Below are 57,671 nucleotides of genomic sequence, written 5' to 3' on the forward strand. Positions count from 1 at the left end.
CAAATAGCATATTGGAAAGTCATTCCAAAGGTTTCAGTATTTATTAAGTTTTTTTTCAAGGCATAAGTTTTTTAGAATATAATTTTAGTTGATCACAAATTTTTAAAAAATTATTTAATATGCAATATAATTATATTTAGGCATATCCTCTTCTTTCAGTTCAGCTATTTCTAATCCTCTTAAGTAGGTTAGGGATACATTAATAGAAGAATGCCCCATAGCTTTCTGTAGCTTGGTTATTGATCCAGTTCTTTTAAAGATTTCTATAGCCCCAGAGTGTCTAAAAGAGTAGAGTGTTTGTCCTTGTTTAAGAACCTTAGTTTGTTTCTTGTATCTGCTCCATAGCGTTTTAAAATAATCTGGGTTCCTACTATTCTGCTCCCCAGTAAAGATATTATCATCTAAACCTTTTGGATGTAAGTAGGGTTTAATAAAACTTGGCACTGGTACAATCCTGTTTCTACCTGACTTATTTCTAAACCCAGAAAGTGTAATATAACTTAAGTCACTAGAGAAATCTCCCCAAGTCAATTCCCTTATTTCCCTATGAGGTCTTAGTAAACAACCATAGGTCAATAAACAACACAAATGAAGGTGTTTATTAAAAGCTTTTATATCCTCTAATACAGTAGCAATATCATCAAAGGGTTTGTGCAAAACAGCCTTGGATTTCTTACTTTTTATCCCAGTCATTGGATTGCCCTCCATTCCTAAGGATACAGCCTCATTTAGAAGCACGTTTAGATGTCTTTTAAGGGTGTTGTGAGAAACTCCAGAGCAATACCTTGAAAGAATATTTTTAAGCCCTATAACAGAGAGTTTTGAAGAGTCTATTTCTTGCTTTAAACAGTCAAAACTAAACTGTAACATAGCCTTGTATTTCTTGGAGTAATCACCAGCTAGTTTTGAATCCAATGCTTGTTTGATATAATCAATGTCTGAGAGTTTACCAATCACAACATTTGTGGATCTGTAGGATAGTAAAACACCACCGTTTAAAAGATAGCTGTATATCTCAGCAGCTAGAACTTTAGCAATAGATAATCTTTGGTCAAGGGGATAGGAATTAGGATCTGTGCTTGAGTTGATTCTCTTGCCATTATAAAGTCTGTATCTCTTACCATTGATGTAAAAGGATACAAATACTTTGTTTAAAGAATCAGTGTGAACTTTAGGAAATTGTAGTGTCATTTGACAGTGCTTAGACAGTTAAACTTAATTTTCTGTATAAGGCACTGGTAATCAATAGCTCAGTTGGTTAGAGCATCTGACTGTTAATCAGAGGGTCCTTGGTTCGAGCCCAAGAGGAGGAGCAACACAACCCACTAAGTACTTGGTATTCAGTGGGTTACTTATTTTTAGGACATTTCTTATCCCATATTTTATCCCAAAAATTTCAGCTAAGGGCCAAAAAAATACACCCCCCTATTGATTTAAAGATCGTTTTCTGTTTTGAGGGTTGGCTGTGGAATGGATATGTTATCAAATTATTACAGCCATTTATTTAGAAAAATAGTTTCTACAATAGGCTTCATCAAAAATGGGGTAATTTAAGCGCCTTGCCTTGGCTAAGTAAATATCCAGTATAGCTCTCTTTTTGCCAGAATTATGATAATCTAAAATACTAATGAATAGCTCAATGAAATCTCTACAGCTATTTCTAAACAGCGCTTCATTTTTAAGTTTAATTAGTTTCTTACTGATATTTGCACCAGATTTTAATTTTACAATAGCATCTCGTAATTCAAACAAACTGTAGTGGTACTCTTGATAGTAGGGTTTTGAAATTTTATAGTGTGCCGTGGATTCTTGAACAAATTTTAATAATTGTACCTCACCAGCTAGAATGCAAGCAAATAGAAATTCATATAGATAATCAATTTTATTTTTCTTTTTCGCAATTTTTTTTATGAACTTTTGTGTGTAGATTTCTTTATGTTTAAGGTTCTTTTTCAAAATTTCAACTCCCTTATATCGGCCATATAAAATTGGATGAATCTGTTTTATGTTTAGAGCTGATGTAACGAGTCTTACGGGTTGATTATTTAAAAATTTACGAAGCTCCATAATACAAGCTGTAAAAAGTGTTTGCTCTTTGTTAGTTGTTTTATTAGCTAAATTTTTACAATAAGTGCCATAATTACCATTCAAGCTTGAAATATCTACAAAGGAATTAAAAATAGTTGGCGTAAAATATTTTGTCGATATGAACTCTTGAATTGGTGTTTCCATCTGCTTAAATACAGGGCCCACACAATTTCCTAAATATAGTATTTCTGAATAATTATAACGCTTTGGATCTAGTAAAGGAGAATTAAAAACTAATTTTAAAATTTCAACATTTTTTGCCACAGTCAGGCCACCAATAAGTGTGATTAACAATTCCAAACAACTTTCAGGACTTATAAACTCATCATTCATTAATTCCAATGCATATTTAGGATCAATCACTATACTATTGTAAATCTTTTGATGAATGTCCCAGTTTTTCTTTTGAGGATAGGCCGCACAAAAATCTACATAAGAGCTATAACCAACATATATGGAAAGGGTGTTCAACGTACGACTGTTTGGCTTTGTACCCTTTACAACTCCATAAAATCTCCTTAGTGTATTATAACTTAGGTCAATTCCTGAGTCTATTAATATCATATTGGATAACCGCACACAATCTCCACGGTTTTTAATTTTAAAACCACATTTTTGAGAGACATTATTTTTAAGCTGGTAAAGCATAAACTTTTATTAAATGTACTAAATTTGTACTAAATTAGTAGATTATTTTATTTAAGTTTGATATTCTACCAATTTATACCTAGATGAGAACATTACTAGCACTCTCTGTTATATTAATCTTCGCTTGTAGTAATCATGATGACAGCAAATCACCAGCTCAATCATTTTTAGAGATACATTTCATATATTTGAAGTATAAGCCAATTTAATTATGAAAAATATTTTCATTTTATTTTTTTCAATTGCACACTTTTTCTTGTTAAGTCAAGAAAAAGAAAAAAGACTTGCATTGGTCATGGGGAATGCCAATTATGAAAAAGGGGAGTTAAACAATCCTGTAAACGATGCAAGACTCATAGCCTCTACATTAGACTCTCTTGAATTTGATGTCATATTAAAAGAAAATTTGGCAACACGAAGAGATATGACAAATGCAATAAGAGAATTTGGAGCAAAAAGAGAAAATTATGATGTGGCTTTTGTTTATTACGCTGGGCATGGAATTCAAATTGACGACGAAAACTTTCTACTTCCAACAAAAGAAAATTTTTTTTCTGAAGAAGATGTTCTTGATTATGCAGTTAGTGTAGAAAAAATTATGAGAATTCTAAAATCTAAGGATAATCAGGTTAACATCCTTATTCTAGATGCATGTAGAGACAATCCTTTTGAATCCAGCTGGAATAATACACGCTCATTGAACGGCAGAGGACTTGCTAAAATACAGCCCCCAACAGGTTCTCTTATAGCATTTTCAACAGACTCTGGACAAACTGCTCCCGACGGGAACGGGGATAACAGTATTTATACTTCAAGTTTATCTAGAAATATGAAAATCGATGACATTTCTATTGACCAAGTTTTCAGGAATGTTAGAGCTGAGGTTTTAGATCAAACAAATGGACAACAAAGACCTTTAGAATCAACTCAACTCGTTGGAAAATCTTTTATTCTAAAAAAAACGTTCTCATTGTATGATTCAACAATTGAAGAAATAATTAATTTTTGTAACACTAAAAAACAAAGTGGAGGACTAGAAGAAGTCATCGAGATTCTTAACACATCTGCAAATTTTTATAGATTACAAAAAAAATATAAGGAAGAAATTTATTTAAGAGAAAAACTAATTAATGATTATGTCTTTAGTCCTCTCTCAGCTGAGGCTCCTAAATATTTCTCCCTTGAAATTAGGAACTTGAGTAGTACGGATATAACCTACGAAAAGTTTAAAGAATCGTTCCAAATTGAGGAATATAATTTATTTATCAATAATCTAAAACTGCTGTTGAGTAATGACAAAATAGAATATGAACCTTACATTGACAAATCCTATTACATTTCACTTTACAATGCTTTTTTGACATCTTTTAATATTGTTGATAACAACCTTTTTTCATTAGAAGAATTGTTAACTTTTCCAAAAATTGATTTTGATATGAAATTCTTGGACAGTGGATTATCAAATTTTTGGTTTTTAAAAAAAGAACATTTTGATTGGAGAACTAATCCTTGCTCTGAAAATTTTTTTTTAGTTGATGATTTCGATGATTTAAACAGCATACTTGTGGAAGAATCGAGATCTTTAATTTCAAAATTTGACAGCAATTTTTATATAGATATCAATGAAAAAAATAAAGAATTAGTAAACTTTACTAAAAAACAATATCCCGATATCAAAGTTGAAGTTGATCGAATGAAAGCTGACCATATTGTGTATGTAAATACTAAAAACTCTAAGGAGTTACTAGAAGAGCTTAATGAAACATTTAGGGACTATAATGATTTTTTTAAAGAGCCTAGTTTTGATTATAATCGATATATTGATTTAACTTCATTTGGATATTTCATTTTAGCCTTAGAAACTCAAATTTCAAGAGGAGTATTCTACTCTACGCTTAACGAAGATGATTTATCTCATTACATTTCGTTGTATATAAATTCAAGAAAATATGTTGAATTATTGCTGGATAAGTTTAGTGAAATTTCATTTGAACAAAAAACAAAAATTGAGAACTATAATAACTTTGTTGTTAAATCGAAGTTCAGGCCTAATTTTTTCGTTCAAGAGACGAATTATTTGTTACCAACTGATGATTTTGAAAAATTTCAAAAAAGGAAAGAGACTATTTCTGAGGCATATAGATGGAGAATTTCATCATGTGACAATTTTCTTTATTTAAAAAGTGAAATAAAGAAAAAAAATTATACAATTCTGGAAGACAAAGAATTGTTTAGCAATTGGAGTTTATTTGGTCATGAGTTATTGTACAAACTTTACAATGGCTATCTTAAAAACAGCGATTTTTTTAGCACATCTGACAGTGCGTTTAAACAAAAGTTACTTGACTACGAGAGAGAATATAAACTGAATTACATAAATAGAGTTTGGGTTATAAATTACCTCAAACTTATTAGAGGGGCTTCATTAAAGAACAATGGTGAAATCTTTTGGAGTTATGAGCTGTTGACTTCTTTGAAACTAATGGAGAATTTAATAACAACAAAATTTGGTGCCAAAGATGATATTTTGTTTTTAAGATATGTTAATTTACACATAAAATTAATCATTTCTTCCGCATCAAACTTTTGCTACAATCCCTTTGAGTTGAGTGAAGACTTAAAGTCTATTGAAGAAGAGAACAGAAACAGTCAAAACTTTTTATTAAATGCTTATTTAGACGATCTTTACAAGTATTTTTATCAAGATTCGCCGTACCATAAAAATCTTTTAAACCATTTTCAAGAAAAAGAAATATCAGATTTGTTCAAATAATAATTTATAAAGTTAATCAAAATATGATTGCTATTAATACAATAAAAAAGAATCTATTTGTGCTTCTATTTGTATCAACACAAGCCTTTAGTCAAGGTTTGATACTATGCAATACAGAAAAAAAAGCTATGTATCCAAAGGTACCTGCTGGATGGTTAGTAGTTTGCGACACTCTACCCTCATCTCATAGCCTTGAAAAATTTGTTCCCCCAGTAATAGAACAAAATGGTGATACGTCTGTAGGTTTTGCTTCTTTATATTATGCTTTATCCACAATGTATAATATAAAGTTTGGAATTACGGATTATAATGAGAAATATGCGCACTCTTTTGACCCTTATTTTATTTATTTATTTCAAAATAATGTTAAAGAAAACGGATACAATGGATTGTTTATGTCTTCAGTTCTCGACAATTTATCTGAGGTCGGAGCTAAGAAGCTATTCTACCCACCATATACAGATAGCAGCGCTAAAATCGATCCAATTCAAATTAAAAATGCTTTAAGTTACACTACGCCTTATAGTATAAACAAATGGTATTATTATGAAACAAAAAACACGCCCAGAAACAGTTTAATAAACATTATCAAAAAAAACTTATGCAATAACACTCCAATAATAACGGGTTTTGAATTTGTTAATTCAATGATTTCGTATTCCTCAGGGAATTTATCCGGAGTAAAAAGTGATGGGTTATGGAGTCCTGATCATTACACTAATGGGGTTGAAGGACATGCTCTTTGCGTGGTTGGTTACAACGACAACAAATTTGGTGGTGCATTTCGAATTGTCAATAGTTGGGGAAAAAATTATGGTGATAATGGATATATGTGGCTAAAATATGATGACTTTGCAATGTCTATTAAAGAAGTTTTTTTTCTTGAGTTAAATCAAAATATTAAGGATTTGACCCCAGCAGTTATAGAAACAAAAAGCTACAAAAGATTCAGCTTTAAAAACGATGTAAACGACTACAACACTTACGAAGGTCAATACCTTTTGAACGGAGTTAATGGTTACGGTATTTTGAGTAATAATGAAGAAAATAGTTATTATATTGGCAAATTTGATAATGCTAAAATGACTGGCTTTTTTCTTATCTTAGATAATGATGGTATTTCTTCAGCCAATGCTGTAGATGGTAATCTTCAAAGTTTAGATAAACTTGGTTTTGCAAGTGATGAAAGTATAACTGAAACACAATTTGAAGCCAAAAAATATTTTAAGAAACTTGGAGATAGATTATCAATTAGAAAAGCTAATTCAAGTAGAAATTCATCAAAATCAAAAAAATGATTAGAGTATTATTTTTTCTTTTGGCTTCATCGTTTATCTACGCACAGGATATTGATTATAAGTATTTCGGTAAGCCATATTACCCAGAAGAGTATTTAGGCAAGGGCGATAGTCTAAAATGGCCAATTATTTTTGATATTTCAATTGATATTAAAGATATAAAAGGGCTAGATGAAAAGAAAGATTATTTTTTTAGCAAATTGGTTGTAAGCTCCTTTTCAGAGTACAACGCACAATACACAACCAAAGCAGGAGTTACCATTGATCTTTTGCCTGAGGAGTTTTTTGGATTACATACAAAAGAAAACAGTTTTACAACCAATATAGAGTCACAACCAAATTACTACCAAAAAGAAAATTACGACTATTTATTTTACGATAACTTTATTTTAAAAAGTGTTTCTCTTGTAGAAGCACCATTTGATCACAATTGGAATTTGACTAATTTTCCATTTGACACTCAAAAACTAAGGTTAAAATTTATAACCAAAGTTGACACTTCAATAATTAGGCTTAGACCCAGTCACGTTTTCAAAAGTACATTCAACAAGTCTATGGAGAACTTAAAGGAAGGTTTTAATGTTGAATCTATTGAATACAACTACTCCTATAACGTTGATGAGAGTGATCTCATAAAAATATCACCTAAAGTTACAAGAGGACTAGTAACAGAAACTTTTGAAGTCATTTTAAATTTAGACCGACAAGGCTCTTGGATTTTTTTAAAGCTTTTCATGGGTGGAATTTTATCATTTTTTATATCATGTATGATATTTCTAATTCCAAAATATAAGGAATTAGAATCTAAAGTCTCACTTGGAGTTGGTGCAATTTTTGGCGCAATAGGTAACCGTTACTTTGTTGATTCGAGTCTGGAAAATGTGCAAATATTTACAAAAGCAGATGCGGTAAGCAACCTCATTATTTTTATGGTTATTTTTAATATTTTAGTCATGATATTACAAAATAGCAAATATGAATTTTTGTCATTTTTTCAATCCACATGGAATAGTCTAGTGTATTCTGTTTATGCGTTTACAATTTTACTATTTACAATTCTTTTGTGGTAATTAATCAGCATTAAATAAAAAGTATTTACCTCTGTCGGTAATAATAAATTTATTTTTTTCCTGTGTGGTTAAGCTTTGTTTTTTTATTAAGTCATCTGGAATTTTTATAATATAAAGATCCTTGTTTTGAAATACTTTTATTTGATTAATAGATGAAGATTTCAATTTTGAATCAGCAATTTTCTTAAAATTATTAAAAACTAAATCATCATACGACAAGCCAAGTTTCTCGAGTGTATTATTATAATCTGATATGTTCTTTTTTGAAGTTTTTGATATGTTCAACTTGCTTATTATACTTCCTTTTTTTGCTATTTTATTGATTTTTTTTGATGATTTTTCATCAATAATCATATTTATGACGTCCATGTCAACCAATATTTCTGGTTCCAGTTTCCAATCATATTTTTTTAGATTTTCAAGAAATTCATTTCTAGATTTAAAATCAGGCAATAGTAAAAACTCAGCAACCATGGCGTTCTGTGTTGCCAGTTGGTATTTTGAGTCTAAAAGTTGAGCATTTTTAAACTGTTTCAAAGAATAGCTAAACATATCCTTTGGGTCTTCGTTAAACTTGCTAGATCTAGTTTTGTTGACCTCCAACCTTGTTGTTTGATCTAAGCTTACAGGAAACAAAAGGCTATTTATAGGAGAATTAGAAATCGAAACTCCATATTGTAAGTAGGTCAAACCTAAGTTGTTATATATTTCTCTTGAATTGAAATTATTTCTTAAAATAAACTCATAACAGTATTTCGCAAGCTCATAATTTTTGCCAATCAATAAAATGTTTCCAATTTCAAATATTGAAGCGAGATCATTTGCAATATCAATTTTAGAATCAATTATCTCAAGCCTTTCATTGAAAGTTGGATAGCCTGGAATTTCTTTTCTAATATTATAGGCCTCATACACAGCTTCTATTGTTTGTTTTGCATATTCCAAAGTATTATATCCAGAAATCATCCCATAAAACCCCGCAAAAAGATCTGCCTGACTCTCTGATAACTTTCTTTGGTTTTTTGAATAAATTGGACTGTTATCATCAATGAATTCTCCAATAGAACTTGAATATCCAAGACTTGTGTTGGTCATCCATGAATGATTTAAATAGTGATGTGCCAATTCATGAGCCAATATGTAAGCAATTTTATCATCAAAATTTTTATCATAACAAAATAGCTCTATTAATTCTATTTCAATTGTAACAGTGCTATCGCTAAGATAAACGCCATTATTTTTTTCAAGTGAAAACTCAAGAGAAGGGGGGTAGATGCTTTTATTTCCAATTCCCTCAATTAAATTATCAAATATTTTTTCGACTCTAGTTTCACAGTTTTGCCCATAGGCAAGAACAGAAAATAAAGTTAAGGCTAGTTTTAACAATCTCTTTTTGATAAAATCAAAAGGATTTTTTCTTTCCATAACAATTTAATTTCTGTAAATATACAAATAAGCAAAATAAGGCAAATTTCAATAATTTACCATGAGCTTAAATAACATTCTAAAAAGCTTCAACTTAATATTTTTTCAAGGAATTTAACCCCTTTATTAGTGTTTTAAATATTCCTTATTTTGAATATATTACAATGACTATGTGTTTTGCAAATATGTACCATAAATGTACCGATTTAATTTTTTTTTGTTTTATATTGCATAAAAATTAATCCAATGAAAAACTTCTTTTCCTTTACGCTTTTGTTCTTGATGTCTTCGAACATCTTTTTTTCACAAAATATATCAATTGCAGCAGACAATACTATATTAAACGAAGGTTCTACATTAACATTGACTGCGTCTCTTGATGCTGTGTCAACAGAAAAAATTTTCTTACCAATTTCTACTTCTGGATCAGCTACAGTGGACATTGATTATGCCATAGACTTCCCTGCGCTGGGAGATGAAACGCTAATTGCCAATTTTATTAACAGCTATGAATATTTTGACATATTACAAGACGGGCGTTATGTGCTTTTGAACAATAATGATTTGTTAGTTTATGATTCTTCAACTGGCTCATCTGAAAATATAGTATTATCTAGGAATTATGAAAATATTCAACTTAAAGGTAATACAATTTACACAAGGTATAATCAAAACTCTATCTATGAAATTGATATTACAGACTTATCTTCTGTAATAGAAACAGAAATAGCAACTCTCCCCGCCAACAATTTCATGGATAAAGAGTTTAGTATTGAAGGAGATAATATACTGTACAATACTTTTGACAGCGAAAATAGTATTTATAAATTATATAAAAAGTCAGGGAATGATGAACCTGAACTAATTCACACTTTTTCAGATACTGGCTACATGTGGGGTTTACAGCCAATACTTTTAAATGATAGAGTTTTCATGATTCAGACTTACAACAATGTTTATGAACTTGTTGATGATAATTTTGTTTTGCAGCCTCAAATGGTTAATCAAAATGGTGAAGGATTAGACCTTGAACAAGGTAAGTATAACACCCATAACGGCAGGTTTTATGCTAAGGCAATTGTCAACGGCACAGGCGGCTATCATGTTCATGAAATTGATTTGGAAACCGGTATTGGATCTAAGTTAGATTATGAGCTGTCTTCAGAAATTGTTGCAATTAAAGATTTTTCCTTCTTATCAAATGGCAACTTAGTTTTGTCAAATTATATAAATGCAAATCCGGAATATGGAATATATTCATATCAACTTAATCTGGCAATAAAAATTGCAGCAGGAGACACCACAGGTACGATTACTTTTACAGCCACTGATGATGAAAGTGATGAAGATGATGAGACGATAATTATAACACCAGGGACTCCAACAAACGGTACATTAAGTGATAGTTCAGATATTGTAGCCACTATAGTAGACAACGACGATGCTGCTGTAGTGACATTTGTATTGTCCTCAGAAACTCTTGCTGAAGATGCAACATCATCAATTACTTTAACAGCAACGGCTACACCAGTATCAGGTGTTGATGTTACGATTCCGTACACCCTTTCTGGGACAGCAACAAATGATGAGGACTACAGCGTTAGTGACCCAGAGATTGTTATCCCTGCAGGTTCAGAGTCTGCCAGTATTACAATAAGTGCAATAAATGATACTGATGTTGAGGTTATTGAGACGATAGTTTTTGAGCTAGGAGCTCTTACCAATGGGACTACAGATACAACAGACATTACACTAAACTTAGAAAGTGAAGACGACCCAGAGGTATCTTCAATAGTAGCTGCTCCAACATCATTTGTAGAGGGGACTTCAACTACAGTGACAGCAACAATTAGTACTGCAGCGTCAAGGGATCTTGATATTCCACTAACGCTAAGCGGTACAGCCGTAAGTGAGCTAGACTACACAACAACCTTTGCCTCCCAAGGCCAAGAAACTAAAGTTTATGACTCAGGCGGTGAGAATTCTAATGATAATTTTGGAGATTTCAGAGTACTTTCCGATGGTAGATATGGGTTTGTAAACGGGAACAATCTTAGGATATACGATCCAGAGACTGAAGATTTGGAATACATAAATTTAGACAGAGGTTATAATGAAACACAATTTTCAGAGACAGAGAATACTTTTTACGGAACAAACAATCAACAAATTTGGAAAATAAACATACTAGAAGACAACTCTACTGTAGAGACATCGCACTTAGATTATACTGGCTATAATCTTGAGGGTGGATTTTCTTTACACGGGGACAAGCTTTATTATATTTTAGAGTCGAGCGGACTTCGTTCTGGTTATATAAAAGACGGAGCTAACGACCCGGTTTTAATGTTTGAGTCCAATGAGTGTTGTTATTCACCAATCTTAGTAGGAGACAGATTGATTAATTTCCGCTGGGAAAGATGGAGTGAAGTTGTTAATGGAAATTACCAAGGAGAAAATTATTTGAGCACCGTTGATGGTGAAGCAGTAAGTATAAACTCAATTTCTGTATATCCCTCTACATCAGTAGTTTATAATGACGATTTGTATATAAGTTTAGCTTTGACAGGCCAAGGTCAACGAATTTATAAACTAGATATTGATAACAATGATTTAATTACCGTGGCTTACACCCCAGGGGATGACATTGTCTCAGGCAACAACTTCTCTCATTTTGATTTTGATTCAATGGGTAATTTGTTGGTTTATTCTCAAGATAATTCAAATGGCAATAGGTCAGTTTATTCGTATCAATTTGCGCCTTCAATAAAAATTGCAGCAGGAGACACCACAGGTACGATTACTTTTACAGCCACTGATGATGAAAGTGATGAAGATGATGAGACGATAATTATAACACCAGGGACTCCAACAAACGGTACATTAAGTGATAGTTCAGATATTGTAGCCACTATAGAAGACAACGACGATGCTGCTGTAGTGACATTTGCATTATCTTCAGAAACTCTTGCTGAAGATGCAACATCATCAATTACTTTAACAGCAACGGCTACACCAGTATCAGGGGTTGATGTTACGATTCCGTACACCCTTTCTGGGACAGCAACAAATGATGAGGACTACAGCGTTAGTGACCCAGAGATTGTTATCCCTGCAGGTTCAGAGTCTGCCAGTATTACAATAAGTGCAATAAATGATACTGATGTTGAGGTTATTGAGACGATAGTTTTTGAGCTAGGAGCTCTTACCAATGGGACTACAGATACAACAGACATTACACTAAACTTAGAAAGTGAAGATGAGCCAATCTCATCACTAACTGCTACTAACCCTGACATGAACGAAGGCGAATCAACTTCTATTACTCTAGAAATTGACGAACCTACTTCAAGGGATGTAATTGTTCCTCTTCAATTATCAGGTTCTGCAACATTTAATATTGATTACACCACAGCATTTGAAACCCAAGGTGAAGAGACATTCCTAATGAATGTAAATAATAATTACAATAATATGGTAGTTTTAAGCGATGGGAGAGTAGTCTTTTTAGATTCTTCGCAAGTTTATGTATACGATATAGCAACACAAACTCAACAGCAATATCAATTAGATAATTATGCGAATTATATCAATATTTCAGGGGACACAATATATTTGAAAAGAAACGACAGAATTTCCAAATTCAATATTGATCAGTTTAATTTTTCAGACGACGGAACCAATCAAATAGAAACAATACTAATCGCTGGATCTGATTTATTAGGATCAAATGATTCTTTTCAGGGTAATAATATTGTTGCTGAGGGAGACACTGTGCTTTATCAAATTTATGATTGGCCTAATGGGTATAAAATTTATAAAAAACAATCTGATAATGATGCTGAACTAATATATGAAGGGGATCAATATGCTCAAAATTTACTTTTGTTTAATGGAAGAACATATAGTTTTAATAATTCTGGGGTAAGAGAAATTTATAACAATAGTTATACAAATTATATTAATTATGAAGACATTAATTTTTACCAAATTATTCCTTACAACAACCAGGTTTATGCTTTAGTTGAAGATAATTCTGAAAACGAAAGACAAGTTGTAAAACTTGATATTGAAAATGACATTGTAAATTCAATTGGCAGCCAAGGCAGCGTAGAATTAATGCCGTACGTCCTAGGTGAAAACCATGATTTTATCTACAGATTTGGATTTGACAATTTCGACAACTTAATATTGCTTAACAGAACATTTGAAAATGACAATTATACTTATGGCTTATTTTCATATCAATTATTTCCAGAGATTTTAATTAGCGCTGGACAAACATCAGGAACATTTACTTTTGAGTCCATTGATGACAATTCGTTTGAGGATGATGAGACAATTATTGTCACACCAGGTGAAATACAGAATGCTTCATTTACAAATCAAGACCCCTTGACCCTAAGTATTATTGACGACGATAACCCCCCATTAATTACTTTTGAGTTATCGTCAGACTCTATAGTTGAAAATTCTGAATTTAGTGTAAATTTAACAGCTACCGCAGACGTTCAATCAGGAGTAGAAATTACTATTCCATTAATAATGTCAGGAACTGCAGATTTAGATGAATATGAGCTAAGTTCGGAGTCAATAGTAATACCACCAAATGCAACTTCTGCTAACATTACCATAAGTACCTTTGGTTTTGATGACGATGAAGTTGAAATTGCAGAGTCTATAATTTTTACTTTCGGGGAAATTTCAAATGCTGTAACAGAAACACCATCAATATCTTTATCATTATTAAGTGAAGATGATCCAACTATTAATGATGTACAAGTTTTACAGACCGAACTAATTGAAGGGGAGTCTACAGAGGTCACAGTTACTTTGAGTGCCCCGTCATCAAATGATGTTTATCTTCCACTAGTATTAGGCGGTAGTGCAACAAATGAGATTGATTATACTACTGGATTTGAAGCTGAAGGGGAAGAAACTTTAATAGGCCAACTAACCAACAACGATTTTAATACTTATGGAATTTTAGAAGACGGAAGGCATGTCTTTTTGAACGGCAATCAAATAAGAGTTATGTCTGCCGATGCAACCACAGAAAGCCAAGCGAATTTAGACTCTTATTATTCATATATGGTTATTGAGGGAAATACAATATACGTTGCTAATAACGATAGAATTGCCACAGTTGATATTACGGATATATCTTCTAGCCAAGCGGTTGTTAATCAGGTTGTTCCTCTAAGTAACGATCAAGGCTTCTCAGTTCACAGTAGTTTTGATGTTGAAAATGGTAAAATTGTTTATGAGGTTTATGTTAATTCATTAGGTACTAGACAGATTTGGCTACTTGAAAGTTTAGAAGAAAACCCTATTTTACTTGCATCGTCTTTGAATTGTTGCTTTAGGCCAGTTCTAGTTGATGGGAATGTTTACAGAGTAGATTCATGGCGATATCGACAGTTATTTAGTGATGGAGAACAATCCTCCGATATTAATTACAGTGGAGGTGGTATTGACACGAACAGAGATATAGTTGTAAAAGACGGTATTTTGTATGGGTTCGACAGCTCTCAATCTGGTGATGTAATAGTGAGGCTTGATTTACAAGCAGGTGATGGAACTGTTTCACAGGCGTTTGATGTTGATATTTCTGAAGATATAAATAACACAAGGTCTTTTGGTTTTAGTCCAGATGGAAATATTGTTTTGGTTAATGGTGTTATTGAAAACAATGAGGTAATTACTCAATTAAATTCATACCTGCAATCAATACAAATAAAAATTAATGCTGGAGCAATTTCGGGCTCTATAACTGTTGATACTTTTGATGACGACTCCTATGAGTTTGATGAAACAATTAGTATTGCCTATGGAACTCCAGCCAATGTTAACATTGGTTCAATAGACGTTCCAAACATTACAATATTAGATAATGATACACCACCAACAGTAGCATTTGAGCTTTCAAATGAAACTATTGTAGAAGGTGCCTCTGAATCAGTTACATTAACCGCAACTTTATCTGAAGTCTCGGGTTATGATGTTACTGTACCGTTTACAATGTCAGGGACAGCTGGCGCTGATGAATATGCGGTTTCATCTTTATCAATTTTTATACCTGCCGGTAACGAATCTGGAGCTGTAGAGGTTTCAACCACTGAATTTGATGACGAAGAGGTTGAAATATTAGAGACAATAATATTTAATATTGCTGAAATTACGAATGGGACTTCAGAAATAACAGAGGCTATTTTAAAATTAGAAAGTGATGACGATCCAAACTTAATTTCTGTTGTTGCTGAGCCTTTGGAATTTGCTGAGCACGAATCCTCTATAATCACAGCAACAATAGATCAAGCTGCATCTCGAGATGTAATTATACCATTATCATTCTCTGGAACGGCAACAAATGAGATTGATTATACTACTGGATTTGAAGCTGAAGGGGAAGAATCTTTAATAGGGCAACTAACCAACAGCGATTTCAACAAATATGGAATTTTAGAAGACGGAAGACATGTCTTTTTGAACAGCAATCAAATAAGAGTTATGTCTGCCGATGCAACCACAGAAAGCCAAGCTGATTTAGGGTCTTCGTATTATTTCATGGAAATTGAAGGAAATAATATCTATTTGAGTAATAATGATAGGATTGCAATTGCTGATATAACAGATATTTCTTCTAGTCAAGTGACCGTTGAAGAAATTGTTTCTTTGGATAACCTTAGCGGCAATGGTTATAGTTTTCATGTTGAAAATGGTAAAATTGTTTATGGTGTTAGTGTTAATTCTTCTGGTACAAGACAGGTATGGCTACTTGAAAGCTTAGAAGAAGACCCTATTTTACTTGGATCATCTTTAGAATGTTGTTATAGACCAGTGTTAATTAATGGTAATATTTATAGATTAGAGTCATGGGGTTATAGACAACTTATTGATGGAGATGATGGTATTTACATAAGTTACAATGGGGGCAACATAAATAGAGATAGAAAAACAATTGTTAAAGATAATATTCTTTATGGTTTTTCTAATGACGGTGATATTGTAAAGGTTGACTTGGAGGCAGGTGATGGAACTGTTTCACAGGCGTTTGATATTGATATTTCTGAGGATATTAATAACACAAGATCTTTTGGTTTTAGTCCAGATGGAAATATCGTTTTAGTTAATGAAGTCTTTGAGAATAGTCAAACAACTACTCAATTAAATTCATACCTGCAATCTACGCTGATTAAAATCTCGGCTGGACAGTTAACCGGTGAAATTTTAATTCAAGGTGTTGAAGATGATTTAAACGCACCAGGTGAGGAGTCAGATGAGACCATTGAAGTTTCTATAATTTCTTCACAAAACGCAAGTATGGGTGAATCCAATACAATTGAGGATTTCACTTTAACAATTCTAAACAACGAAATTGATTTAGTACTCGACGATCTTGCTTTCGATGAATTTTTTCCAGCTTTAACAAATAGCTCAGTAGCTTGGGGTGATTTTGACCGAGATGGTGACCAAGATATGGCTGTTATGGGACAAAGTTTCTTTTTTGGCGTAATAACTAGGGTTTATAAAAACGATAATGGTGTTTTTTCTGAAGCTAATGTTGGAGCTTTTGCTCCTACCTATGAGGGAGATTTAATGTGGGTAGATTACAATAAGGATGGTTACATTGATTTAGTAGTTTCTGGATTAGACCCAAATAACGATCCATCTACAATTATATATGAAAATATTAATGGACAGACATTCACTCCTAGTTTAGATTTGACATTGCCTGATCTATTTTCAACTTCAATGGACTCTGGTGATTTGGATAATGATGGTGATATTGACTTTGTAATCAATGGAATTGACACAAATAATGCATGGAAAAAATTCATCTACAAAAGAGATGGTAACCAACTGATTCTTGAAGAGGATTACCAAGGTCAGTTTGGCGGGGAAACAGGAATCCCAGATGGTGTTTTTAGAATTGCTGATAATCAATTAGATGGTGACTTGGATATCTTTATTTTAGGCGAAACAGACTCAAGAGTCAAAACTAACACATACATTGATGAAAATAATGAATATTATGACGTGGGTATGAACAGTCTTGAAGGCGCCTCAATGTCAACATTTGGTAACTATGTATACTTCATGGGTCAAGATTTTGATGAGTCAATGAGGTTTTACAGAAAATCATTAATTAATGGAGATACTCAAAATATTTCAGGGATAGAAGGATTGAAAAATGGGGATATTGCTATTGGTGATTATAACAATGATGGTTTTGAGGATTTAGTAATAACAGGTGAAAATTCTTCTGCATCTGCAGTGACAAAACTTTATGATGGAAAACCTAATAACACTTTTGTTGAAAATACAGAAATTGAACTTGTCGGGTTATTAAATTCAACTGCAAAATGGGTAGATTATGACACAGATGGAGATCTTGACTTATTCCTCAACGGTTCAAATGATTTTGGAGAATTCTCTTTACTTTATAAAACCAATCTTTTAAACAAAACTAACTCACCTTCTGATTTGATTGAAAACTTATCATTTGAAAACTTAGGCAACGGTAAGGTAAGGTTATCTTGGGATGAACCAAATGATGATTTCTCTGATAATTTAGGATATGTTTTAAGACTCGGAACGACTGAATTAGGCTCAGAGCTTTCAAATACTGAGAGTAATCTTGATACAGGACAAAGGTTAATTACAAAGTCCACACAGATAAACTCAAACAGTTTTGAGATTTCCTTAGATCCTGGAAATTATTTTTGGTCAGTTCAGTCAGTTGATAGTGGTTTAAAAGGAAGTGCTTTTTCAGAAGAATCTACTTTCCAATTAACTTATGAGTGGAAATTATTAAACCAAGGAGGGATAATAGACAGATCAATCAGTTCAGTAGATGACCCAATAGTAAAACTTACTGATATTGATGGGGATAACGACATGGATTTAGTTTATGGGTCACGAGCCTCAGGCTCTGATATTCAAATCTTCAGACTCGGAAAAAGTAATTTCGAGTATTTCGACAATGTTAATGATGCTAGAGGAATTACAGATATTGAATTTTTGGATATTAATAATGATTTAGTTTTAGACATTATAGTTAATACTTGGAATAGTCCCCAAAGTAACTTTTTAAGATTATATAATTCCAACTCGCAAGGTGGGTTTAATTCTGTTTTTAGTGCCCCTGGTCTCTATCAAGCAAAGATTGAATTAATAGATATTAATAATGATGGTACTCAGGAAATCGTTCATGCCGGAAGAACATCTGATGCTGCTAATTCACAGCTTAAGATTTTCGTTTTTGAACAAGACGGTAGCTCATTAAGTGACCAAGCGAATGATATATCAAACCAACTTGCATCGGGCGTCAGACAAGGAGCTTTTGGATTTGGGGATATTGACCAAGATGAAGATATCGATTTTGGAATTACAGGCCTGAGTAACTTTGGAGCACGAAGTGAAGTCTTTATGAACGAAACCATTTTTACTGAAACGGTAGCTCCAATATATACATTAAATCAAAATATTGACTTTACCCCTGCTTATGAAAGCACATTGGATTTTGTCGATTTTGATGCAGATGGAGACTTAGACATTTTACTAACTGGTCTTGGGCCTGCACCGTTGTTTAAAGTTTTTGCAAATAATGGATTAAGTGGTGATGATCTTGATTTTATTGAAGTTGATAATACAGGCTTATTACCCATACGATCTGCAAATCTTGATTATGGAGATTACAACGCAGATGGATATTTAGATATTTTGTATACCGGGACAGTATCTGGAATTGGAGAAGTAACAAAACTAGTTGAGTTTGACCCTGTCTCTAATTCATATGTAGAAAGTGATTTCGATTTATCGGATATTGTTAATGCATCAATAGCATTTGGTGATATTGATGGTGATGATGATCTAGATTTTACAGTAGCTGGTGAAAGTATCTCAGATAATAACTCAGTTATTAAAACGTACTTAAATGTTCGAAACGAATCTGCCGACGTAATATCAGGATCTACTGGATCGAGATTAGTTTCTTCAATGAGTCAAAATAATAACAATTTTGTTGTAAATGAAAGGCCAACAACCCCTGCTGGTATGACAAATGAATATTTAGGAGTTGACCCAGAAACAGGATATAATAAAGTTAGATTTACATGGAGTCCCTCTTCAGATGATCATACAAATCAATCTGGTTTAAGTTATGCCCTAAAAGTAGGAACAAGTGAAGGTGGAGATGATATTATGAAGGTGAAAGCTCTTAGTAACGGTTACAGATTAATTGCTGGTCGAGGCAACGTAGAACAAAACAACGAATGGCAATTAAATTTACCTACAGGAGATTACTATTGGTCAGTACAAGCTATTGATGCGTCTTTTAGCGGGTCTTATTTCTCTGACACAGTATCTTTCAATACTACTAGCTTATCAACAATTAGCCAAGAAGAAAATTTCTTAAATATTACAGTTTATCCAAACCCCGTTAAAGATGGACTTGTATACATCAAAGCTGATCTTTATGATTCGCTAGATGTTCAACTTTTTGATATTCAAGGAAGATTAGTAATTGATCAGCAAGTAAACAATAATAATATAGACGTTAGTGATTTAAGTGGTGGAGTGTATATGCTTAAAATTAAATCTCAGAATAAATCAAAAACTGTAAAATTAATTATACAATAATGATTTATAAAATCTAAATGTTTAAAAACCGTTACAATGTTAAAGTGTAGCGGTTTTTTTATTTTTAATATTATATTGTAAAAAAAGCAAATCGTTTAAAAAGATATTTTAAGAAACCATAGGCATATCTTCTTCTTTTAGTTCAGCTATTTCTAAACCTCCTAAGTAGGTTAGAGATACATTTATAGATGAATGCCCAAGGTGGGTATCTTTTTTCTAATTCCTAACCAATGATTGCAAATCAAAATTTAAAAATCTATATTTGAAATATTAACTTTAAAACCTAACTAATGAAGAAATTATGTATAACTTTTTTGTCAATTGCTTTTTTGGCGAGCTGCGCTAATCAAACCACTAATGAGGCTGTGCCTTCATCTGAAGATACAGCAGTATTTAACCAACATGTTGAAAATTGGAAAACAGCCATAAGTGGCTTTAGCTCGGAAGAACCAGAAAAAGTAATGCGTATTTTTGCGGATTCCTTAAAATGGAATAATCCAGAAGCTCTGATGAATGTTAATAAGACCAAATCAGATCTAACAGCAGCAGTTAATTTTTATATTGGGACTTTCGATAATATCAAGTTTACTGACGACGTCTACTATGGAGGGAGTCTTTATTCTTCTGAAAAAACAGAAGCTTCACCCGACGGCATGAGAGTCTATGGTAATTGGTCTTTTACTGATCCAGTTTCTGGTGCCGAAGTAGCTTACAAATGGATGGGTGTTGTTCGTTTTAATTCGGATGGAAAAATTTATGAATTTGCAGACTGGTTTGATGTGAGTAGTATACCTAGCCAAATAGATGGCAGCTATAAACGTTAAATTTAATTTAAGGAGCGCTGCTAAATCCTGATATTAACCCACTATATATTGGTGGGTTTTTTATTTTGCTTGATTATTAGCTTTGCCGAAAGCTTTTCTTCACCCAACTCTTTCCAAATTTCGAGGAGCAAACTACTTTAGCTTAGCATTATTGCTATATTTCTGAACTACTTTGGGCAAAGAGCATATTGCTTGGATGTAAAAATTGTAATAAAAATCAATATATTTGTAGTCAAACCAAAACAACCAATTTAATGAAAAAGCAATTTTTACTTACCCTATTCTTCGCTGCTATAATTCAAGTTAACGCCCAATCAAATCAGCGAACAGACCGTGTTTCATTACTAACAGTAGGAGTCAATGCAATTGACAATTCGAACAAAGGAGTAATTCCAAATGATTTTAATCAAATTGATTTTAGTTCGCCACTATTCTTACAGTTCGAACGTAGGCTTGAGCGCAATTGGTCATTAGCCCTTAGCTTGTCTACAAATAAATTGGATTCAGAAATTTCCGATCAAGATGGAAGCTACAATGCTGTTGATCTTTCTGCCAATTATTTTATCGACAAATATCTTTTTAAAAACACAAATATTGATCTTTATTTAGGAGTTGGGTTTGGAATACATATTATTGATGAAGCTAGTTCAGAAACACTCAACTTAATAGGTGGAACACGCTATTGGTTTTCAAATCGACTAGGACTTAGCTTGCAACTCATCTCCAAAGTTGGGGAATTTAATGACACCGCAGTAACCGATGTTGGCAACCACCATCAGTTTAGTGCGGGCTTAGTTTTCAATCTAACTCCTTAAGTACAGTACTCCGTTTTTGTAAATGAAAAATCATCATGGTTTTTCATTGTGGGGAAATCTATTTTTCAAACATTTTAACACATAAAAAGCCCGCCATTGGCGGGCTTTTGAATACCTAGTTCATTAGTCAATTAAAGCGCCCAGATCTTTGCCACGCGTCCTTGATCATCGACTTGAAAGACTTCTACACCATCAAAACTTTCACCTGTTTTTGTAGTGAGTTTTAAATAGCAGGTGATGTAGTTGCCGTGCTCTGTAATGTCTACCAGTTCTTGGACAAGCTCTGTTTCTGTACAGAATCCAAAGATGATTTCATTGATCTCTTCCGCACCTGTTGCCTCCAAATTTAACCCAGGGGCGACCATGTGGTAGTCCTCTGTTGTGGGGACTTTAGACCATCCTTCGTATCCATTTTGCCATTCGAAGTTGAGTTTATACGTTTTTATGGCTTCAGCAGTAGCTGAAAGAGGTTTAGCTTCTTGACCAGAATTCTGACAAGATGCAAATGAAATGACGGCCAATAAGAATAAGATTTTTTTCATGTTTAAATTAATTTTATTTTAAAAGTAATAAAAATACAGTTCTAAAACGATTTTTTTTTAAGAATTGCTTTTGCTTCAGTATACATCCAAACGCCGGTGTAAGCTATAGCCATAAACAAAAGGCTATAAATAATTAAAGCTAGAAGATTTTCCTTTGTGAATAAAAGTCCGGAAACGGATTTTGTTTCATAGTTTATAAGTCCTAAAACAACGGCTGTAAAGAACGAAAGGCCAAAGATAGATATGTGTGTTTTTCTACTCATCAATATAAACTTACAACTTTTATTTCAATTTACAATACTTCTTAGGGTGGTATTAGTTTAATTAATCGTAATATTGCAATTGAATAATTTTATAATTATGGGCACTGCAAAAACAGAAATATTTTCGGATCAACATAACCAAATTGCGCGCTTTTCAAAGGCTCTTGGGCATCCTGCACGTGTGGCTATTTTGGAGTATTTATTCAAAATAAATAGCTGTATCTGCGGCGATTTGGTCTTGGAAATAGGATTAGCACAAGCTACAATATCACAACACCTAAAGGAGCTAAAATCGCTCGATTTGATCCAAGGTACTGTAGCGGGCACAAGTGTTTGCTATTGTATCCATGCTGAAAATTGGGCCAAAATGAAACAAACTCTTTCAGAATTTTTGAACCAAGATTTGACCCCTCAAAATTGTTGTTAAAGCTCTCGAAATAACATTGAAATATAGCACAAAACATCCAAAATGCTTTTAAAAAAAATAGAACATCAAATTAGTGATCTAGATGAAACATCAGTTTCCACAGCACGCAAGAACACCCTTCAGCTACTGATCAATTACATCCAATCCAAAGTCGATTCAAAACAGGTCATTTGCCTGAATTTTATCTGTACCCACAATTCGCGCCGCAGTCACCTATCACAAGCATGGGCACAGGCGTTGGCGTATTATTTTAACATTAAAAATGTGTTTTGTTATTCTGGAGGTACAGAAACCACTGCACTTTTTCCCATGGCAGCCAAAACTTTGGAAAACACAGGGTTTGATATACAAACTATAACTGACGGGAGTAATCCAATTTATGCTATTAAATATTCGGACAATGAACATCCCATTATAGGCTATTCCAAAAAATTTGACAATAAGTTTAATCCTAAGTCAGATTTTGCGGCTATTTTGACTTGTTCATCTGCAGATCAAGACTGTCCTTTTATCGCTGGTGCAGAAGTGCGTATCCCCATTACTTTCGAGGACCCAAAAGCGTTTGATCATACTCCACAGCAGACAAAAAAATACCAAGAAAGAAGTTTACAAATTGCGACAGATCTAAAATACGTTTTTTCAAAAATTAAATTATAAATCATGGCTGCAAAAAAATTAAGTTTTTTAGACAAAAACCTTACGCTTTGGATTTTCATGGCAATGGGTATTGGCGTAAGTTTGGGTTATTTTATACCAAATGCCCCGGAGATCATAAATAGCATGAGCAAAGGGACCACCAACCTGCCTATTGCAATAGGTTTAATTCTTATGATGTATCCACCCCTTGCCAAAGTGAATTATGCCCTTTTACCAAAAGTTTTTAAAAACACCAAAATTTTATCCATCTCTCTTATTTTGAATTGGGTTATTGGTCCAATTCTTATGTTTGTACTGGCCATTACTTTTTTGAAGGACTACCCAGAGTACATGGTTGGCTTAATTCTTATTGGTTTGGCACGTTGTATTGCAATGGTTTTGGTTTGGAACGACTTAGCGGAGGGCAATGCTGAATACGGAGCAGCATTAGTGGCACTCAATAGTGTATTTCAGGTGTTCGCTTATAGTTTTTATGCATGGATTTTTATCACACTTCTTCCGCCCTATTTTGGCTTTGAAGGTGCTATTGTTGAAATATCTATTGCTTTGGTTGCAGAAAGTGTATTAATTTATTTGGGGATCCCTTTTTTATTGGGGATTTTTAGTCGTTTAATTTTAATTAAACTTAAAGGGGAGCTTTGGTACACTCAAACGTTTATACCAAAGATTTCACCCATGACACTCATTGCTCTTTTATTTACAATTGTAGTGATGTTTTCGCTGAAAGGAGAGCTTATAGTTGAAATTCCAATGGATGTATTGGTCATTGCAGTTCCATTGCTTATCTATTTTGCCCTAATGTTTATCATTGGCTTCTTTTTTACTAAAGCAATGGGGGCTAATTATGATAAGACCGCTTCTGTAGCATTTACAGCAGCCGGGAATAATTTTGAATTGGCTATTGCTGTAGCCATTGGTGTTTTTGGGCTTAGTTCAGGTCAAGCCTTTGCGGGGGTCATTGGGCCACTTGTAGAAGTTCCAGCGCTTATTTTATTGGTGCGTGTGTCCTTTTGGTTGAGAAAAAAATATTTCAGCTCAGTTCAACACTAGTTTTTATGCGCTCCGTCGCAAAATGGGGCCTCTAATGTTTTACCGCAATTACATAACGAAAATCGATTTCTTGTGGTTATAGTTTTGCCCTCTGCATCCAAAAGAGTTACTTGCTTGGCATTAGTGACGACGACTTTTCCAGTAGCTGTTATTTGGATGGTTGGTTTGTTGTTATCCATGTTTGATTTTTTATAAAGTTAGTATTTTTTTAAAAATTACGATGAAATTCAGATAAAATAAATAGATTTGCTTCACAAAAAACGGGATGTGGCGCAGTCCGGTTAGCGTACACGGCTGGGGGTCGTGTGGTCGCAGGTTCAAATCCTGTCATCCCGACAAATTAAAACAAAGACTTACGAAGAAAATATAGTTTCAAGTAAGTCTTTGTTTTATTAAAATCAATTAGGTCTTTGAGACAGTGGTAATTTTTTTTAAAAAAATGCAAAAAGAGAAGTTAGTATAGCCATCATTGCAAAAATAAGCCCCAAGTTTTTTTAAAAAGTCAATTAGTCCAATAAGTGGATTTTTATGATAATTTGAGTAAAATCGTGCATTATTTATTAATTTATCGTTAAATTATATTGAATATTTTGTTTTATTCTTAAATTTGTGCTTTATATCAGTGTTATGAAAATAAATAGGTCAAATTGCCCTCTTGCTAGCGCACTCGACATTGTAGGCGACAAATGGTCCCTATTGGTTATTAGAGATTTGTTTTTAGGGAAAAAGACATTTACAGAGTTTTTAAAATCCCCTGAAAAGATAGCGACTAATATCTTGGCAAATCGCTTAGAAACGTTATCAAAAAAAGGGTTGCTTAAATACACTAAGCTTCCCAATGATCAAAAAACAAAAATTTATTACTTAACCGACAAAGGGATTGATATGTATCCAATCATCTACGAAATGATAAATTGGAGCAGTAGAAATATCAATATGGAATTTGGCCACACAGGGAAAGTTCTAATCAATCATTTTGAGAATACCCAGCAAGAAATAGTAATTGCGGATGCCCAATCGGCATACCGATCTGAGCGCCTCGATATACTAGCACACTCTAGTTAAAGCAGTTCTTTATTTAATTTGAAATTTTATCATTTTATTCTTAATAACCACCATTGTGGCTAATTGTTTTTTTGGTACTTTGTCAACAAATAAACTGTTGTAAAATGAAATATCATTTTAGTCTAATTCTTTTTTTTGTACTGTCTCACTCATTTGCGCAAATAATAAATCCTGTTCAATGGGAATTGAGTGTTGAACCCGTTTCTCCAAAAGAATTTGATCTCATATTTACAGCAAATATCGACGAAAATTGGGCAATATATGCCCAAGAGGTTGAGGAAGGAGGGCCATTGCCAACTGTGTTCACATTTGAAGAATCTTCAAGTTTTGAGCGTATTGGATTAACAAGTGAAGATGCAACAAACAAGGTCACCAAGTATGATGCTGTTTTTGAAATGGTGGTTTCCAAATTTTATAATCAAGCTCAGTTTCGACAGCGTGTAAGAGTATTTGGATCAGAATTTACCCTTTCGGGGAATATTGATTATATGACTTGCGATGACACGCGCTGTACCTATAAACCTGATAACCCATTTGCTTTTGACTATAAGCCAAACCAAGGCTTATTGGTATCAGAACAGTCAGTAATAAAGCCAAAAAACATTACAGAAAACGCCAACGACATTCTATATGGGTTAATGCCAAAAGACATTTTAATATCCCAAGTCCCATGTTCTTCTAATGGCGATGTAATTGTTCAAGACACTGCCAAGATAAATTCATTATGGCGGATATTCGGTCTTGGGTTTTTGGGTGGGTTATTAGCTTTGCTGACCCCTTGTGTGTTTCCAATGATCCCTTTAACGGTCAGTTTTTTCACCAAAAAAGCAGCTGACGAATCTGCTAAATCCGGTTTAATAAAAGCTGTTTTATATGGGGTTTTTATAGTCCTAGTTTATCTAATTCTAAGCGCTCCTTTTCATCTTCTGGACTCTGTAAATCCTGATATATTGAATGAAATTTCTACCAATGTTTGGCTCAATATTATTTTCTTTGCCATTTTTGTATTTTTTGCCTTTTCATTTTTTGGCTATTACGAACTTACGTTGCCGGCAAGTTGGACCTCTGTAACGAGTAAAGGGGAAGGTTTTGGCGGAATTTTAGGGGTCTTTTTCATGGCGCTCACACTTTCAATTGTGTCATTCTCATGTACAGGCCCTATCCTTGGATCTCTTTTGGCAGGCTCACTTTCCTCTGATGGAGGCGCCTGGCAATTGACTGCCGGTATGGGTGGGTTTGGCCTTGCTTTAGGTCTACCTTTTGCTTTGTTTGCGACATTCCCAAACATGCTCAGAGCACTACCAAAATCGGGAGGGTGGCTCAACACTACAAAAGTTATTTTGGGCTTCCTAGAGCTTGCGTTGGCATTCAAATTTTTATCCAATGCTGACCTTGTTGAGCATTGGGGGATTTTAAAAATTGAAGTCTTCCTGAGCATCTGGATTATTGTATTTTTTGGCTTAGCTCTTTATGTTATTGGAAAAATAAAATTCCCACACGATAGCCCACTGCAAAAAATATCTTTTTTTAGATTAAGTTCAGGCGTGCTAGTTTTTGCATTTGTTGTGTATTTGGCATCTGGCTTTAGAGTCAACGAATCTACAAAAACATTCACCCCACTTACACTGCTTAGCGGTTTGGCACCACCTGTTGGGTACAGCTTCCTCTACCCCAACGATTGCCCAAATAACTTCAACTGCTTCAAGGATTTGAAAGAGGGCGTAGCATATGCCCAGAAAGTCAACAAGCCCATTCTTTTGGATTTTACCGGCTATGCTTGTGTCAACTGCCGCAAAATGGAGGAGCATATTTGGCCAAAATCTAGTATTAAACCTTATTTTGAAGAGGATTATGTTTTGATTTCTCTTTACGTTGATGACAAAAAAGAATTGCCTGAAAATCAAAAACTAACGGTAAAGCGGCAAGATGGTGGCGCCCGTACTCTCGAAAATTATGGCCACAAATGGGCACATTTTCAAACTGAATTTTTCCAATCCAATTCACAGCCTTTTTATGTGTTGATGAGTCCTGATGCTAAAACAGTTTTGACACCACCAGTTGGTTACACTCCAGACGAGCAAGAATATGAATTATTTTTGAACTGTGGCTTAGAGGCACTAAACATGCCATAACTATTTTATATTCAGCAACAAATAGCTGAAATATTTTAGTATTTTTGGTAAAATTAACATAAACAATGCTCGATAGTTTTTTGAAGTTTTTTGAACTGGGATTGTACCACATTATCAGTTTCAGTAGCTATGACCATATTTTGTTCGTAGCCTTACTTACCCTTCCCTATGTATTCAAAGACTGGAAACGGCTTTTGATCTTGATTTCAATGTTTACTTTGGGGCACACACTGAGTTTACTTCTAGGAGTTTACGATATCATCAACCTAAATGTCAATGTTACCGAGTGGCTTATTCCACTTACTATATTTTTTGCAGCAGTTTTTAATATATTCACTTCCGGAAAGCCAACAGACAAAAGGTCTTTTTTAATGCTTGGAGTTGTGCTTTTTTTTGGACTCATCCACGGTCTCGGTTTTGCCAATGCTTTTCAAGGCTTGGTCAGCACCACTGAGAGTACATTTTTATCCATTATTGAGTTTGCAGTGGGAATAGAAATTGGACAACTGATTATTGTTTTTTGTGTCTTATTTATCAGTTTTATTTTTCAAAATATCTTTCGCTTTTCGACTAGAGATTGGGTTATGGTGATTTCATCTGTTATCTTAGGGCTTATGTTGCCCCTAATAATAAAAAGCCCATTGTTTTCATAAAATAGACCTCCGCCTCTTATGGATAAAAAACAATTAAAATATGACAAAGCCTATTTGAGAATGGCCAAGGAATGGGCAAAACTTTCCTATTGTCAACGCAAACAAGTCGGCGCTATAATTGTAAAAGACCGAATGATAATTTCTGATGGTTATAACGGAACTCCTACAGGGTTTGAAAATTTTTGCGAAGACGAAGAAGGCTATACAAAGTGGTATGTACTTCACGCTGAGGCTAATGCCATTTTAAAAGTTGCCGCATCTACTCAGTCGTGTAAAGGGGCAACACTCTATATCACGCTCTCACCATGCCAAAGTTGTAGCAAACTGATTCATCAAGCGGGAATTGTTCGCGTGGTGTACAGCAAAGCTTACAAAGATTTGTCTGGGGTTGAGTTTTTGGAAAAAGCAGGTATAGAAGTAGCTCATATTCAACCATAATTACAAACTTACTTTTTAGTCAAGCGGTCAATTTTTCGCACAACCCTAATAAGCGTAGCAATCAAAATAGCACAGCCAGCAGAAAGACTAGTAACCACTGCGGTATAACTGTCGTTAACTAAGGGCGCTTCAAAATCTATTTTGGTGGCATTAAAAATTAATACAATTAATGCAATTCCTGAGATAATGTACGTTGTAATTTTCATGGCTTAAAGCAAGAATTTAATGTTAGAAGTGAATAATTTAACAGCTATAGCAAGTAAGATAACACCAAATATTTTTCGCGTAATGTTAATTCCATTTTGACCAATTAGACGTTCAATTTTGGCGGATGTTTTCAAGACAATAAAAATTAGAAGAACATTTATAACAACGGCCAAAATAATATTCTCAGTGTGGAACTCAGAACGGAGGGACAACAAGGTTGTCAAGCTCCCTGGGCCAGCAATTAATGGAAATGCAAGCGGAAACACAGTCGCATTTAGAGATGAGCCTTCTTCTTGTTTGTAAAGGGTTATTCCAAGGATCATTTCTAAAGCAATGAACAATAGAATGAATGCGCCAGCAACAGCAAAAGAATGCACATCAATTCCAACCAATTTTAGGATGCTCTCTCCAATAAACAGAAAAATAATCATTATAACACCGGCAATTACTGAAGCTTTTTCACTTTGAATATGCCCAGCTTTTTTTCTTAAATCAATAATGATAGGGATGTTGCCTACAATATCAATAACCGCAAAAAGCACCATAAAGGCTGTGAAGATTTCTTTAATATTAAAGTTCATAAACATAAATTTTAACGCCACAAAGGTCTTGTTTTTTTTTAAAAGGCATTGAAAAAGCCGTTAATTTTTTAGCATTTATTTTAGCGTATAATTTTTATCTTCGCAACATGTTTCAACTAGGCAAAACAATAATTTCAGAACAGATTTTAGACGCTGATTTTGCATGTAATCTGTCCGCTTGTAAGGGTGCTTGTTGCGTGGATGGTGACGCTGGGGCACCACTAGAACACAACGAGACTGAAAAGCTGAAGGCAATTTATCCAAAAATCAAATCCTATCTGCGTCCACAAGGCATTGAAGCCATTGAACGGCAAGGCACTTTTGTTACCAATGAAGAAGGGGAGTTTGAGACCCCTTTAGTTGATGGTGCTGATTGCGCCTATGTCATTTTTGACGAAAAGCAAACGGCTTTGTGTGGCATTGAAGAAGCTTATAACCAAGGAGATATTGATTGGAAAAAACCAGTTTCTTGCCATTTGTACCCCGTACGCGTAAAAGATTACAGCGAGTTTTCCGCAGTTAATTATCACAAATGGCAAATTTGTGATGATGCCTGTGCTTTAGGAAAGGAACTGCAAATACCAATTTACAAATTTGTAAAAGAGGCACTCATTCGAAAATTTGGAGAACAATGGTATACAGCCTTAGAAAAAATTGCTAAGGACCGATCTGTCCAATAGAGTTTTCAATTAAGCAGTACTCTTAGGTTTTAAAAAAAACGACAAAATCAAATTTATTTTTTTGTTTTATCCCTTTAATTTCTTTACGAGAGAGGCAGAGTGTAACTTGCTAATAATCAGCAAAATAACTCTTTGTTTGTTTTTTAAATTTGTAAGAAAAAGCCTACTTGTTGTTAAAAACTTAAGGACAATGTTTATAAAAATGACTTTTATTTGAAGCAACAATTTTAAATCTTTGTTAGGCGCTATAATGCCAATTCACGTAATAGTAAATTTAACTTAACATGCCACAAGTAGAACCAATTCTAAAAGAAAACAAAGACCGATTTGTGATTTTTCCAATTCAACACCACGATATTTGGGAATGGTATAAAAAGTCAGAGGCCAGTTTTTGGACTGCAGAAGAGATCGATTTACATCAAGATCTCACTGATTGGACAGAAAAACTTACAGATGACGAACGTTATTTTATAAAACATATTTTAGCATTTTTTGCTGCTAGTGATGGTATTGTTAACGAGAATTTGGCTGAAAACTTTGTCAACGAAGTCCAGTATAGCGAAGCGAAATTCTTTTACGGATTCCAAATCATGATGGAGAACATCCATAGTGAAACGTATTCACTTTTGATTGATACTTACGTGAAAGACGAGGCGGAAAAAGATAAATTGTTTAATGCTATTGAAAACTTCCCTGCCATCAAGAAGAAGGCTGACTGGGCTCTGAAATGGATTGAGTCGCCAAGCTTCGCAGAACGATTAATTGCATTTGCAGCCGTAGAGGGCATATTTTTCTCAGGGGCTTTTTGTTCTATATTTTGGCTCAAAAAGCGAGGCCTCATGCCCGGGCTCACCTTTTCTAACGAATTGATTTCTAGAGATGAAGGGGTTCATGCCGATTTTGCAGTACACCTGCACAACAAGCACCTCATCAACAAAGTGCCAAAGGAACGCATCAGAGAAATTATCGTAGACGCCCTGAACATAGAGCGCGAATTTATTACGGAGTCGCTACCAGCAAGTTTGATTGGGATGAACTCCAAGCTTATGTCACAATATTTAGAATTTGTTGCAGATCGACTGCTTTTAGAGTTGAACTGTGAAAAAGAATATAATACCTCAAATCCATTTGATTTTATGGACATGATTTCACTTCAAGGGAAAACGAATTTCTTTGAAAAGCGTGTTTCAGAGTATCAAAAAGCAGGTGTACTCAACAAAGAAGAAGAGGACACCAACAAATACAGCTTCGACACAGATTTCTAATCTGTTCATTTGAACATCGGAGCACCATCAATAATGTGTGTGGGGTAGGGTTTTAAATCCTATCAAATTTATATAACCAACTGTGTTTTTGTGTAAATCAAAAACAATAGAATAACCAACTAACCGCTTTTTTCGACCAAAGAAAAGCCAACTAACGAAAAAGAATTATGTACGTATTAAAAAGAGACGGAAGAAAAGAAGAAATAATGTTTGATAAAATCACGGCACGCATTAGGAAGTTGTGCTATGGCTTGAATGAACTTGTTGATCCGTTGAAAGTTGCTATGCGTGTTATTGATGGCCTGTATGATGGGGTAACCACAAGTGAGCTGGATAATCTAGCCGCTGAAATTGCAGCAACCATGACCACTGCTCACCCCGATTATGCCCGCCTAGCAGCACGTATTTCTGTATCCAATTTACATAAAAGTACCAAAAAGACATTTAGTGAAGTCATGCACGATTTGTATACCTACGTTAACCCACGCACAGGCAAAGACGCTCCGTTGCTTTCTGATGAGGTATATGATGTCATCATGAAAAACAAAGAAAAGCTTGACTCAACAATCATTTATAACAGAGATTTTGGGTACGATTATTTTGGCTTTAAAACACTTGAGCGTTCATATTTACTTAAGCTTAATGGAAAAATCGCTGAACGGCCACAACACATGTTGATGCGTGTTTCTATTGGGATACACCTCAACGATCTTGATTCGGCTATTGAGACCTACACCTTGATGTCCAAAAAGTATTTTACTCATGCAACACCAACACTGTTCAATTCCGGTACCCCAAAACCACAGATGTCCTCATGTTTTCTACTCACCATGAAAGACGACAGCATCGACGGAATCTATGACACCTTAAAGCAAACTGCCAAAATATCACAGTCTGCAGGGGGAATTGGTTTGGCAATGCACAATATTCGTGCCACGGGGAGTTACATCGCAGGCACTAATGGAACCAGTAACGGCATTGTTCCAATGCTACGTGTCTATAATGATACCGCTCGTTATGTTGATCAAGGCGGAGGAAAACGAAAAGGGAGTTTTGCCGTGTACTTGGAGCCATGGCATGCTGATATTTTTGATTTCTTGGATTTAAAGAAAAACCACGGGAAGGAAGAAATGCGTGCCCGGGACTTGTTTTATGCCATGTGGATTCCAGATTTGTTCATGAAGCGTGTCCAAGAAGATGGCGAATGGACACTGATGTGCCCAAATGAGTGTCCAGGACTTCCAGACACTCATAGTGAAGCGTTTGAGGCCTTGTACACCAAATATGAACAAGAGGGGAAAGGAAGAAAAACCATAAAAGCTCGAGAGTTGTGGGAGAAAATCACAGAATCCCAAATAGAAACGGGGACACCATACATGCTCTACAAAGATGCAGCGAACAGAAAGTCTAACCAACAAAATTTAGGCACCATACGCTCATCCAACTTGTGTACAGAAATTATAGAGTACACCTCTCCAGACGAAGTAGCAGTTTGTAATTTGGCTTCAATAGCTTTGCCAATGTTTATTAAAGATGGTGCTTTTGACCACAAAGAACTGTTTAGAATTACAAAACGGGTAACCCGTAACCTCAACAAGGTGATTGATCGAAATTATTACCCAGTAATCGAAGCTCAAAATTCGAACTTTAGACACCGTCCCATCGGATTAGGGGTTCAAGGGTTGGCCGACACGTTCATCAAATTGCGTTTGCCTTTTACAAGTGATGAAGCCAAAAAGTTGAATCAAGATATTTTTGAAACCATTTATTTTGCAGCCGTTACAGCTTCCATGGAAGAGGCTAAAGCTGAAGGACCTTACGAAACATACAAAGGATCTCCAATAAGTAAAGGAGAGTTTCAATACAACCTTTGGGGTCTTAAAGATGAAGAACTAAGCGGTATGTGGGACTGGACTAAACTTAGAAAACAAGTTCTTAAAAATGGAGTGCGCAATTCCTTACTTGTTGCGCCAATGCCAACAGCCAGTACATCACAAATTTTGGGTAACAACGAGTGTTTTGAGCCTTATACGTCCAATATTTACACGCGTCGTGTACTTTCAGGAGAGTTTATTGTAGTCAACAAACACCTGCTTGAAGACCTTGTTCAACTCGGGCTTTGGAATGAAGGATTAAAACAAGAAATTATGCGCGCCAACGGATCTATTCAGCACGTTGATGTTATTCCTCAAGACATAAAAGACTTGTATAAAACTGTTTGGGAATTGAGTATGAAAGATATAATTGATATGTCCAGACAACGCGGATACTTCATCGATCAATCTCAGTCTTTGAATTTGTTTATGGAAGGTGCGACGATGGCTAAATTGACATCCATGCATTTTTATGCTTGGAAAAGCGGACTTAAGACTGGAATGTATTACTTAAGAACGAAAAGTGCTGTTGACGCGATTAAGTTTACTTTGGACACCAAAAAACAAGAACAACCAAAAGCAGAATTACAGGCCGAAACCCAAGTGCTTGAAAAGAAAAAAGAGAAGGCAGTCAAAACAGCAGAAAAATTCTCTAAACAAGCATCAATGGATGCAGATGTAGAGCCAATGTCGGCAGAAGAGATGAAGGCCCTAATAGAGCAAGCTAAAGCTTCTGAAGGAGACGATTGCTTGATGTGTGGATCTTAGACCAATTACATACAATGATAAAAAAAACCTCGCCAAACATGGCGTGGTTTTTTGTTGATTATAACTTCTAAACTAACCAGCGCTATTTTGATGGGCTTTTTGGTACTCTTCAAATAGACTGGCAGACGCATTCATCAAATCTTTTGTTTCCAAAAGTAAACTAAAGTAAAGTGTTGTATTTTTTGGGCTGGATTCCTCGTTGCGTGTTCGTTCAATTTGAGAAGAAATATTGGATTTAAGTGCATTTTCAACTTCTATTTTTTTAGCCCTAATCGATTCTATTTCTTCAAATGTTTTGTTTTTGAAAATTTCTTCAGCATCTTTAAACAAGACGTCAATAGTGTGGCTAATATCGCTTAATTCCTTGATTTGGTTAAATTTGAGTTTTTTGTGATTATTATTCACGTGTTTATGGCTCATTTTAGTGATGAAATCTAAAGATTGTGTCATGTCCTGAAGCGATGCTAAAATTTGGATGTAAAAATTACTTGCACTTACACTAGCTTCGTCAAGACTCTTAATAAAATAGAATATATCATCTCTTAACGCCTCGATTTCATCAGAAAGTTTGACAATTTGTTTTTTGTTTTTCTTAAGGTTATTTAAATCTTGCTGGGCTAGTGCATAAATAGTAGAATTATAAATTTTCCCACCACGGCTTAACACTTTTGCAATCGTATTTGCACTTTCATTAATAACGCCTTGTATAGATCGTCGTTCGGATTTTTTAAATGTACTTCTGTTTTCTGTTTTCTGTTTTCTTTTGTAGCGTAAAGAGCTGTTGATTAAGAGTCCAAAAGCTGTGAATAATAAAACAGGGAACATGAGCTGAACATTAAGGTTCATTAAGTAAGCGACCAATCCAGATGCTGTAAAAGCAACAATTGCCGTAAAAAACCAACCAGCGATTACATTCAGGACGCCTGCTACTCTATATACTGCACTTTCTGCACCCCAAGCCCGATCTGCAAGTGAAGTCCCCATAGCAACCATAAAAGTTACATAGGTAGTCGATAGGGGCAATTTCATTGAAGTTGCAATCGAGATAAGAACACTAGCAACCATCAAATTAACCGCTGCACGAACCATATCAAACGCAGGACGATCTTGTGCTGGAATTTGTGCCAATCCAATACTTGATTGATCGAATTGTTGGTTTATTTTAGTTTTAAAATTTTTTGGAAAGGACTTATTTATAGCTTCAGTTCCACTAGTGGTTAATCGGACAATTAATCTGGAAAGTAGATTAGGTTTGAATCTTTCTTTTGTAGCACTTTGACTAGAGAGGTCAATAGAGGTCTGAACAACACTTTTGGATTTTGATGAAAACCATAGGGTGAGAACCATAATTAGTCCTGCGCCCATCAGCAACCAGTTATTGGTTGGGACTTTGGTGGCTAAAACATCCATGGGGAATACAGATGCACTAAGGCCTGAAGTCGACCATTCTATATATGAGTTATAGGCCGCTACTGGTACGCCAATAAAGTTGACTAAATCATTTCCAGCAAAGGCAAGTGCTAGCGCAAAGGTTCCAACAACTATAATGAGTCTGTAGATGTTAACTTTTGCTAAGCCAATTAGAGCATAAGATAAAGCAAACCAAAAAATGGAACTGACAATTACAATCCAGCTTACATGGGTTTCTAAGAAATTTTTTATGGTGATTCCGCCCAAAAGTTTAAAGGATTCATCTGCGTATGAGGTGCCTTTAAGACCTTTCATAAAAATAAAATAAGTAATAGCAGTAAGCGCAATACCGCTAAAAATTGCGCCAACCCAACTTGGTTTTTCTTCAAATCTAAATGAAATTAATACTCTAGAAATCCATTGAACAATAGCGCCAACGGTAAAAGCCACAATTACCGATAAAATGATTCCAAAAATAATTTGTGATGCTTTGGAAGTATTAATATAGTTAACGAGTTGATTCAAATCGCCTCCGTTGGAAAATATTTTTAGCGCAGCCATGGCAACTGCAGCACCCAAGAGTTCAAAAACAATAGATACTGTTGTGGAGGTTGGTAAACCAAGCGTGTTGAAGAAATCTAAAAGCAAAATATCCGTAATCATGACGGCCATAAAGATGATCATGATTTCATTGAACATAAACTCACCAGGATTAAAAATTCCTTTCCGCGCTACTTCCATCATCCCACTCGAAAATATGGCACCAACAGCAACCCCAATACTGGCCACAATCATAATAGTTCTGAATGAAATCGCTTTAGAACCAATAGCAGAGTTCAAAAAATTTACCGCATCATTACTCACACCAACAATTAAATCTGCAATAGCCAAAAAAGCTAAGGCAATGAGCATGTACAGATATATGTTCTCCATATGACTACATCTTTATAGTGCCACAAATATCATTTAATATTATTATTCTAATGTTAATTGAATGTTATCTATACACACACAAAAAACCTTATTTTGCTGTTTTAATCTGATAAAAAGTAAAAACAGCATAAATTTTTTATAATAACATAAAATGTTGACAATCAATTACTTATATGTTTAATGTTAAATTAATGTAAACAAATAGTTGATTTATTGTAAAAATTTGTATAATATTGTTTTATAATAACCCTAAAACCATACATTATGAAACGATATATTTTGATTTTATTCGCATCAATGGGTCTTTTATCATTTTCTCAAAATGCTATTAATCCAACTTTTGAAGCCCAAGGCGATTTGATTCAAGCCACGTATTTTCACGAAAATGGCTCTATTCAGCAACAAGGGTTTTTTACAAAGCAAGGCGTTTTGGAAGGTCTTTGGACAAGTTATGATTTTCAAGGCAATAAATTATCCCAAGGGTATTATTCTGATGGCCTAAAAACAGGGCAGTGGTTGTTTTGGACTGAAAATGTACTTAAGGAAGTTGATTTTTTAGATTCCAAAATTGTAAATGTTAACGAGTGGCGTCAAAAATCAGATATTGCATTTAATATAAAATAAAAAAAGCTCCCACAATAGGGAGCTTTTTTGATGTCACTTAAAAACTGTAACTATATCCAATTGAAAATTCTGTTCCAGGATTTAATTGGGTAAAAATTTGATCAGAAGCATTAAATGACTCATAGACGCTTTTGCGCTTACTGTTCAAAATATTAGAAACTTTAACATCTATTGTTGATTTCTTTTCTGGGCCAAATTTCTTATTTAAAGTGAAATTTAGACTGTTAAATGGCACAGTGTAAACATCAGGGACAATTCCTGTTCCAACAACTTCTAATGTTTTTCCTTGAACATTAAAGAATAGCCCAGTTTGTAGCCCGATTTCAGAATCAGTATAATTTAAACCTGTGTTGATTAAATATGGGGATTGTCCTTGTAATTCTCTTTTATTTTCAACACGCTCTCCATCCCTTGCAGCATTAACCCTACGGTTAAATTCATCTTCGAACATTGTTAGACTAGAATCAATGTAGGAAGCATTAACATTAAATTTTAGTTTTTCTAAACTATTGGCAATAAAACCTAATGATTTTCTAAATTCAAATTCTAGACCAACAACAGATGCATTCCCTAAATTTCTTGGTGTTAATTGATCTGGTGCAGATTCATAAAATGTTAATTCTATAGGATCGGTGAAATCTTTATAAAATACACTAAATGCAATCATTTCACTATTTTGTCCAAAAAATTCAGCTCTAGCATCAAAATTATTGATGTAAGAAGGGTCTAAATTAATATTCCCAATGAAAAGACGATTGGTAATAGGGTCAAAAATTTGACTTTTCGAAGCCTCTTTAAATGAAGGTCTTGCAGTTGTTCGCGAATACGACATCCTTAAGTTTATATTATCGCTCAAACCATAAATTAGATTAGCTGATGGGAAAAAATCCAATTTGTCTATAATTTTTTCATCCTTAAAAACTTCAGTTCCAGCTTGATTTTGCCCACTATAAATCGATGAAAAAAGCTCCGTTCGCAAACCCACAACCGCTTTAAGTTTTTCTGTGACTCCGAACTCGTTGGAAACATAGGCCGCACTCACATTTTGTATGGCATCAAACGCATTGGATTTTTCAAAAAGATCACCAAAAACAAGATGAGTACCTTGGTCTGTTTCCGGAATCCAAATATTCCCTTCAGATAATAGATTGTCTGAGTTACCATTTTGAACTTGAAGTGTTCCGCTTTTAGTAAAAGTATAATCATCAATGAAAAAATCACGTTGTTTTATGGTTTGGCTTACACCAAATTTAAGTTTTGCAGGGCGCTCTTTAAAGCTGTACTTTCTTACGACATCTAGCTTCCCAACAACATTAAGTTCTTCTAAATTTCTCCAAATTCTAATAGGATAACTCGCAGCACTTGGGCTTATAAAGAACTCCCCATTATCGCTTTGTTGAAGAGGCGTTATTCTATGATCTTTGTCGTATACCCTTGAAAGAGATGGTGATAATTTCCAGTTCAATTTCCACTCGCCTTCAGAAAATGAATGCTGTCCCCCAAATAGTATATTTGTGATTGACCGCTGTGTGTAAAGCAAAGCATCTTTTTTAATGGGCTCAAAACCACTTCCTCCACCTGCTTGGGCAATTTCTTGATTGTAGAGTCCTGCTGTGCTTTCACCATTTTGTATGTGTAAAAAGTTAAGCTTATATTTTGCTAGTTCACGCTTGTACACAATTCCTGCAAGCGTACTTAACAATATATTGCTTTTACCTTCAATACCGTTTGATCGTCTGGTTCCCAAAAGTTCGGTAATAGAAGTATTGTTTTCATCCTTAATAAACGTCCCATCAATACGATCGTCATAAAATTGTGTCTGGTTTTTGTAGGATAATGAAAATTGATATCCCAATTTATTTTCCCCAACATCATATTGATTTCCAGCGGTAAATCCAAAATCGAAATTCGCTCCACTGTTGCTTTGTTTTGCTGATAACTCTTTATTGAATTTATCTGTCATATTGGTCAAAATAGAACTATTTTCGAATGTACCAGGAATGGATTGATTTCTATTGATAGGTAGGTTTCTCATTCCATTGTCATATCCTAAAAAATCTGTTTTACTCCCCGTATAGCTTAAATAATCATCTCTGAAGTGCATGTTAGGGTTATAACCTGTCCCAATAGATATTGAATAATTTGCTTTAGTTGGGAAATCTTTAGTCACTATGTCTATCACTCCTCCAGTAAAATCTGCAGCATATTCTGCTGCTGCAGATTTAACGACTATAATATTATCCAATATACTTGTCGGGAATATATCCATTTGAACGGTATTTCGGTCTGGATCTAATCCAGGAATATCAACACCATTTAAAATTGATTTTGTGTAGCGATCACCAAGTCCTCGTACATAAACATATTTTCCACCTTGAATAGATACGCCAGGAACGTTCTTTACGGCATTAGCGATATTGCTAGCTCCACTACTTTTTATCCCTTGAGCAGATAAGCCATCAAGAAGTGTAATGGAATTTTTTTGTAGATCTAACACTGCAGATTCTGTATTTTTTCTTACAGTAGTAGTAATCACAACTGTCTCAAGCGAATTGGTATTAAGCGTAACGTCTACAATAACATCATCACTGGCCACAATATTCACATCAGAAATTTCAATAGTTTGATAACCAATATATGAAAAGACAACTGTATAATTTCCTGGTTCAACGTCGATGGTATATTTACCATCAAAATCGGATGTCGTTCCTTTTGTTGTATTTTTAATTAGAACGTTAGCGAAAGCCATTGGTTCATTGAATTCACCGTCCATTACGGTACCAGAGATTTTACCTGTTTGTGCAACAACATGCAATGCAGTTAAAATAGTTAGCGAAAATAATAAAAGAAATTTATTTAAATTTTTCATAGGATATATATATTACAAAACAATCGTTCGCAAAGATATGCGAACGATTGCTTAAAAACTAATTCAATTTCTGGATTCAGTTTAGTAACCTAAACCAGCTTTTGCATTTGAATATGTCCAGCCAAAAGCACTAGTATCAGCGCCAACAGAACCTTGGGCAGTTACAGCGGTGGCATTGTCACCAAATCCAGTTACAGAAACATTCTCTGCCTTGTTCACAAAGATTGAAGTAACATCAGTAACTCCAGAAGGCAAAATAATTTCCCATGTTCCAAAAGTTAATGTACCTGCATTGTAGCTTTCTGCAACAGCATCGTTGTCTAATTCAACATCTTTTCCTACAGGAAATCCACTTGCAAAAACATTATTAGTAGCTCCTGTTGCTGCTTTTCTATAATCAGCATACTCTCCGTTTTCAGTAACACTATTACCAAAAATTGAAGCATTTTGAAGTATAAACGAACCAGCTGCAGTTCCTTCAGGTCCATCCACTTCAAAAGCGTGATCTGATACATCACCTAAATGTACAACAACATTGTCTATGGTTCCAGAGTAAGCTTGATCAATATCTATGGCATCATCACCTTGTGCCCAAACTAATAAGTTTGAAGCATTAACAGTTCCTCCGAAGAATTCAACACCATCGTCAACATTAGCGACAACTTCTATGTGATCAATTTCAGTTCCAGATCCAACACCACCAAGAGTTAAGCCATTAATTTCATTTCCTTCACCAATTAAAGCTCCACCGTGTCGTATAGAAATATATTTCATAACTCCTGAATTATCTGTAGCATTAGATCCTCCATAAAGACCCCATGTGTCTTCAGCAGGAATCCCTTCTATTTGAAGATCAGTCACATCGCCAGAGAAAGAACAAGGTGCATTTCCTAATACAATTAATCCGCCCCAAAGACCTCTATCATTTTGGTCTAGGTTAGTACCCATGGTTTGTCCAATTGTTATGTTGTCAGAAGCAGAAGTCATAATAATTGGCTCAGAAGCTGTTCCTTCTGCCATTAATTTTCCACCACGAGCAACTACTAATGCAGAAGCTAAAGATCCTGTACCTGAGCTACCTTTAACAATAGTTCCAGCTTCAATTGTAAGTGTCGCACCATCTTGTACAACAACTTTTTGATTTAATTGGTAAATGTTGTCATTTGACCATGTGGTATTAGAAGTAATTGAACCTGTTACAGAAACCACATTAACCTGGGGTGTAGTTGTTCCACCGTTGTTATCATCATCAGATGAACAACTAAATAAAGCTATTGTTGCAAGAACAGAAAAAGCTAAAATTGATTTTTTCATTTTTAAATATTTATATAATTAAGTTTATGCAAATTAAACTCAAACACACAAAAGTTTTGTTAATTCTAATTTACATTAGCATTATGGTTGTGTTATGTAAATTATCAAATAATACAAAAAAGGAAATATTAACTTAACATTGAAAATCATTATCTTGCACCTATGAGTAAGACCATGAATTGGGAGCAATTATTATCCCTCAAACGACAAGGCGACACCAACAAGCGCTTACGTAAAGAGCAAGACGAAACCCGGCTTGGATTTGATGTAGATTACGATCGTATTATTTTTTCTACAGAATTTAGAAGTCTGCAAGATAAGACTCAGGTTATTCCCCTTTCTTCAACGGACTTTGTTCATACTCGTCTTACCCACAGCTTGGAGGTGAGTGTTGTAGCACGGTCTTTAGGGCGAAAAGTAGGTGAAATAATTTTAGAAAAACATCCTGCTTTAAAAGAAATCCATGGCTATAAACCCAACGATTTTGGCTCTATTGTTGCTGCTGCTGCTTTGGCTCACGATATAGGAAACCCTCCTTTCGGGCACTCAGGCGAAAAAGCAATTGGCCATTTTTTTAAAAATGGTCCTGGGCGGAGTTTTAAATCAGCACTTACAGACAAACAATACCAAGATCTATGTGATTTTGAAGGTAATGCCAATGGCTTTCAAATCTTGACACAAGATTTGAAAGGGCGCCCAGGTGGTTTACGCTTGAGCTATGCGACTCTAGGCGCTTTTACAAAATATCCAAAAGCTTCGCTGCCCAAAAAACCAACCCCACATATTGCCTCTAAGAAATATGGATTTTTTCAAAGCGAAGAAACCATATTTTTGGAAGTTGCAAAAGAACTAGGACTTCTAAAAATAAACTCTGATGACCATCAATTTGGCAGACACCCGCTAACGTTTTTGGTTGAAGCCGCGGACGATATTTGCTATACCATTATTGATTTTGAAGATGGAATTAATTTAGGTCTTATTGAAGAGGAATTTGCACTAGAATATTTAATTAACTTAGTCAGAGACACCATTCAAACCAAAAAATACAATGCCCTTCCAACAACACAAGCAAGAGTTAGTTATTTGAGAGCATTGGCTATTGGGACTCTTATTGACGATGTTGTTGCTATTTTTATAAAAAATGAAACCGCAATTTTAAATGGGACTTTTGATGTTTCACTTTTGGAAAAAAGTAAATACCAAGCCCAAATTAATGACATTATAAAATTGAGTATCGATAGAATTTATAATGCACAAGAAGTTATTGACAAAGAAATATCCGGTTTTGAAATTATCAATGAATTACTTTCACGTTACACAACAGCAGTGAATAATTTTCATGAAACCAAAGCCAGCAGTTACGACAAACTTTTAATCAAATTGCTTCCTAAAGACATGGAACTTCAGCATCAGAATTTATACAATCGTTTGATGGGGGTATGTTCTGTAGTGGCATCATACTCAGATAGTAATGCGGTATTGACCTACAAGAAATTAAAAGGGCTGAGCTTTTAGAATTCTATAAAAAATTCTCTTAGTCCATTGACATCCAATCCTAGTTGTTGCTGTAACTCATCCGTAGTACCGTGCTCAATAAATGCATCTGGTACTCCTTTTATTTTGATCTTGTTTGTGTATCCGTTTTCTGCAGCAAATTCTAAAACTGCACTTCCAAATCCGCCAACAGTTGTTCCATTTTCTACAGTGATAATGGTGGTGTAGGCTTCAAAAATTTGGTTCAGTAAAGCATCATCTAGGGGTTTTACAAACCGCATGTCATAATGAGCAATCGGTAAACCTTTTATTGCTTTATGAACATTATTGGCCATGGCGCCTATACTTAAAACGGCTGTATTTTTACCTGTTTTTAACTGAACGCCCTTTCCAATGGGGATAGATTCAAAGTCTTTTTTCCAATCCAAAAGTGTTCCGCGTCCTCTTGGATATCGAATAGCGATAGGATTTTTCAGCCCCATTTGCGCAGTGTACATGATGTTACGCAATTCAATTTCATTTCTCGGCGCTACTACAATAAGATTTGGGACGCATCTTAAATAGGCGATATCAAATACGCCGTGGTGTGTAGCACCGTCTTGCCCAACAAGCCCTGCCCGGTCTAAACAAAATATTACGGGTAAATTTTGTAATGCGACATCATGAATGACTTGATCATAGGCCCGCTGTAAAAAGGTGGAGTAAATTGCGCAAAAAGGAATTAGTCCTTGTGTAGCCATTCCAGCAGCCAAGGTTACGGCATGTTGTTCTGCTATTCCCACATCAAATGCTCGATTTGGGAATGCTTCCATCAAAAATTTTATAGAGCTTCCAGTAGGCATAGCAGGGGTAATACCGATGATATTTTCATTTTTTTCGGCCAATTCTACTAGTGTTTTTCCGAATACATCTTGAAATTTATCAGGTTCTTTAATGTGCTTTGAAGGAAGTAAATCACCTGTTTTGGCATTAAATTTTCCCGGGGCATGATAAGTGACTTGATGTTCTTCGGCTTGTTTTAGCCCTTTGCCTTTTGTTGTAATCACGTGCAAAAATTTAGGCCCTTCAATCGTTTTTAGGCGTTCTAATTCTAACACTAAAGCATCAAGATTGTGCCCGTCAATAGGGCCAGAGTATTCAAAATTTAGCGCTTCAAAAATATTATCTTCTTTTTGTTTTCCTTTTTTGACGTTTGTCAAATACTGCTTAAGTGCCCCCACGCTTGGATCAATACCAATCGCATTATCATTTAAAATAACCAATAAATTAGCATTAGTGACTCCTGCATGATTTAGCCCCTCGAAAGCCATTCCACTTGCTATAGAAGCATCACCAATAACAGCGATGTGGTGTTTTTGAAGCCCTTTGAGCTGACTTGCTATAGCCATACCCAGCGCTGCAGATATAGATGTAGAGGCATGCCCTGTGCCAAAGGCATCAAAAGTACTCTCACTGCGTTTAGGGAAGCCACTGAGCCCGCCCAATTGCCGATTGGTTTCAAATTTTTCTTTTCTTCCTGTTAAGATTTTGTGTCCATAAGCCTGATGACCAACATCCCAAATCAGTAAATCATTTGGTGTATTGAAGACGTAATGCAATGCTATGGTGAGCTCAACAACTCCCAAGCTTGCTCCCAAATGGCCCTCTTTGCTGGCGACAATTTCGATAATCATTTCGCGCAATTCTTGAGCAACAGAATTCAATGATTCTGCATCAAGATTGCGTAAATCTTTTGGATGTTGAATATGTTTAATTATTTTTTTTTGCACAATACAAAAATACACGTTTGAAATCGTATTTTTGGTATATGAATATAGAATTTGATGATGCGTATTTTATGAAAAAGGCATTGGTTGAAGCCCATTTGGCTTTTGATCAAGGTGAGGTCCCTGTAGGCGCTGTGGTCGTTGTGGACCAACAAATTATTGCTAGGGCACATAATTTGACAGAGCTGTTAAATGATGTTACCGCTCACGCCGAAATGCAAGCTGTTACTGCTGCTTCCAATTATTTAGGAGGGAAATTTTTACACGATTGTACATTATATGTCACCTTAGAACCCTGCCAAATGTGTGCTGGGGCATTGTATTGGAGTCAAATTTCCAGAGTCGTATTTGGTGCAAAGGATCAAGAGCGGGGGTTCTTAACGATGGGATCCACATTACACCCAAAAACAAAAATTCAAGGCGGTGTGTTAGCAGACGAGTCTTCAGAATTGTTGAAGCGCTTTTTTATTGAGAAAAGGAATTTGAATTAGTTACTCCTTCTTATTGTTGTAGGCCCTCATTTTCTCGATATTTTCTTTATTGAGCATATAATCAGAAGCCTTTTTGTCTTTCCAGCGGTAATATGAAAATAAAGGGAATACAAGCACAAAAAGTCCAACGATTCCAAATCCAATAAGTTTTTCCGAAATTGCAATTTCGTTGGCTTTCTTCAATGCATCTGTAGTATCAGAATCGGGAATTGCAAACCCCAAAAAAATACTTCCTACAGAGGCTATAAAAAGAATCCAAATTAAATACTTCATCAATGTAGTGGATTATTTAGTTTTTAACCCTAATTCATCCAACTGATCATTTGCAATTGGCGCTGGGGCATCAATCATGACATCTCTTCCCGAATTATTTTTCGGGAATGCAATAAAGTCGCGAATCGTTTCTTGACCGCCTAAAATAGCAACCAGTCGATCTAGCCCAAAGGCAATGCCACCATGAGGTGGGGCACCATACTCGAATGCATTCATCAAGAAGCCAAATTGTGCTTTGGCTTCTTCTTCTGTAAATCCAAGGTGATTAAACATCAAAGCTTGTGTTTCTTTATCGTGAATTCGGATTGATCCACCTCCGATTTCATTTCCATTCAGAACCAAATCATATGCATTGGCTTTCACAGCTCCAGGGTCTGTATCTAATAATTTGATATCTTCTGGTTTAGGTGCTGTAAACGGATGATGCATTGCATGATAGCGTTGTGTATCTTCATCCCACTCCAGAAGTGGAAAATCGGTAACCCAAAGTGGAGCAAATTCTTTTGGATTTCTTAAACCTAGTCGTTCTGCTAACTCCATGCGTAGAGCGCTTAACTGTGCGCGTACTTTACTAGTTTGTCCAGAGAGTACACATATTAAGTCGCCAGAATTAGCCCCTGTTTTTTCTGCCCAATTGGCCAAATCATTTTGGTCATAAAATTTATCGACAGAAGATTTATAAGTACCGTCTTCATTGCAACGTACATAAACCATTCCCAAAGCGCCAATTTGTGGACGTTTTACCCAATCAATAAGTTTATCAATTTCTTTTCTTGAATAGGAATTTCCCCCTGGAATTGCAATCCCTACAACGAGATCTGCTGTGTTAAATACCTTAAAATCTTTGTGCTGAGCTACGTCATTAAGTTCGCCAAACTCCATACCAAAACGAATATCAGGCTTGTCGTTTCCATAACGTTTCATCGCCTCATCAAAGGTCATTCTTGGAAATTCTGATAATTCAACTCCGTTTATTTCTTTGATCAAGTGCTTTGTTAAGCCTTCGAAAGTATTTAAAATGTCTTCTTGTTCCACAAAAGTCATTTCACAGTCGATTTGTGTAAATTCTGGTTGACGATCGGCACGTAAATCCTCGTCTCTAAAACATTTAACGATTTGGAAATATTTATCCATGCCGCCTACCATCAACAACTGTTTAAAGGTTTGTGGCGATTGGGGGAGGGCATAAAACTGTCCTTCATTCATACGGCTTGGAACCACAAAATCACGTGCTCCCTCAGGTGTAGATTTGATTAGGTAAGGCGTTTCAACTTCAATAAATTCAATAGACGACAAGTAGTTTCTTACTTCTTGAGCAACTTTGTGTCTGAAAATCAAATTGTTTTTAACAGGGTTTCGGCGAATGTCTAAATAACGGTATTTCATGCGCAACTCTTCCCCGCCGTCGGTATCATCTTCAATTGTAAAGGGCGGGACCTTTGCGCTGTTGAGAAGAGTTAATGACTCAACTAAAATTTCAATATCGCCAGTATCAATATTTGGGTTTTTAGAGGCTCTTTCAATAACAGTTCCAGAAACTTGAACTACAAATTCTCGGCCTAAATTTCTGGCTGATTTCATTAATTCTTTGTCGGTACGATCCGCATCAAAAACAAGCTGAGTGATGCCATAGCGATCCCTTAAGTCGACCCATGCTACAAACCCTTTGTCTCTAAATTTTTGGACCCATCCTGAGAGAGTTACTTTTTGATTTATGTGCGATGCTCTTAATTCACCGCAATGATGCGTTCTGTACATTTTATTTTGTTAATAGCGCAAATTTAAGATTATTAAAATAAAAACACCACATCTATGCAGCAACATTCACACCTTTAGTTTTTATTTTATTTATTAAATAATATAATATAGGAACCACAACAAGAGTTAAAAACGTCGCAAATGAAAGCCCGTAAATAATTGCCCAACCCATTGGCCCCCAAAAAGCAACATTTTCGCCCCCGATATAAAAGTTTGGATTTAGTTCTGTAATCAAGGTTTTAAAATTTATGTTGATTCCTAAAGCAAGGGGTAAAAGGCCAAGGATAGTTGTCATTGCGGTAAGTAAAACCGGTCTAAGCCTTGTTTTCCCTCCCTCAACAATGCACTCTAGTAGCTGTGATGAGGTCAGTTGTTCTGCACCATCTAAATTCAACGTTTTTCGCTTTCTGTCAATGATTAAATTGATGTAGTCAATAAGAACAATGGCATTGTTGACAACAATTCCTGCAAGAGAAATGATACCTATCATGGTCATCAAAATCACAAAATCCATTCTAAAAATAAGTAACCCAAATAGAACTCCTATTAAACTTAGGAATACGGAAATGGAAATAATTATTGGTGTTGTTGCCGAGTTGAATTGCCCCACAAGAATAAGGAAAATCAATAAAACCGCAATAAGTAGAGCTTTGCTGAGAAAAGCCATTTCTTTTGCTTGTTTTTCCTGTTCCCCCGTAAAGTTAATTTCTAGACCTTTGGGAATCTCAAAATCGTTGAGTAAAGCTCTAATTTTATCGTTTACATCTGTTGGATTGTATCCATTTAAAACATTGGAATAAACGGTTACTACGCGGTCAAGATCAATGCGTTTAACAGCACTAAAGCTGCTGTTGTTTTGTGTTGTTGCTACAGCTGAAATAGGGACTTGTTTTATTCGCCCACTTCCCTGATCTCTGAATGTAATTTTCTGATTCAACAGTGCATTTCTATTGTATCTATACTCTTCTTTCAAACGGATATTAATGGGATAATCGTCTGTAAAATCTTTGAACGTTGAAATTTCTTTTCCATATAGTGCTGTTCTCAAATTATTACCAATAAGCCCTGTTGAAACCCCTAGTCTTCTCGCTTTTTGGCGGTCCACATTTACTAGGAGCTCTGGTTTTCCTTGATCAATATCCAGTTTAAGTTCTTCGATGCCTGGGATATTTGCGGTATTAATGAATGATTTAAGTTGATTGGCAGTTTTAAGAATGAGCGTATAATCATCACCTTTAATTTCTAGATTGACAGGCGATCCTGTAGGTGGGCCATCTGCAGGTTTATCCACAACTATACTCACGCCAGGGTAGCCTTTAATAACATTGCGAATATCGTTTAGCACTTGTTCTGAGCTAACGCCTAATCTGTCTTGAAATTTTACAAAATCAACCGTAATTCGTGCTTTGTTTGGGGTATTACCTCCCGTCTGTCCTTTGCTAGGGTCTGCTGTGCCCTCTCCAACTTGTCCTATTATAGAAGTTACTAGAAAGTTTTCGCCATCAATTTCATATTTTTTTAAATGGGTTTCAATATCTTTTTCAATTCGCAAGGAAAGGGTGTTGGTTTCTTCAATATCAGTTCCTATTGGGTATTCGACGAAAACAAAGACTTGTTTCGCTTCTGTATTTGGAAAGAATAAGACTTTTGGTGGGAAAAAATACATCAATCCAGCCGCTGTAAAAAGCAACATAAACGAGCCAAAAACTATGCTGTAAGGGTTTTTACCCCTCAGTGCAAAGGCTAAGAACTTTTCGTAAATGCCCTCTAGTTTATTGATGAGCGTCACTTTATTCTCTTTCTTTACAACTTTCATATAGAGTGAAATCAGCATAGGGTTTATGACCAAGGCTACAAACAAGGATGAACTCAATACGATAATAAGTGTGATAGGAAGCCATTGCATGAACTTTCCAATAATACCGTCCCACATGATCAAAGGTAAAAATGCGGCAAGGGTAGTTGCTGTTGAAGCAATTATAGGCCAAGCAACTTCACCAACCCCTTGTTTTGCAGCTTGGATTTTAGGCATACCTTCATCCATTAGTCTGTATACATTTTCGACAACTACAATACCATTATCAACTAACATCCCTAGTGCAATAACTAGAGAAAACAAGACCATTGTGTTCAGTGTTACACCTAAAAAATTCAGAATAATAAATGATAAAAACATCGACAAAGGAATGGCAATTCCGACAAATAGTGCATTTCTAAATCCTAGAAAGAAGTATAGAACAGTCACCACTAATATGACACCCAAAATAATACTGTTTTCCAAATCGGCCACCATCGTTCTCGTGTCGTTGGATTGGTCATTGGTCTTAGAAATGATTAGACTTTCAGGGAAAACAGAGGATTTTGCTTTGGCGATAATTTCATCAATTTTGGCTGAGGCTTTTAACAAGTTTTGGCCACTTCTTTTTTTCACGTCTAGCATAACCACGGGCTGTGTGTATTCACGAGCATAGCTTTGTTTTTCTTGCTCTTTAAACTCAACATCTGCAATGTCCCTGAGAAATACAATTTGACCATTTTCATGTTTAACAACAATATCTTTGATGGCTAAAGGGTCTTTAAACTCACCTGTAACACGCACATTTCTCCGTATTCCATTTTCAAGAATATCTCCACTTGATATGCTTTGGTTTTCAAATACTATGGCGTTCTCAATGTCATTAAAACTGATTTTCGAAGCTTGCATTTTATATAAATCAATAGCAACCTCTAGTTCCTTTTCCTGAACCCCTCTGATATCAACCCCTGAAATTTCTGTTAGCTCTTCGATTTCGTCTTCAAGATATTCAGCATAATCCTTTAACTGATCCATTGAAAAGTCTCCAGAAAGGTTGATGTTCATAATGGGCATTTGCTCATTAAAGTTTGTTTCTGTAATGCTTGGTTCAGCGGGCAAATCTTTTGGAAAGTCTTTGTCAGCCATAGCAATATCTACCTTATTTTTAACCTTTTGAAGTGCATCGGAGGGGCTAATATCAAAATTGAACTCAACATTGATACTAGAAAATCCTTGAATCGATGTAGATGTAATTTTATCCACTCCAGTGATGGCATTTATTTCTTTTTCCAGCCGTTTGGTAATCAACTTTTCTACATCTAAAGCAGAATTTCCAGGATAGGGTGTCGCTACGTAAATCTGAGGGACGATAATTTCCGGGTAGTTTTCTCTAGGCATACTGGTATACGATAGAAAACCACCAAGAAGAACAATAAAGGTAATAACCGCTACGGTCGATTTATTTGAAATTGACCAAGAGGATAACTTAAATTCTTTGTTTTTTTTACTCATGGCTCGATTATTCTGCTAAAATTACATTTTCATTAGCTTTGACTAAGCGAAAACCTTTATCTACAATCAAAATATTTTCTGTTAAACCCTCTTCAATGAAAGACTCATTATCATAGTTCAATGTAGTATTGATGTATGTTTTCTCAACCATAAATGTATTGCCTTGCTTTTGGAGCGTGTAGACGAATTTTTTATCTAAACGATCTTTTTGAATTAATTTGGTTGGGATTACAATTCCACTGTTTTGAAAATCATTAATACGGACATTGGCTAGCAAATTAGCCTTAAGTTCATTATTGGGGTTGTTGATATTCATACGGACTTTAAAACTTCTGTTGTTTGGATTTATAAAATTCCCAACCTGGTCAATTTTGGCTTTTACTTTTTTTCCGATTGAGGGGAAGAAAAGTTCAACTTCAGTATTTTTACGTACTGTTTTTAGGTACGACTCGGTAACGTCACTTTCCACATGTACCTTGCTTAAATTTACCAAGCGCACTGCGGGCAGTTGTGGGTTAGCAATCCCACCTTCTTTAATAAAAATTTCATCTATAATTCCTGAAAATGGGGCTGTCACTTTTAGTTTTTTGGCTTGCTCTCTCAAGCTGTTCAAGTTGTTTTCTAAGCCTTCTTTTTTGGCCTTAGTTTGAAGAAACTGAAGTTCACTTCCAATATTTTGATCCCACAAACGTTTCTGGCGTTCAAAAGTTGTTCTTGCTAAATCCAGTTGCGTTTGCAATTCAGTTATTGAGCTTTCAATTATTGAACTATCAATTTGTGCTAAATTTTGTCCTTTTGAGACTTGTTGCCCTTCTTTAACAAAAATCGAGGTGATAGTACCACTGCGTTCTGGGTACAATTCAACACTTTGCTCCGCTTCAACAGTACCTTGAACCTCAATATAATGACGGAACAATTTATTTTCTGCTTGAACTGCTGTGACAACATTCAGACGTTTGGTTGTATCTAGTTTTGAAATGTTAGATTCTACGGAATTGAGAATAGAGCTTAAGCTGTCGATTTGATCTATAAGAGTCGCTTTTTGAACTTTTAGCTCTAAAAGTGTTGCGGATTGTTTTTTTGAGTTCCCACAAGAGGCAGCCAATAAAAAACATAACAAAATACTTATCTTTTTCATGAATATTTTTTCAATTTATTTGATTAGGGTTTAATAAAACATCCAAAGCTATGTGTTTGTTTAGTACATAAAGCATGGCTTGGATATATTGTTGCTGGGCGGTGTATAATTGAGCTTGTGCCTGACTCAATTCAAAACTACTGGCAAGACCTTCAAAGAATTTTATTTGATTTTTTTGCTCTATCCTTTTGGCGAGATCTAGCCCTTGTTTCTTATTCACCAAGTCTTGTTTAGCAAAGGTCAAATCGTTCTTAGCGCTTTTAATTTTAACGAGAATCTGCTGTCTTAAATTGTTGAGGTCACGTTCGGATTTTTCTAGATTTATTTTTGCTTTTTGTGTTAAAGCCGAACGTCCTAAAGAACTGAATAATGGGATAGACATATTTAATCCAAACACAGATGCTCCGAACCATTTTTGAGATTGATCTAAAAAATCAAAGTTATTGCTGTTACCAGAATAAGTACCATTAACAAAAGCATTAATAGTTGGTAAAGCTTTACTTTTTTCGAGCTTTAAGAGGAGTTCTTTAGATTTTAAATCATTTCGGGCAATTTGGAAATCAATTGTATTTTCTACACTATTTTTGGCTATAGTTGTGTTTTTAATTTCAGAAAGAGCTATTAAATCCTCCATACTATCAGTCAACACTACAGTTGCGTTAGTGTCCACTCCAATTGTTAGATTGAACATAGCATAGGCTAAATCTTTCAACGTAAGATTGTAGTTTTTAGCACTGATGAGCCCAGATCTTGTGAGTTGTAATTGTTCTATATTTTCTTTCTCCGTCATGCCATTCTCGTACACTTTTTCAAGGTCCTCTATATTCTTTTCAATTACAGTGATGTTTGCATTTAGAATTTTAATATTTTCTTCTGTTAGCAGAATGTTGCCGTATGAATTAGTGACCGCTATTCTTAATTCAGTATAGGTTTTTTCTTGTGCATTTTTAGAAATCTCTAAATAGACTTTTGCAGCCTGAAGGCCTACTAAATAAGAGCCGTCGAATATTTTTTGACTTATGGTCAATGTTCCGTTCATGCTTTGCTTTGTTCCAAATGCCACTTCCGTAAATTCTCCTACATTACCTCCAAAAAATTCTGCTGGGATTAATGAGATTTGTTGTTGTATCCAATTATTGTAGGAAATATTAGCATTTATTTGAGGAAGACCGGTCGAGGTTGTTTGCCACTTTTGCAGTTGCGCTAACCGCACATCGCTTGTGCTATTTTGCGCTGTGTTGTTGTACAAAAGCGCATGTTCTACGGCTTCCTCCAAGGAAAACGCTAAAACAGGATAATCTTGAGCGAAAACTGTAAACGAGAGCATTATCAAGTAGATTAGTTTATGCATTTTGGGTTTTATTTTGTTTAATGTATTTATTGAGAAGACCTAATCCTTTTTCTGTGACTATTGCTCTAAGATGATATTCCAAATAGCTTTCCATAAGATAATTTTTATCAAACATATCTTCTGAAAAAACACTTTGGTCACGAATCCCCGACATCCCCACAAAGTAAACTCTGGAAATAAAAGCGGTGTCTATTATTGGCCTAAACAACTCTAATTCTACTCCTTTTATTAGGCTGTTTTCAACAGAGGAATGCATTTTCTCGAACTTTTTAATTTCTAATTGCTCAAAAACTTTTGGATAGTATTTTTTTAATTGAAATTGTGCTGAACCTCGTTCGTTTCTAAGATAGTCCATCACAAACATTTTTATTTGATACAATTCTTCAATGGGGTTTATGGCTGATTTATTAATTTTTTCAATCTCCTGATAAATGTATTCTAGCACTGAAAATGTCACAGCCCTGACGAGCTCGGTTTTGTTGGAAAAGTTGGCATAAATCGTTTTTTTGGAAATGCCCATAGCCGAGGCAATGTCATCCATCGTTACATTTTTGAACCCCAAGGACAAAAACAATTCTTCAGATTTAGAAATAATTTCTTTTTTCATATTAAGCGGATGCAAATATAATACAGAAAACTTGAAAAACAATAAAAGTTTCCAGAGTTTACATTTTTTTAACATTTGTTGATTTTCAAGTGTATTGTAAAGCTAAATCTGCTATTTTTGTTTTGATGAAATCTATCAAACAGTATCAAGAACAATTTGTCGCTTATTTAGAGCACTATAACCGTATCCGATCACCTCGGAATTTATACGATCCGGTTCAGTATATTCTAAAATTAGGAGGAAAGCGTTTACGACCAACTTTAACATTGATGACGGCAGACTGTTTTGAAGGAGATGTTTCTGCTTCCTTAGATGCAGCTTTAGCCATTGAAATCTTCCATAACTTTTCACTTATACACGATGATATTATGGACAATGCCCCTTTGCGCAGAGGCCAACAAACCGTTCATGAAAAGTGGGGCTTGAACACAGGAATACTTTCTGGAGATGCGATGCTCATCATGGCTTATCAGCTTTTTGAATCGTACAACGCAGAGCAATTTCAGCAGTTGACGACTTTGTTCAGCAAAACAGCGCTGCAGGTTTGTGAGGGGCAGCAATACGATGTTGATTTTGAAACACGTTATGATGTAACGATTCCTGAGTATACAAAAATGATTGAATATAAAACTGCCGTTTTGGTAGCCGCAGCGATGCAAATGGGCGCTATAGTAGCCAAAGCATCTGAGGAGTCTCAGAAAAAGTGCTACGCATTTGGCAGAAATTTAGGGATAGCATTTCAGCTTCAAGACGATTACCTTGATGCATTTGGGGATCCAGAAACATTTGGCAAACAAGTAGGGGGTGATATAATAGAAAACAAAAAGACCTATCTCGTTCTCAAGGTTATGGAACTTGGATCAAATCAAAATAAAGCAAAATTACAAGCGCTTTACCAAAACGCATCTATTGATTCAGATCAAAAGATAGCTAAGGTCCTACAGATTTTTAGCGAAAGTGGAGCTGCAGAAGCAACAAAACAAGCCATAGAAAGTTACACTCAAATAGCTTTTGATGATCTGGAGTCTTTAGACATAAAGCCAGAAAATAAAGAATTACTTCGTAGTTTCGGAGCTCAATTGATGACAAGAACGTCTTAAAACCTTTAAATTCGTACACATATTAAAATTAAAAAACACTATGTGATTTTCACAAAAGTTGTATTTTTGATGATAGAATTTAATTGTACTATTTTCTAAGAAAACGCACACTATCAAATGGATAAGTATTCCTTTTTAAACGCTGCTCACACTGTATATTTTGCCGATTTGTATGAACAATACCAGCAAGACCCGGACAGCGTTGAGCCCAGCTGGAGAGCTTTTTTTCAAGGGTACGATTTTGGTGCTGAAAATTATGGACTTAATGGTGAAGTGGTTGAAGGGGTAAGCACTCAAGTGCCAGAGCATGTTCAAAAAGAATTTCAGGTGGTCAAATTGATTGACTCCTACCGCACTAGAGGGCATTTGTTTACTAAGACCAATCCGGTTCGAGAACGAAGAAAATACGCGCCATCTCTTGAAATTGAAAATTTTGGACTAAACCAAAACGACCTTAGTACAACATTCAATGCAGGCGAAATATTAGGGATTGGTCCACAAACGTTATTCAAAATTCGAACGCATTTAGAAGCCATTTACTGTGATTCTATTGGAATAGAATACATGTACATTCGTCAACCTGATGAAATCCAATGGATTCAAAACCGACTAAATCAAAACGACAATCACGGACAATTTTCTGTTGAGGAGAAAAAACACATCTTAAAAAAACTCAATGAAGCTGTTTCGTTTGAGCATTTTTTACATACCAAATATGTAGGGCAAAAACGGTTTTCTCTTGAGGGGAATGAATCGCTTATACCTGCATTAGATGCGTTAATTGAAAAAGCAGCATCTTATGGGGTTAAAGAATTTGTAATGGGTATGGCTCACCGAGGGCGCTTAAGTACATTAACTAACATATTTGGAAAATCTGCTAAAGATATTTTCAGTGAATTTGATGGTAAGGATTATGAAGAGGAAGTCTTTGATGGCGATGTGAAATACCATCTTGGTTGGACAAGTGACCGTCTAACCGACAACGGAAACCGGATCAATTTAAGTATAGCCCCTAACCCTTCACATCTTGAAACTGTAGGAGCTGTTGTCGAAGGGATTACGCGAGCTAAACAAGACCAATACTACAAAGACGATTTTAGTAAAGTTTTACCAATAGTAGTTCATGGCGACGCTGCCATTGCAGGTCAGGGGTTAATATATGAGGTGGTTCAAATGGCTAAACTAGACGGCTATAAAACAAACGGTACTATTCATATTGTTGTAAACAATCAAATTGGATTCACAACCAATTATTTAGATGCTCGATCGAGCACCTATTGTACCGATGTAGGTAAAGTTACACTCTCTCCTGTATTGCATGTGAATGCCGATGACGTGGAAGCTGTTGTTCATGCAATTCGTTTTGCTTTAGACTTTCGAATGGAGTTCAAAAGAGATGTTTTTATCGATTTACTTGGGTACAGGAAATACGGGCACAACGAAGGGGACGAGCCGCGCTTTACTCAACCAAAATTATATAAAGCAATCTCAAAACACCAAAACCCCAGAGCTATATATGCAGACAAATTGATTGCTGAAGGGATTATCGACCAGGCATACATAAAGCTGCTTGAACAAAACTACAAAGCTAGCCTAGAATCTGAACTCCAAGATTCCAGAAAAGAAGATAAAACAGTCATTACCCCTTTTATGCAAGACGCTTGGACATCTTTTTCAAGAGCGCGCGCAGACCGCATGTTAGAGAACGTTGACACCACTTATCCAAAAGAAAAACTTGCCGAAATTGCAAAAGTCATATCCACTTTGCCAAGCGATAAAAAGTTTATTCGTAAAATAGAACGTTTGGTTCAGTCCCGTCAAACAATGTTTGATCAAAATAAATTAGATTGGGCTATGGCAGAGCATTTAGCTTATGGCTCTTTACTACAAGAGGGTTACGATGTTCGGATTTCTGGTCAGGATGTTGAACGTGGAACATTTTCACACCGTCATGCAGTAGTTAAAGTAGAAGATAGTGAAGAAGAAGTAGTCTTGCTAAATAATATATCTTCCGAACAAGGGGAGTTTCATGTTTACAACTCCTTATTGTCTGAGTATGGTGTATTAGGATTTGATTATGGCTACGCCATGGCGAGCCCTAATACCTTAGGTATTTGGGAAGCGCAATTTGGTGATTTCAGCAATGGTGCTCAGATTATGATCGATCAATACATCTCTTGTGGCGAAGACAAATGGAAAACACCAAATGGCATTGTTATGCTGTTGCCTCATGGATATGAAGGACAGGGCGCTGAGCATTCTTCGGGGCGTATGGAACGCTATTTACAACTTTGCGCCAAAGACAATATGTTTGTAGCAGATTGTACCACACCCGCTAATATGTTTCACCTTTTGAGACGACAATTGAAAGCAGATTACAGAAAACCATTGGTAGTGTTTACCCCTAAAAGTTTGTTGAGACACCCAAAAGTCATCTCATCAGTAGACGAATTTGCATCGGGAGGTTTTCAACCGTTAATTGATGATAAAACTGCACAAGCATCAAAAATTGAAACCTTAGTTTTTGTCACAGGTAAATTCTATTATGACTTAATCGAAAGACAAGAACAATTAAGTAGAGATGATATTGCGTTTGTACGCATCGAACAATTATTCCCGCTACCTGAAGCAGAAATTGAAGCAGTTCTTTCAAAATACGCTAAAGCAACAGATGTTGTTTGGGCTCAAGAAGAACCTAGAAATATGGGTGCTTATGCACACATGTTGATGCATATCGCACAAGCTAAACATTGGCGTGTTGCATCTAGAAGGAGTTATAGTGCACCTGCAGCAGGGAGTGCTACACGGTCGAAAAAGAGACACCAAGAAATTATTGATTTTGTTTTTGACCAAACAAAAGATAATCAAAGAAAAAAGACGAAAAAAAAATAGCATGATTTTAGAAATGAAAGTGCCTTCGCCAGGCGAATCTATAACAGAGGTTGAAATTGCAGAGTGGCTAGTACAAGACGGCGATTATGTTGAAAAAGATCAAGCCATTGCAGAAGTGGACAGTGATAAAGCTACACTTGAGCTTCCAGCAGAGGAG

The 57,671-nt window shown here is 35.2% G+C and carries 41 protein-coding genes and 2 tRNA genes (2 of these 43 running past the window's edge); 24 read left to right on the forward strand and 19 right to left on the reverse strand.

The genetic code is table 11. The features are described from left to right. Positions 1 to 59: the start of a hypothetical protein gene (locus tag FORMA_RS06295; protein WP_157506045.1), read on the reverse strand. It extends 1,369 nt beyond the left edge of the window; only the first 59 of its 1,428 coding nucleotides appear in the window; its start codon is at positions 57 to 59; its stop codon lies beyond the left edge, outside the window. Positions 60 to 114: 55 nt separating this feature from the next. Then, the gene (locus tag FORMA_RS06300) at positions 115 to 1,191 is read right to left on the reverse strand and encodes a tyrosine-type recombinase/integrase (protein WP_069674859.1); all 1,077 of its coding nucleotides are present in this window, start codon (positions 1,189 to 1,191) and stop codon (positions 115 to 117) included. Between the two features lie 56 nt (positions 1,192 to 1,247). On the opposite strand from FORMA_RS06300, the gene FORMA_RS06305 reads away from it, so the two are divergent. Continuing rightward, positions 1,248 to 1,310, forward strand: a tRNA-Asn gene (locus FORMA_RS06305). 190 nt (positions 1,311 to 1,500) lie between these two features. Here FORMA_RS06305 and FORMA_RS06310 read toward each other — a convergent pair. Continuing rightward, positions 1,501 to 2,652 (reverse strand): hypothetical protein, encoded by a 1,152-nt coding sequence (locus FORMA_RS06310; protein WP_197500751.1) that lies wholly within the window; start codon positions 2,650 to 2,652, stop codon positions 1,501 to 1,503. 295 nt (positions 2,653 to 2,947) lie between these two features. Between FORMA_RS06310 and FORMA_RS06315 the strand changes: the two genes are divergently transcribed. The 3 genes from FORMA_RS06315 to FORMA_RS06325 are packed head-to-tail and all read left to right on the forward strand — an operon-like array spanning position 2,948 to position 7,877. Further along, positions 2,948 to 5,509, forward strand: a complete 2,562-nt coding sequence (locus tag FORMA_RS06315) for a caspase family protein (protein ID WP_069674861.1) — start codon at positions 2,948 to 2,950, stop codon at positions 5,507 to 5,509. A 23-nt stretch (positions 5,510 to 5,532) separates the two neighbouring features. Continuing rightward, positions 5,533 to 6,807 carry a C1 family peptidase gene (locus FORMA_RS06320; RefSeq protein WP_069674862.1) on the forward strand — a complete coding sequence of 425 codons (1,275 nt, stop codon included), beginning with the start codon at positions 5,533 to 5,535 and terminating at the stop codon, positions 6,805 to 6,807. Then, positions 6,804 to 7,877, forward strand: a complete 1,074-nt coding sequence (locus FORMA_RS06325) for a hypothetical protein (protein WP_069674863.1) — start codon at positions 6,804 to 6,806, stop codon at positions 7,875 to 7,877. The genes FORMA_RS06320 and FORMA_RS06325 overlap by 4 nt, the downstream gene beginning before the upstream one ends. Here FORMA_RS06325 and FORMA_RS06330 read toward each other — a convergent pair whose 3' ends face one another. Next, entirely contained in the window at positions 7,878 to 9,302 is a 1,425-nt protein-coding gene (locus tag FORMA_RS06330; RefSeq protein ID WP_069674864.1) for a hypothetical protein, read from the reverse strand. It lies immediately after the preceding gene. Between the two features lie 246 nt (positions 9,303 to 9,548). Between FORMA_RS06330 and FORMA_RS06335 the strand changes: the two genes are divergently transcribed. From FORMA_RS06335 to FORMA_RS06345, 3 genes are all read left to right on the forward strand, one after another. Further along, complete coding sequence (locus FORMA_RS06335) at positions 9,549 to 19,946, forward strand: FG-GAP-like repeat-containing protein (RefSeq protein ID WP_083236569.1); 10,398 nt, start codon at positions 9,549 to 9,551, stop codon at positions 19,944 to 19,946. Positions 19,947 to 20,236: 290 nt separating this feature from the next. After that, positions 20,237 to 20,770: a hypothetical protein gene (locus FORMA_RS06340; RefSeq protein WP_069674866.1), complete on the forward strand. Its 534-nt coding sequence runs from the start codon at positions 20,237 to 20,239 to the stop codon at positions 20,768 to 20,770. Positions 20,771 to 21,024: 254 nt separating this feature from the next. Continuing rightward, positions 21,025 to 21,585 carry a hypothetical protein gene (locus FORMA_RS06345; protein ID WP_069674867.1) on the forward strand — a complete coding sequence of 187 codons (561 nt, stop codon included), beginning with the start codon at positions 21,025 to 21,027 and terminating at the stop codon, positions 21,583 to 21,585. Positions 21,586 to 21,716: 131 nt separating this feature from the next. Here the strand turns inward: FORMA_RS06345 and FORMA_RS06350 are convergent, their stop codons facing one another. Further along, positions 21,717 to 22,127 (reverse strand): hypothetical protein, encoded by a 411-nt coding sequence (locus FORMA_RS06350; protein WP_069674868.1) that lies wholly within the window; start codon positions 22,125 to 22,127, stop codon positions 21,717 to 21,719. A 41-nt stretch (positions 22,128 to 22,168) separates the two neighbouring features. After that, complete coding sequence (locus tag FORMA_RS06355; protein WP_069674869.1) at positions 22,169 to 22,390, reverse strand: hypothetical protein; 222 nt, start codon at positions 22,388 to 22,390, stop codon at positions 22,169 to 22,171. Between the two features lie 97 nt (positions 22,391 to 22,487). On the opposite strand from FORMA_RS06355, the gene FORMA_RS06360 reads away from it, so the two are divergent. Genes FORMA_RS06360 through arsB form a run of 3 tightly spaced genes read left to right on the forward strand, consistent with a single transcriptional unit; the run spans position 22,488 to position 24,524 of the window. Then, positions 22,488 to 22,817, forward strand: coding sequence for an ArsR/SmtB family transcription factor (locus tag FORMA_RS06360; protein ID WP_069674870.1), 330 nt, complete (start codon positions 22,488 to 22,490; stop codon positions 22,815 to 22,817). Positions 22,818 to 22,859: 42 nt separating this feature from the next. Next, positions 22,860 to 23,474 (forward strand): protein-tyrosine-phosphatase, encoded by a 615-nt coding sequence (locus FORMA_RS06365; protein ID WP_069674871.1) that lies wholly within the window; start codon positions 22,860 to 22,862, stop codon positions 23,472 to 23,474. 3 nt (positions 23,475 to 23,477) lie between these two features. After that, positions 23,478 to 24,524: an ACR3 family arsenite efflux transporter gene (gene arsB, locus FORMA_RS06370; RefSeq protein WP_069674872.1), complete on the forward strand. Its 1,047-nt coding sequence runs from the start codon at positions 23,478 to 23,480 to the stop codon at positions 24,522 to 24,524. Here the strand turns inward: arsB and FORMA_RS06375 are convergent. Continuing rightward, on the reverse strand, positions 24,521 to 24,703 hold the full coding sequence (locus FORMA_RS06375) for a CDGSH iron-sulfur domain-containing protein (protein WP_069674873.1): 183 nt from the start codon (positions 24,701 to 24,703) through the stop codon (positions 24,521 to 24,523). The genes arsB and FORMA_RS06375 overlap by 4 nt on opposite strands. A gap of 82 nt (positions 24,704 to 24,785) precedes the next feature. On the opposite strand from FORMA_RS06375, the gene FORMA_RS06380 reads away from it, so the two are divergent. From FORMA_RS06380 to FORMA_RS06400, 5 genes are all read left to right on the forward strand, one after another. Beyond that, positions 24,786 to 24,860, forward strand: a tRNA-Pro gene (locus FORMA_RS06380). 291 nt (positions 24,861 to 25,151) lie between these two features. After that, positions 25,152 to 25,589, forward strand: coding sequence for a winged helix-turn-helix transcriptional regulator (locus tag FORMA_RS06385; protein ID WP_069674874.1), 438 nt, complete (start codon positions 25,152 to 25,154; stop codon positions 25,587 to 25,589). Positions 25,590 to 25,693: 104 nt separating this feature from the next. Beyond that, a complete protein-coding gene (locus tag FORMA_RS06390) occupies positions 25,694 to 27,721 on the forward strand; it encodes a protein-disulfide reductase DsbD family protein (RefSeq protein WP_069674875.1) in 2,028 nt (675 codons plus the stop codon). A 65-nt stretch (positions 27,722 to 27,786) separates the two neighbouring features. After that, positions 27,787 to 28,374, forward strand: a complete 588-nt coding sequence (locus FORMA_RS06395) for a HupE/UreJ family protein (RefSeq protein ID WP_069674876.1) — start codon at positions 27,787 to 27,789, stop codon at positions 28,372 to 28,374. An 18-nt stretch (positions 28,375 to 28,392) separates the two neighbouring features. After that, a complete protein-coding gene (locus FORMA_RS06400) occupies positions 28,393 to 28,812 on the forward strand; it encodes a deoxycytidylate deaminase (RefSeq protein WP_069674877.1) in 420 nt (139 codons plus the stop codon). Positions 28,813 to 28,820: 8 nt separating this feature from the next. Here the strand turns inward: FORMA_RS06400 and FORMA_RS06405 are convergent, their stop codons facing one another. Together FORMA_RS06405 and FORMA_RS06410 are read right to left on the reverse strand one after the other, a co-directional pair. Then, positions 28,821 to 29,018, reverse strand: coding sequence for a hypothetical protein (locus tag FORMA_RS06405; RefSeq protein WP_069674878.1), 198 nt, complete (start codon positions 29,016 to 29,018; stop codon positions 28,821 to 28,823). Between the two features lie 3 nt (positions 29,019 to 29,021). Next, a complete protein-coding gene (locus FORMA_RS06410; protein ID WP_069674879.1) occupies positions 29,022 to 29,600 on the reverse strand; it encodes a MarC family protein in 579 nt (192 codons plus the stop codon). A 107-nt stretch (positions 29,601 to 29,707) separates the two neighbouring features. On the opposite strand from FORMA_RS06410, the gene FORMA_RS06415 reads away from it, so the two are divergent. The 3 genes from FORMA_RS06415 (at position 29,708) to FORMA_RS06425 (ending at position 34,187) form a co-directional block, all read left to right on the forward strand. Next, the gene (locus FORMA_RS06415; RefSeq protein WP_069674880.1) at positions 29,708 to 30,280 is read left to right on the forward strand and encodes a DUF3109 family protein; all 573 of its coding nucleotides are present in this window, start codon (positions 29,708 to 29,710) and stop codon (positions 30,278 to 30,280) included. 284 nt (positions 30,281 to 30,564) lie between these two features. Beyond that, complete coding sequence (locus FORMA_RS06420; RefSeq protein ID WP_069674881.1) at positions 30,565 to 31,545, forward strand: ribonucleotide-diphosphate reductase subunit beta; 981 nt, start codon at positions 30,565 to 30,567, stop codon at positions 31,543 to 31,545. 167 nt (positions 31,546 to 31,712) lie between these two features. After that, a complete protein-coding gene (locus FORMA_RS06425) occupies positions 31,713 to 34,187 on the forward strand; it encodes a ribonucleoside-diphosphate reductase subunit alpha (protein ID WP_069674882.1) in 2,475 nt (824 codons plus the stop codon). A 72-nt stretch (positions 34,188 to 34,259) separates the two neighbouring features. On the opposite strand, the gene FORMA_RS06430 is transcribed toward FORMA_RS06425, so the two are convergent. Continuing rightward, positions 34,260 to 36,530, reverse strand: a complete 2,271-nt coding sequence (locus FORMA_RS06430) for an inorganic phosphate transporter (protein ID WP_069674883.1) — start codon at positions 36,528 to 36,530, stop codon at positions 34,260 to 34,262. A 264-nt stretch (positions 36,531 to 36,794) separates the two neighbouring features. On the opposite strand from FORMA_RS06430, the gene FORMA_RS06435 reads away from it, so the two are divergent. Further along, a complete protein-coding gene (locus FORMA_RS06435; protein ID WP_069674884.1) occupies positions 36,795 to 37,154 on the forward strand; it encodes a toxin-antitoxin system YwqK family antitoxin in 360 nt (119 codons plus the stop codon). A 37-nt stretch (positions 37,155 to 37,191) separates the two neighbouring features. Here FORMA_RS06435 and FORMA_RS06440 read toward each other — a convergent pair whose 3' ends face one another. Together FORMA_RS06440 and FORMA_RS06445 are read right to left on the reverse strand one after the other, a co-directional pair. Then, positions 37,192 to 40,023: a TonB-dependent receptor gene (locus FORMA_RS06440; protein ID WP_069674885.1), complete on the reverse strand. Its 2,832-nt coding sequence runs from the start codon at positions 40,021 to 40,023 to the stop codon at positions 37,192 to 37,194. Between the two features lie 81 nt (positions 40,024 to 40,104). Next, entirely contained in the window at positions 40,105 to 41,337 is a 1,233-nt protein-coding gene (locus FORMA_RS06445; protein WP_069674886.1) for a hypothetical protein, read from the reverse strand. Between the two features lie 174 nt (positions 41,338 to 41,511). Here FORMA_RS06445 and dgt point away from each other — a divergent pair, with 174 nt between their 5' ends. After that, on the forward strand, positions 41,512 to 42,852 hold the full coding sequence (dgt, locus tag FORMA_RS06450; protein ID WP_069674887.1) for a dGTP triphosphohydrolase: 1,341 nt from the start codon (positions 41,512 to 41,514) through the stop codon (positions 42,850 to 42,852). On the opposite strand, the gene FORMA_RS06455 is transcribed toward dgt, so the two are convergent. Beyond that, the gene (locus tag FORMA_RS06455) at positions 42,849 to 44,600 is read right to left on the reverse strand and encodes a 1-deoxy-D-xylulose-5-phosphate synthase (protein ID WP_069674888.1); all 1,752 of its coding nucleotides are present in this window, start codon (positions 44,598 to 44,600) and stop codon (positions 42,849 to 42,851) included. The genes dgt and FORMA_RS06455 overlap by 4 nt on opposite strands. A 38-nt stretch (positions 44,601 to 44,638) precedes the next feature. Between FORMA_RS06455 and FORMA_RS06460 the strand changes: the two genes are divergently transcribed. Beyond that, complete coding sequence (locus FORMA_RS06460) at positions 44,639 to 45,088, forward strand: nucleoside deaminase (protein WP_069674889.1); 450 nt, start codon at positions 44,639 to 44,641, stop codon at positions 45,086 to 45,088. Here FORMA_RS06460 and FORMA_RS06465 read toward each other — a convergent pair whose 3' ends face one another. From FORMA_RS06465 to FORMA_RS06490, 6 genes are read right to left on the reverse strand one after another with little or no spacing between them, the layout of a single operon-like run. Next, positions 45,089 to 45,361 carry a hypothetical protein gene (locus FORMA_RS06465; protein WP_069674890.1) on the reverse strand — a complete coding sequence of 91 codons (273 nt, stop codon included), beginning with the start codon at positions 45,359 to 45,361 and terminating at the stop codon, positions 45,089 to 45,091. Positions 45,362 to 45,373: 12 nt separating this feature from the next. Then, the gene (aspS, locus tag FORMA_RS06470) at positions 45,374 to 47,119 is read right to left on the reverse strand and encodes an aspartate--tRNA ligase (RefSeq protein ID WP_069674891.1); all 1,746 of its coding nucleotides are present in this window, start codon (positions 47,117 to 47,119) and stop codon (positions 45,374 to 45,376) included. Between the two features lie 52 nt (positions 47,120 to 47,171). Beyond that, positions 47,172 to 50,426 carry an efflux RND transporter permease subunit gene (locus FORMA_RS06475; protein ID WP_069674892.1) on the reverse strand — a complete coding sequence of 1,085 codons (3,255 nt, stop codon included), beginning with the start codon at positions 50,424 to 50,426 and terminating at the stop codon, positions 47,172 to 47,174. A 7-nt stretch (positions 50,427 to 50,433) separates the two neighbouring features. Next, complete coding sequence (locus FORMA_RS06480; RefSeq protein WP_069674893.1) at positions 50,434 to 51,564, reverse strand: efflux RND transporter periplasmic adaptor subunit; 1,131 nt, start codon at positions 51,562 to 51,564, stop codon at positions 50,434 to 50,436. Positions 51,565 to 51,574: 10 nt separating this feature from the next. Continuing rightward, positions 51,575 to 52,915, reverse strand: a complete 1,341-nt coding sequence (locus tag FORMA_RS06485; RefSeq protein ID WP_069674894.1) for a TolC family protein — start codon at positions 52,913 to 52,915, stop codon at positions 51,575 to 51,577. After that, a complete protein-coding gene (locus FORMA_RS06490) occupies positions 52,908 to 53,522 on the reverse strand; it encodes a TetR/AcrR family transcriptional regulator (RefSeq protein WP_069674895.1) in 615 nt (204 codons plus the stop codon). The genes FORMA_RS06485 and FORMA_RS06490 overlap by 8 nt, the downstream gene beginning before the upstream one ends. A 125-nt stretch (positions 53,523 to 53,647) precedes the next feature. On the opposite strand from FORMA_RS06490, the gene FORMA_RS06495 reads away from it, so the two are divergent. From FORMA_RS06495 to odhB, 3 genes are all read left to right on the forward strand, one after another. Next, positions 53,648 to 54,622 carry a polyprenyl synthetase family protein gene (locus FORMA_RS06495; RefSeq protein ID WP_069674896.1) on the forward strand — a complete coding sequence of 325 codons (975 nt, stop codon included), beginning with the start codon at positions 53,648 to 53,650 and terminating at the stop codon, positions 54,620 to 54,622. A 117-nt stretch (positions 54,623 to 54,739) separates the two neighbouring features. After that, positions 54,740 to 57,514, forward strand: coding sequence for a 2-oxoglutarate dehydrogenase E1 component (locus FORMA_RS06500; RefSeq protein ID WP_069674897.1), 2,775 nt, complete (start codon positions 54,740 to 54,742; stop codon positions 57,512 to 57,514). A gap of 1 nt (position 57,515) precedes the next feature. Next, positions 57,516 to 57,671: the 5' portion of a 2-oxoglutarate dehydrogenase complex dihydrolipoyllysine-residue succinyltransferase gene (gene odhB, locus FORMA_RS06505; protein WP_069675470.1), read on the forward strand. 1,053 nt of this gene lie beyond the right edge of the window; only the first 156 of its 1,209 coding nucleotides appear in the window; its start codon is at positions 57,516 to 57,518; the stop codon falls past the right edge of the window.

This window comes from Formosa sp. Hel3_A1_48, from assembly GCF_001735715.1.
GTDB lineage: Bacteria > Bacteroidota > Bacteroidia > Flavobacteriales > Flavobacteriaceae > UBA3537.

Bases quoted from the DNA above. Each gene is read 5' to 3' on its own strand.
- FORMA_RS06315 (WP_069674861.1), top strand. From the start codon at position 2,948: ATGAAAAATATTTTCATTTTATTTTTTTCAATTGCACACTTTTTCTTG.
- dgt (WP_069674887.1), top strand. From the start codon at position 41,512: ATGAATTGGGAGCAATTATTATCCCTCAAACGACAAGGCGACACCAAC.
- FORMA_RS06345 (WP_069674867.1), top strand. From the start codon at position 21,025: ATGAAAAAGCAATTTTTACTTACCCTATTCTTCGCTGCTATAATTCAA.
- FORMA_RS06365 (WP_069674871.1), top strand. From the start codon at position 22,860: ATGCTTTTAAAAAAAATAGAACATCAAATTAGTGATCTAGATGAAACA.
- FORMA_RS06460 (WP_069674889.1), top strand. From the start codon at position 44,639: ATGAATATAGAATTTGATGATGCGTATTTTATGAAAAAGGCATTGGTT.
- FORMA_RS06350 (WP_069674868.1), bottom strand. From the start codon at position 22,127: ATGAAAAAAATCTTATTCTTATTGGCCGTCATTTCATTTGCATCTTGT.
- FORMA_RS06385 (WP_069674874.1), top strand. From the start codon at position 25,152: ATGAAAATAAATAGGTCAAATTGCCCTCTTGCTAGCGCACTCGACATT.
- FORMA_RS06415 (WP_069674880.1), top strand. From the start codon at position 29,708: ATGTTTCAACTAGGCAAAACAATAATTTCAGAACAGATTTTAGACGCT.
- FORMA_RS06495 (WP_069674896.1), top strand. From the start codon at position 53,648: ATGAAATCTATCAAACAGTATCAAGAACAATTTGTCGCTTATTTAGAG.
- FORMA_RS06465 (WP_069674890.1), bottom strand. From the start codon at position 45,361: ATGAAGTATTTAATTTGGATTCTTTTTATAGCCTCTGTAGGAAGTATT.
- arsB (WP_069674872.1), top strand. From the start codon at position 23,478: ATGGCTGCAAAAAAATTAAGTTTTTTAGACAAAAACCTTACGCTTTGG.
- FORMA_RS06405 (WP_069674878.1), bottom strand. From the start codon at position 29,018: ATGAAAATTACAACGTACATTATCTCAGGAATTGCATTAATTGTATTA.
- FORMA_RS06445 (WP_069674886.1), bottom strand. From the start codon at position 41,337: ATGAAAAAATCAATTTTAGCTTTTTCTGTTCTTGCAACAATAGCTTTA.
- FORMA_RS06425 (WP_069674882.1), top strand. From the start codon at position 31,713: ATGTACGTATTAAAAAGAGACGGAAGAAAAGAAGAAATAATGTTTGAT.
- FORMA_RS06390 (WP_069674875.1), top strand. From the start codon at position 25,694: ATGAAATATCATTTTAGTCTAATTCTTTTTTTTGTACTGTCTCACTCA.
- FORMA_RS06475 (WP_069674892.1), bottom strand. From the start codon at position 50,426: ATGAGTAAAAAAAACAAAGAATTTAAGTTATCCTCTTGGTCAATTTCA.
- FORMA_RS06400 (WP_069674877.1), top strand. From the start codon at position 28,393: ATGGATAAAAAACAATTAAAATATGACAAAGCCTATTTGAGAATGGCC.
- FORMA_RS06320 (WP_069674862.1), top strand. From the start codon at position 5,533: ATGATTGCTATTAATACAATAAAAAAGAATCTATTTGTGCTTCTATTT.
- FORMA_RS06500 (WP_069674897.1), top strand. From the start codon at position 54,740: ATGGATAAGTATTCCTTTTTAAACGCTGCTCACACTGTATATTTTGCC.
- FORMA_RS06410 (WP_069674879.1), bottom strand. From the start codon at position 29,600: ATGAACTTTAATATTAAAGAAATCTTCACAGCCTTTATGGTGCTTTTT.
- FORMA_RS06480 (WP_069674893.1), bottom strand. From the start codon at position 51,564: ATGAAAAAGATAAGTATTTTGTTATGTTTTTTATTGGCTGCCTCTTGT.
- FORMA_RS06325 (WP_069674863.1), top strand. From the start codon at position 6,804: ATGATTAGAGTATTATTTTTTCTTTTGGCTTCATCGTTTATCTACGCA.
- FORMA_RS06375 (WP_069674873.1), bottom strand. From the start codon at position 24,703: ATGGATAACAACAAACCAACCATCCAAATAACAGCTACTGGAAAAGTC.
- FORMA_RS06420 (WP_069674881.1), top strand. From the start codon at position 30,565: ATGCCACAAGTAGAACCAATTCTAAAAGAAAACAAAGACCGATTTGTG.
- FORMA_RS06485 (WP_069674894.1), bottom strand. From the start codon at position 52,915: ATGCATAAACTAATCTACTTGATAATGCTCTCGTTTACAGTTTTCGCT.
- FORMA_RS06330 (WP_069674864.1), bottom strand. From the start codon at position 9,302: ATGGAAAGAAAAAATCCTTTTGATTTTATCAAAAAGAGATTGTTAAAA.
- FORMA_RS06360 (WP_069674870.1), top strand. From the start codon at position 22,488: ATGGGCACTGCAAAAACAGAAATATTTTCGGATCAACATAACCAAATT.
- FORMA_RS06440 (WP_069674885.1), bottom strand. From the start codon at position 40,023: ATGAAAAATTTAAATAAATTTCTTTTATTATTTTCGCTAACTATTTTA.
- FORMA_RS06300 (WP_069674859.1), bottom strand. From the start codon at position 1,191: ATGACACTACAATTTCCTAAAGTTCACACTGATTCTTTAAACAAAGTA.
- FORMA_RS06310 (WP_197500751.1), bottom strand. From the start codon at position 2,652: ATGATATTAATAGACTCAGGAATTGACCTAAGTTATAATACACTAAGG.
- FORMA_RS06490 (WP_069674895.1), bottom strand. From the start codon at position 53,522: ATGAAAAAAGAAATTATTTCTAAATCTGAAGAATTGTTTTTGTCCTTG.
- FORMA_RS06355 (WP_069674869.1), bottom strand. From the start codon at position 22,390: ATGAGTAGAAAAACACACATATCTATCTTTGGCCTTTCGTTCTTTACA.
- FORMA_RS06435 (WP_069674884.1), top strand. From the start codon at position 36,795: ATGAAACGATATATTTTGATTTTATTCGCATCAATGGGTCTTTTATCA.
- FORMA_RS06335 (WP_083236569.1), top strand. From the start codon at position 9,549: ATGAAAAACTTCTTTTCCTTTACGCTTTTGTTCTTGATGTCTTCGAAC.
- FORMA_RS06430 (WP_069674883.1), bottom strand. From the start codon at position 36,530: ATGGAGAACATATATCTGTACATGCTCATTGCCTTAGCTTTTTTGGCT.
- FORMA_RS06340 (WP_069674866.1), top strand. From the start codon at position 20,237: ATGAAGAAATTATGTATAACTTTTTTGTCAATTGCTTTTTTGGCGAGC.
- aspS (WP_069674891.1), bottom strand. From the start codon at position 47,119: ATGTACAGAACGCATCATTGCGGTGAATTAAGAGCATCGCACATAAAT.
- FORMA_RS06395 (WP_069674876.1), top strand. From the start codon at position 27,787: ATGCTCGATAGTTTTTTGAAGTTTTTTGAACTGGGATTGTACCACATT.